34 protein-coding genes, 2 pseudogenes and 1 other annotated feature are annotated in these 44,033 nt (G+C 62.8%); of the genes and pseudogenes, 23 read left to right on the forward strand and 13 right to left on the reverse strand.

Translation table 11 applies throughout. From position 1 onward, the window contains the following. Positions 1-143 precede the first annotated feature (143 nt). From ACWCPQ_RS20755 to ACWCPQ_RS20770, 4 genes are read left to right on the forward strand one after another with little or no spacing between them, the layout of a single operon-like run. Entirely contained in the window at positions 144-476 is a 333-nt protein-coding gene (locus ACWCPQ_RS20755; RefSeq protein ID WP_449901181.1) for a WXG100 family type VII secretion target, read from the forward strand. Further along, positions 473-769: a WXG100 family type VII secretion target gene (locus ACWCPQ_RS20760; protein WP_030524959.1), complete on the forward strand. Its 297-nt coding sequence runs from the start codon at positions 473-475 to the stop codon at positions 767-769. The genes ACWCPQ_RS20755 and ACWCPQ_RS20760 overlap by 4 nt, the downstream gene beginning before the upstream one ends. A 3-nt stretch (positions 770-772) precedes the next feature. After that, complete coding sequence (locus ACWCPQ_RS20765; RefSeq protein WP_449901183.1) at positions 773-2,275, forward strand: hypothetical protein; 1,503 nt, start codon at positions 773-775, stop codon at positions 2,273-2,275. A 2-nt stretch (positions 2,276-2,277) separates the two neighbouring features. Continuing rightward, a complete protein-coding gene (locus tag ACWCPQ_RS20770) occupies positions 2,278-2,943 on the forward strand; it encodes a pentapeptide repeat-containing protein (protein ID WP_423697400.1) in 666 nt (221 codons plus the stop codon). A gap of 233 nt (positions 2,944-3,176) precedes the next feature. On the opposite strand, the gene ACWCPQ_RS20775 is transcribed toward ACWCPQ_RS20770, so the two are convergent. Beyond that, positions 3,177-3,341, reverse strand: coding sequence for a hypothetical protein (locus ACWCPQ_RS20775; protein ID WP_423697403.1), 165 nt, complete (start codon positions 3,339-3,341; stop codon positions 3,177-3,179). Between the two features lie 118 nt (positions 3,342-3,459). Between ACWCPQ_RS20775 and ACWCPQ_RS20780 the strand changes: the two genes are divergently transcribed. The 3 genes from ACWCPQ_RS20780 to ACWCPQ_RS20790 are packed head-to-tail and all read left to right on the forward strand — an operon-like array spanning position 3,460 to position 6,565. Continuing rightward, a complete protein-coding gene (locus ACWCPQ_RS20780; protein WP_449901186.1) occupies positions 3,460-4,848 on the forward strand; it encodes a DUF4041 domain-containing protein in 1,389 nt (462 codons plus the stop codon). Between the two features lie 53 nt (positions 4,849-4,901). Continuing rightward, entirely contained in the window at positions 4,902-5,270 is a 369-nt protein-coding gene (locus tag ACWCPQ_RS20785; RefSeq protein ID WP_449901188.1) for an effector-associated constant component EACC1, read from the forward strand. Beyond that, positions 5,270-6,565, forward strand: a complete 1,296-nt coding sequence (locus ACWCPQ_RS20790; RefSeq protein WP_449901190.1) for a caspase, EACC1-associated type — start codon at positions 5,270-5,272, stop codon at positions 6,563-6,565. The genes ACWCPQ_RS20785 and ACWCPQ_RS20790 overlap by 1 nt, the downstream gene beginning before the upstream one ends. 129 nt (positions 6,566-6,694) lie before the next feature. On the opposite strand, the gene ACWCPQ_RS20795 is transcribed toward ACWCPQ_RS20790, so the two are convergent. Together ACWCPQ_RS20795 and ACWCPQ_RS20800 are read right to left on the reverse strand one after the other, a co-directional pair. After that, a complete protein-coding gene (locus tag ACWCPQ_RS20795; RefSeq protein WP_449901192.1) occupies positions 6,695-7,153 on the reverse strand; it encodes a hypothetical protein in 459 nt (152 codons plus the stop codon). Positions 7,154-7,177: 24 nt separating this feature from the next. Continuing rightward, complete coding sequence (locus ACWCPQ_RS20800; protein WP_449901193.1) at positions 7,178-7,639, reverse strand: hypothetical protein; 462 nt, start codon at positions 7,637-7,639, stop codon at positions 7,178-7,180. Between the two features lie 358 nt (positions 7,640-7,997). On the opposite strand from ACWCPQ_RS20800, the gene ACWCPQ_RS20805 reads away from it, so the two are divergent. From ACWCPQ_RS20805 to ACWCPQ_RS20830, 6 genes and pseudogenes are all read left to right on the forward strand, one after another. Further along, a complete protein-coding gene (locus tag ACWCPQ_RS20805) occupies positions 7,998-8,315 on the forward strand; it encodes a hypothetical protein (protein ID WP_449901196.1) in 318 nt (105 codons plus the stop codon). Positions 8,316-8,611: 296 nt separating this feature from the next. Continuing rightward, the gene (locus ACWCPQ_RS20810; RefSeq protein ID WP_449901198.1) at positions 8,612-9,733 is read left to right on the forward strand and encodes a DUF4158 domain-containing protein; all 1,122 of its coding nucleotides are present in this window, start codon (positions 8,612-8,614) and stop codon (positions 9,731-9,733) included. Further along, complete coding sequence (locus ACWCPQ_RS20815) at positions 9,733-10,335, forward strand: hypothetical protein (protein WP_449901200.1); 603 nt, start codon at positions 9,733-9,735, stop codon at positions 10,333-10,335. The genes ACWCPQ_RS20810 and ACWCPQ_RS20815 overlap by 1 nt, the downstream gene beginning before the upstream one ends. After that, positions 10,317-10,925, forward strand: a pseudogene (locus tag ACWCPQ_RS20820) (Tn3 family transposase); the annotation flags it as partial. The gene ACWCPQ_RS20815 and the pseudogene ACWCPQ_RS20820, both read left to right, overlap by 19 nt. Before the next feature lie 43 nt (positions 10,926-10,968). After that, positions 10,969-12,099 (forward strand): IS630 family transposase, encoded by a 1,131-nt coding sequence (locus tag ACWCPQ_RS20825; RefSeq protein ID WP_449901202.1) that lies wholly within the window; start codon positions 10,969-10,971, stop codon positions 12,097-12,099. Positions 12,100-12,158: 59 nt separating this feature from the next. Continuing rightward, complete coding sequence (locus ACWCPQ_RS20830) at positions 12,159-12,491, forward strand: hypothetical protein (RefSeq protein WP_449901204.1); 333 nt, start codon at positions 12,159-12,161, stop codon at positions 12,489-12,491. Between the two features lie 16 nt (positions 12,492-12,507). Here ACWCPQ_RS20830 and ACWCPQ_RS20835 read toward each other — a convergent pair. Then, a protein-coding gene (locus ACWCPQ_RS20835; RefSeq protein ID WP_449901205.1) for an IS3 family transposase occupies positions 12,508-13,751 on the reverse strand; the annotation gives its coding sequence in 2 pieces (ribosomal slippage) (positions 12,508-13,457 and positions 13,457-13,751; 1,245 coding nt in all). Further along, positions 13,336-13,464 (reverse strand) — a sequence feature (AL1L pseudoknot). It overlaps the preceding gene by 129 nt. A gap of 433 nt (positions 13,752-14,184) precedes the next feature. Between ACWCPQ_RS20835 and ACWCPQ_RS20840 the strand changes: the two genes are divergently transcribed. Continuing rightward, on the forward strand, positions 14,185-14,310 hold the full coding sequence (locus ACWCPQ_RS20840) for a hypothetical protein (RefSeq protein ID WP_449901207.1): 126 nt from the start codon (positions 14,185-14,187) through the stop codon (positions 14,308-14,310). Positions 14,311-14,416: 106 nt separating this feature from the next. Here ACWCPQ_RS20840 and ACWCPQ_RS20845 read toward each other — a convergent pair whose 3' ends face one another. Beyond that, positions 14,417-14,902 carry a hypothetical protein gene (locus ACWCPQ_RS20845; RefSeq protein ID WP_449901210.1) on the reverse strand — a complete coding sequence of 162 codons (486 nt, stop codon included), beginning with the start codon at positions 14,900-14,902 and terminating at the stop codon, positions 14,417-14,419. Positions 14,903-15,148: 246 nt separating this feature from the next. On the opposite strand from ACWCPQ_RS20845, the gene ACWCPQ_RS20850 reads away from it, so the two are divergent. Next, positions 15,149-15,322: a hypothetical protein gene (locus tag ACWCPQ_RS20850; protein ID WP_157120552.1), complete on the forward strand. Its 174-nt coding sequence runs from the start codon at positions 15,149-15,151 to the stop codon at positions 15,320-15,322. A 568-nt stretch (positions 15,323-15,890) separates the two neighbouring features. On the opposite strand, the gene ACWCPQ_RS20855 is transcribed toward ACWCPQ_RS20850, so the two are convergent. From ACWCPQ_RS20855 to ACWCPQ_RS20875, 5 genes are all read right to left on the reverse strand, one after another. Beyond that, complete coding sequence (locus ACWCPQ_RS20855; RefSeq protein WP_449901212.1) at positions 15,891-16,733, reverse strand: ATP-grasp domain-containing protein; 843 nt, start codon at positions 16,731-16,733, stop codon at positions 15,891-15,893. A 320-nt stretch (positions 16,734-17,053) separates the two neighbouring features. Beyond that, positions 17,054-18,514 carry a hypothetical protein gene (locus tag ACWCPQ_RS20860; protein WP_449901214.1) on the reverse strand — a complete coding sequence of 487 codons (1,461 nt, stop codon included), beginning with the start codon at positions 18,512-18,514 and terminating at the stop codon, positions 17,054-17,056. Beyond that, on the reverse strand, positions 18,507-19,499 hold the full coding sequence (locus tag ACWCPQ_RS20865; protein ID WP_449901216.1) for a hypothetical protein: 993 nt from the start codon (positions 19,497-19,499) through the stop codon (positions 18,507-18,509). The genes ACWCPQ_RS20860 and ACWCPQ_RS20865 overlap by 8 nt, the downstream gene beginning before the upstream one ends. A gap of 195 nt (positions 19,500-19,694) precedes the next feature. Continuing rightward, positions 19,695-21,485: a TerD family protein gene (locus ACWCPQ_RS20870; RefSeq protein WP_449901218.1), complete on the reverse strand. Its 1,791-nt coding sequence runs from the start codon at positions 21,483-21,485 to the stop codon at positions 19,695-19,697. 1,163 nt (positions 21,486-22,648) lie between these two features. After that, positions 22,649-23,011: a nucleotide pyrophosphohydrolase gene (locus ACWCPQ_RS20875; protein ID WP_449901220.1), complete on the reverse strand. Its 363-nt coding sequence runs from the start codon at positions 23,009-23,011 to the stop codon at positions 22,649-22,651. 174 nt (positions 23,012-23,185) lie between these two features. On the opposite strand from ACWCPQ_RS20875, the gene ACWCPQ_RS20880 reads away from it, so the two are divergent. The 5 genes from ACWCPQ_RS20880 (at position 23,186) to ACWCPQ_RS20900 (ending at position 31,805) form a co-directional block, all read left to right on the forward strand. Then, on the forward strand, positions 23,186-25,099 hold the full coding sequence (locus ACWCPQ_RS20880; protein ID WP_449901223.1) for a DNA/RNA helicase domain-containing protein: 1,914 nt from the start codon (positions 23,186-23,188) through the stop codon (positions 25,097-25,099). Between the two features lie 721 nt (positions 25,100-25,820). Further along, positions 25,821-27,437, forward strand: coding sequence for a restriction endonuclease (locus tag ACWCPQ_RS20885; protein ID WP_449901226.1), 1,617 nt, complete (start codon positions 25,821-25,823; stop codon positions 27,435-27,437). Between the two features lie 933 nt (positions 27,438-28,370). Next, a complete protein-coding gene (locus ACWCPQ_RS20890; RefSeq protein ID WP_449901228.1) occupies positions 28,371-29,858 on the forward strand; it encodes a hypothetical protein in 1,488 nt (495 codons plus the stop codon). 392 nt (positions 29,859-30,250) lie between these two features. Further along, positions 30,251-30,706 carry a hypothetical protein gene (locus ACWCPQ_RS20895; RefSeq protein ID WP_449901231.1) on the forward strand — a complete coding sequence of 152 codons (456 nt, stop codon included), beginning with the start codon at positions 30,251-30,253 and terminating at the stop codon, positions 30,704-30,706. A 133-nt stretch (positions 30,707-30,839) separates the two neighbouring features. Continuing rightward, positions 30,840-31,805, forward strand: coding sequence for a DUF6602 domain-containing protein (locus ACWCPQ_RS20900; RefSeq protein WP_449901235.1), 966 nt, complete (start codon positions 30,840-30,842; stop codon positions 31,803-31,805). A gap of 201 nt (positions 31,806-32,006) precedes the next feature. Here the strand turns inward: ACWCPQ_RS20900 and ACWCPQ_RS20905 are convergent, their stop codons facing one another. The 3 genes from ACWCPQ_RS20905 to ACWCPQ_RS20915 all read right to left on the reverse strand — a co-directional run bounded on the left by ACWCPQ_RS20905 (position 32,007) and on the right by ACWCPQ_RS20915 (position 36,975). Then, positions 32,007-32,576: a hypothetical protein gene (locus tag ACWCPQ_RS20905; RefSeq protein ID WP_449901238.1), complete on the reverse strand. Its 570-nt coding sequence runs from the start codon at positions 32,574-32,576 to the stop codon at positions 32,007-32,009. Positions 32,577-33,049: 473 nt separating this feature from the next. Continuing rightward, positions 33,050-33,346, reverse strand: a complete 297-nt coding sequence (locus ACWCPQ_RS20910; protein ID WP_449901240.1) for a hypothetical protein — start codon at positions 33,344-33,346, stop codon at positions 33,050-33,052. Positions 33,347-33,531: 185 nt separating this feature from the next. Then, positions 33,532-36,975, reverse strand: a complete 3,444-nt coding sequence (locus ACWCPQ_RS20915) for a hypothetical protein (RefSeq protein ID WP_449901242.1) — start codon at positions 36,973-36,975, stop codon at positions 33,532-33,534. 388 nt (positions 36,976-37,363) lie between these two features. Here ACWCPQ_RS20915 and ACWCPQ_RS20920 point away from each other — a divergent pair. The 3 genes and pseudogenes from ACWCPQ_RS20920 to ACWCPQ_RS20930 all read left to right on the forward strand — a co-directional run. Next, positions 37,364-38,063 (forward strand): annotated as a pseudogene (locus ACWCPQ_RS20920) (IS5 family transposase); the annotation flags it as partial. Between the two features lie 263 nt (positions 38,064-38,326). Continuing rightward, the gene (locus ACWCPQ_RS20925; RefSeq protein ID WP_449901244.1) at positions 38,327-40,591 is read left to right on the forward strand and encodes a hypothetical protein; all 2,265 of its coding nucleotides are present in this window, start codon (positions 38,327-38,329) and stop codon (positions 40,589-40,591) included. 225 nt (positions 40,592-40,816) lie between these two features. Further along, entirely contained in the window at positions 40,817-42,124 is a 1,308-nt protein-coding gene (locus ACWCPQ_RS20930) for a DEAD/DEAH box helicase (RefSeq protein WP_449901247.1), read from the forward strand. Positions 42,125-44,033 lie beyond the last annotated feature (1,909 nt).

The following is a 44,033-nucleotide window of genomic DNA, read 5'->3' on the forward strand; positions in this document are numbered from 1 at the left end:
TTATCCGTTTCCTCCACCACCAGTGCCGGTTTGCGACTCCGCTCGGTCGCAGGAACACGCCACCACCCCGGTCTCCAACGTGCCCGATCCGACGGGGCGTGAGCGGTAGCCGGGCCGGATTTGCCCCTGATAGCCTCGCAACCATGGTCGATTCAGGGGGGAATCCCAACCCTACTGACAGCATTACTGTTGTGCCGGAGGAGGTTCGGGCCGTTGGACAGTTTGTCGCGGATATCGCCCGGAACCTACGCTCCGGTCTCGATTCGGCGAGCACGGATGTCGACGCCCTCCTCACCGACGGTTGGCGCGGCGACGCCGCCGGCGAATTCGCCGGCGGCTGGACCGAACTGCGTGATGGCGGCATCAAGATTCTGCAGGCACTCGACGGCATGGCCGCCGAGCTCGGTGTCCAGGCCGGCAGCTACCAGGCCACCGACGAAGCCAACTCCCAGCAGTTCCCGAGCCTGAATCTATGAGCACCGAATTCACCGTCGATGTCGAACGACTCGACAACCTCGTCGCCCGCCTGGCCGGCCTGGCCGGTTACCTCACCGAACAGCTCGACCTCATCGACGACAAAGTCGCCACCCTCGATGGCGCCTGGGAGACCGTCGCCGCCAACGCCTACCGCGACGCCCACCGGCTGTGGTCCACCGGCGCCCGCGAATTCGCCACCGGCCTGGCCGATATCAGCGATGCCGCCCGCACCGCGCACACCCGATACACCACCGCAGCCGAGGTCAACAGGAAGATGCTGGACGGTGCATAACCCATGACCTGGGTCATCGACTCCGGCATGTACTACGCCGCCGCGAACAAATGCCGACTACTGGCCGGAGACATCTGTCTGGCATTGGGCCCCTTGCACAGCACACTGCTGCACGAATGCGAAGGGATGGCCGGCGACCACAAGGACTCCGAAGCCTGGAGCACCGCCTACAACAAACACGCCACCGATATCGTCACCCTCGCCGCGACCCTGGCCAACGCCCTGCAACGCTTCGGTGATGTCCTGGCCGCCAACGGCTACAACTGGTGGCACGCCAACCGCGCCACAGCCAGCGGCCCCGAACCCGAACGCCCCACCGCCTCCGAGCCCCTTTACGACTCCGGCATGGAACTACCGGCCAATGCCAAAGGCGACAATGGCCCCGGCCTGGACGAAGGCGCGGTCGCCGGACTCCTGAAAGAGGTCGGCCGAATTCCCAACGGCGATGTCACCAGACTCGGCAAAGCCGCAGATGCCTGGAAAACATTCGCCGAACACACCACCATCACTGGAGCCGCCGACCGGATCAAAGGTATCAACGCCACGTTCACCGGCAGCACCGACCCCAACATCGCCGAGATCGAAGCCAAACTCACCACCCTGACCCAGGCCGCCGAAATGCTGGCCCAGGCTTCCAGAGCACTGGTCACCCCCGTCGGCGACCATCGTGACGCACTCCAGGAGATGCGCGATGACATCGAGGCCGCAGTCGCCACTGCCACCAAAGAGCTCGCCGCCGCGGTAGTCATCACCGTCGGCATCGTCGCGGTCGCGGCCGCCCTCAGCGCCGGACTCGCCGCCCCCGCCGCAGCCGGCGGTGGTGCCGCGGTCACCGTCGAAATCGTCACCACCACCGCCGGCATCATCAAGAATGCCGTGTCGATCAGCCGCCTACTCGCCATCTTCGGTACCGTCCTCGCCGTCGGCACCGCCTCCGGCGCTTTCACCGCCATCCCTGATCTCACCACCAACGGCATCAACAATGCCCTCGCCGCCATCGCCGCCATGGCTGTTCACATAGCCACCGATGATGATGCGACCGATCCCTCGAATCCGGGCAACACCCCCGGTACACCCGAATACGCGAAGCGTGTAGAGGAACTTGCGCAGGATCCAGCCAAGAACGGGAAGGTCAGCCCACAGTCGAGGCGGGAGGCAGAGGTCGGCTTGACCAATGAGAACGCGGGTAGAGTCGGGCCGCTCGAGCGAGCACAACCAGGTCCCAACGGCGAGGATACCGGCGAATTCGTCGATACAGAGTCGGGCATTCACTGGGATGTCAAGAGCTCGCCGGATGTGATCCCGGATTATCGGCCGGCCGATGTCGCGGGTAAGCCCATACCCAATCCACAAACCGACGATCAGTTCGTGGAAATGATCGAGGACTCGCTTGCCGACGGAGAGGGTGTGATGATCGACCAAAGCGGCATGACAGAGGCTCGGATAGCTCATCTGAGACAACTTGTGGAGAGCCATCCCGAATGGCAAGGAAAGGTGCTCTGGTAGAAATGGCGACCACCCACGGCCGCACTGTTGCAGAGGTTCGTAACTGGCCGGTGAACCCAAGGGCTCACCAAGCCCTGGCCGACTATCTTGCAGCCCTGCCTGCCGACCCCACGACCGAAAGCAGCCCATCGATGCTGCTCAGCGGGCATGGTCTCGATTTCACCGGAGCGGATCTTTCCGGCCTGGATCTGCTCGGTGCGGAATTGAGCGAAGCGATCCTGACCGATGTGAGGCTGGTCGGCACCGACCTGTACACGGCATGGCTGACAGCCGCCGACATCAGCCGGGCGGATCTGACCGGCGCAGACTTCCGCAAAGTGCAGGGACGCGGTTGCCACGCCCAACATGCAGTTTTCCGAGGTGCGGACCTGCAGCGCGCCGACCTTTCGGTAGCCGAATTGACGGGGGCGGATTTCCACGGAGCCCGGCTGCAGCGGGTCACCTTTTCGGGGGCAGATCTCCGCAGAGTGAATTTCAGTGGTTGCACCTTCGAGCGCACAAGGCTCTCCCGCGCACGGATCCAGGGCGCTCACGTCGAGGAAGCCGAAGGTCTGGTCATAGGCCCCGTCGATATAGGCGAGAGCTCGCCGATAGTGCTGGACGGGCCCGAACTGCAGGAATGGTTCCACTCCAACGGAGCCACCAACGTCCAGGTCCATCGAACTTAGCCCGAAAGGGTGCGGATCTGTCCGGACTGCAACTCCGAGCAGCAGCGCTGAACGAGTGCGAACTTCGAGGTGTACGGGCTGTGGATTCCGACCTCTATCAGGCCTGGATGTGGTCGGCGAACATCAGTCGAGCAGACTTCTCCAGGTCCAGCTCGGCCAAAGCATCCCACGAAGCCGACACCGGACCACCTCGTTTTTCGCCAAGTGTCAAGTGCTCGACAGCTTGTGTCGAATCAGTTCTTCCCGGCGGCGCCGATGCCCGGCATCGCTCGATGGGGATGGGTTCGGTCGGTGTAAAGCATGCCGTGCAGGTGGTCGACTTCATAGGCGACCAGGCGGGCGATGCCGCGTTCGAACACGATGATCGTGCGGCTGCCGTCGATGGAGGTGCGTTCCACGGTGATGACCTCACGACAGACAGACCAATCGCTTGTTCCGGGCGCAGCACGGCGGTCGCGGCTGCCGAGTCGAGTTCGATATAGCATGCTCGAAAGATCAACTGCGATAGGGGGAATCATGCGCACGGTGCCACCGGATTGGTATCCGGATCCGGAGAACGAGGGATTCCTGCGGTACTGGAACGGCCGATCCTGGACCCCGGACCGGCGGGTCGGACCGGTTTCGGCAGATCGGCCCGGGGAGGCATCGAAGGTCCCATTGTTCGGCGCCAGGGGTTACGCCGAGCGTCAAACCGAGGAGCTGGCCGCCGCGCTCGCCGAGAACAGGCGACTCCGCGCGCAAGTGGAGCAATTCGGCGGGGGCGGGATCGACGATCTGCAGCAGCTCCGCGCTCGCCTCGAGGCGGAGGTCGCCGAGCAGCAAGCGGTGCGCGACGAGCTGCTGGCGCAGGTGGTGGATCTTCGCGAAGAGCACATCCTGCAAGAGATCGGCATATACGAGTTCCGGCATCCACTGTCGGATTCGGTGGCCTACCGCGACGCACTGAAACGCTTACAGGGCGAGATCAAGGCGCAGGCGCGGCGTGACGCCGGTGCGATAGAGGCGTTGAAGGCGTGGGTGGTGGAGGGGTCGGTCGCCGATGGCCGCAAGATGGTCAGGGAGTACTCGAAGCTGATGTTGCGTGCCTACAACGCCGAAACCGAGAACATCGTCCGAGGTCTCAAGCCGTACAAACTGCCGAAGGAGCTCGACCGGCTCGATCGGCTCGCCGAGACCCTCAACAGGTTCGGCGCGACCATGCAGTTGCGCGTATCTCCCGAATATCACGCACTCCGGCGCCGCGAGCTGGAGCTGACCGCCGACCATCTCGAGATGCTGGCGCGGCAGAAGGACTATGAACGTGATGAGCGTGAACGTCGCCGCGAAGCGGAGCGCGCCCGACAGGAATATGCGCGGGAGCAGGCGAGACTCGAACGGCAACAGGAGAAGGAACATGCCACGCTGACCGGGCTCGAAGCCGACGGCAAGGGCGACACCGAATCTGCGGATCAACTGCGGGCCAGTCTGGCAGAGCGGGAACAGGCCCTCAGCATCATCCGGAACCGGGCGAACGATACCCGTGGCGGCTATCTCTATGTCCTCTCCAATGTCGGCGCGTTCGGGGACGGCGTGGTCCAGATCGGCGTAACCCGCCGGTTCGATCCGGAGTCACGGATCCAGGATCTCAGCAACTCATCGGTTCCGTTCCGATACGACCGTCATGTGATGTTCTTCGACCCGGATGCGGCCGGAATCGAAGCCGAGCTGCATCGCCGGTTCGAGCACAGACGGGTGAACAAGGTCAACCGCCGCCGCGAATTTTTTCGCGCCACAGCCGCCGAGGTCAACGAACAGCTCAGGGAACTCACCGACACCTACTACGAGTTCACCGAACACCCCGAAGCGGTCCAATACCACCAGAGCCGCAATACCGACAGCGCGGCGGAACCGCGAACAACCGCGTAGCCGGGGCCTTTCTCAGCTATCCGACCGAACCCACCAGACCCGAGGAGACGACCATGCCGGAACACCAGGGCCAGTTGACCATCAGCACCGAGGGCAGCGCCGACGATCTGTTCGAACTGCTCGAATGGCTCAACGACCACGATGAGCTGCGAGGCCTGGTGAAGTTGCCAAGGCAGCAGATCCGCCCGGGCGAAATGGGTGGGCTGTCCGAGGTGCTCGTGGTCGCACTCGGTGGCGGTGGCGTCGCGACCGCATTGATCAGCTCATTGACCTCGTGGTTCACCGTCCGGCGATCCGAGATCTCGGTCACCGTGAAGAGCGGTGCGGGATCCGAGATAACCCTGGATGCAAAGCGGGTCACGCTGCCCGAGGTCACCGCATCGTTGCAGACCCTGATGGAACAGGTCGACAAGGAACAGTGATGGCAGAGCAGGACCGGGCCGGCTGGCAGGCCGTGCTCATCGGGGTGAGCCGTTACACCGATTCCCGTCTGCATGATATTCCGGCCGCCCGCACCAACGTCGAAGACATGGCGCGAGCCCTGACCGCGCCGGGCAGTGCTTTTGCCGAGGAATACTGCCAGGTTCTGACCGACCCCGGACAGCCCACCCAGATCGGCAGAACCCTTACCACCGCCGCCCGGGATGCCCGTGATGTGCTGCTGGTCTACTACACCGGCCACGGCGTGGTCGCCCAAGGCGGACGCCTGTATCTGGCGCTTCCGGATACCGATGACAACCACCCCGAATGGAGTTCCGTTCCGTTCGCGACGCTGCGGGATACTTTGGCGCACAGCCGCGCTCGCACACGAGTTCTCATTCTGGACTGCTGCTATTCGGGTCGCGCGTTCGAAGCCATGAGCAGCTCCGCAGCCGTGATCGACGGTCAGATCGATATCCAGGGCACATATACCATCACCTCGTCCTCCAGAAACGAAACTTCCGAGGCACCCGAAGGCCACCGGCACACGGCCTTTACCGGCGCGCTGCTCAGGGCCGCCGCCGATACCGGACTCACCCTGGACGAGCTCTTCTGGCGCGCCGACGACATCCTGCACCGGAGCGGCCGGCCCCGCCCGCAGCGACGAAGCGTCAACATTGCCGGCGAATTGCGGCTGTTCAGCGCACCCGTCCGCCGACCGGCACCCGAGACCATCGCGTCCGAACCCGGCACTGCAGCCGACAGCCGGGCGCTGTTCGAACACGGTCTGCACTGCAGCGATCAGGGCGATGCCGCGCAGGCGGAGAGCGCGTGGCGGCGGGCTGCCGCCCAGGGCCATCCCGGCGCCATGAACAACCTCGCCAATCTGCTGGTCACTCGCAAACAGCTGCGTGACGCACAGGACTGGTACCGCAAGGCGGCTGAGCTGGGCAACGCCGAGGCCACAGGCAACCTGGCGAACCTTCTCAACGAGACGCAATTCGTCGAAGAGGCCGAACACTACTATCGGCGCGCCGCCGAGGCCGGGAATACCGACGCCATGTACAACCTGGCCGTCATGCTCGACCGAGCATTCCATTTCGATGACGCCATCACCTGGTACCGGCACGCCGCCGAAGCCGACCACCGCGACGCCATGCACAATCTCGCGATCCGGCTCCGCTACCGCGGACAGGCTACCGAGGCCGATACCTGGTGGCGCCGTGCCGGGCATACCCGCGCACAACGCACCGGTGACAAACCCCGCGGACATATCCCCCACACCTGGTGCCGGTGAGGACCGGGGGAACATCAGTTCCTCCAACAAGGCGGGGGAACCTCAGCCACCGTGCCCGGCTGACTCCACGGCGGGGCAGGCTGTACCGACGGCAGCTGGATGGGCTTGGTCGAGCTCCTGGCCTCACGGTCACGCCGACCGCCACGGCAGGAGCCGACGAACCGCCTTTCGTCCCGAGGTGATGTGCGGGGGTTGCGACATCAGCGAATCCTCGCCCCGAATACACCACCCGAACGCCACCCACCGGTCGTCGTCATCGGTGATCACATACTCTTCGGCGCCCCCGAGGATGATCGCTTCGACCGCCGCGGCCGCCTGGGACGGCTTGTCCTCGAATTGGATTTCGTAGTCGGCGATGGCGCGGACGCACCAGCCCGTCTCGATGCGCACCGAGGCGTCGCCCATATCCACTAGTGTGATGTGTGGATTGACCCCGCGCACTTCGGCTTCCGTTGACGAGGATCCGCCGGAGAGCAGCAGGGTGCCGGGATTCGAAAACGTCTGGATGGCGTAACGCTCGGCAATGGCAAACACCTCCGAGCAGAACATCTCCCATTCCGTCCCACTCACCCCGGCCTCCCAGCCCACTCGCAATCCTGCCCCGACTCGGCACTATTTACCGCACGGATTCACCACCGTGTCCGAGTACTTCCACGCCGAGGATTGCGAGGGTACTCCCCCGTACACGCCGCCCCCGCGAGCAGCCGTCCGGTACTCCCCGTCCGCGCAGGTGGTAGCGCCTTGGGCAACGAGTTTGGTCCCCGCGGCGGGTTTGGTGACCTCGTTGTGGCCGCCGGCGACCCGCTTCCAGCTCCCACCCTCCTTGCGCTGGAGTTCGACATCGATGTACAGCGAGTCGATGGCCGCCGTGCACTTGATACTGCCCTTTCCGACGATGTCGGTCGGTGTGCCCTTGGAATTGTGCGGATTCATGGCCTTCACGGCCTCCACCTGGCAGGCCGCGTTGCCCGGCCCAGGCGCCGCGTCAGCGGCGGGCAATGCCACACACGTGGTCAGCAAGAACGCCAGCACGCCACCCGCGACCGCCCCGATATTCCTCGCGTATCTCGTCATTCGCTTACCCCCAGTTGATGGAATCTTCGGTTCGTCATCTGGTTGGACGTCGAAGCATCCCGATCGGTTCCATCGTTCAGCGATGCCTTCATCCGTCCTCCGCCATCGCCCGAACCCGCCCCAGCACATCGGGATACCGCCGCAGATACCTACCCCCGTTGAGGTCAATTGCGGCCCTGGCCATCCAGGCCTCCTTTGTGACCTGTTGACGGCTCTGCTGCGTTGTCACTCACGGGCAGCCGCGGATTCGCGTCCGGCGTCGATGCCGGTCTGTCGATGCACCACCCGGTCGACTTGCTGCGGTCCGATCGCTGATGCCGGATTCGGCCCCGCCGATCGTATGGCAGGATCTCGGCACATGGCTCGCTCGACCACGACGATCACGATGAACGGCAATCCGGTTCAGATCAGTGATGAACAGATCTTCCTCGCCACCCGTAACCAGACCCCAGGAACGCCGCAGACCTACGCCGTGTTCGTCAACAACGCTCTCTGGCCGCCGACCCAACTCATCGGACTGGCCACGGGGGTGCCGGCAAGGTCCGGCGAGACCACCAATTACAACTCGCACGCCGCGCTGAAAGCACTGAACGAGCTGGGCTTCGCCACCTTCGAGCGCGTGGAGTACGACACGCTGGGGACCGTAGTCGTGCGCGAAAGCCGTAAGCGCACCTAGGATTCCGGCCGACACCGAGGACCACGCAGGTTGCCGTTCCGCACTGCATCCCAGCCTTCCCTGAACTGAGCAATGATGTCCACTGATCTACCGCCGTGGCACGGATTTCTGAGCCCCGTCCTCGAGGTGCTGAGCGACGGCAACCCATGGAGGCCCCAGAATCCTGAAGCTGGCCTGAGCCGCAAAGTAGCCTCGCGTGCAGGGGGATTCGTCTACTGTTGCCGGGCGTGCGTCAGGAGTGGTCGACCGAGGATTTGATCAGGTCGTGAACGCTGGTCGGGGATGACTGGCGCCGGGTGGGGAACAAGACCGGTGCGACGCGTCTCGGGTTTGGTCTGTTGCTGAAGTTTTTCGAGATCGAGGCCCGGTTTCCGAACGGGCGGGAGGAGTTGCCCGCTGTCGCGGTGGCGTATATGGCGGAGCAGGTGAAAGTCGATCCCGGGCTGCTGAGTGATTACCGCTGGTCTGGGCGCACGATCGAGTACCACCGGGCGCAGGTACGCGATGTGTTCGGGTTCCGGGAGTTCTCCCGCAGCGACGAGGACAAGCTGGCGGCGTGGCTGGCCGCCGAGATGTGCCCGGTCGAGCTGCGCGACGAGCAGCTGCGCCAGGCGCTGCTGGTGCGGTGCCGCGGTGAGCGGATCGAACCCCCGGGTCGCATTGAGCGGATCATCGGGTCGGCGCGGGCGAGCTTCGAGAAGCAGTTCTGCGAGCGGACCGTCTCACGGCTGAGTGAGCTGTCGGTCGACCGGTTGAACAGCTTGGTGGCGGTCGGTGCTGCGCCGTTGGCCGGTGGCCGGAATCTGTTGGCGGAGTTGAAGTCCGACCCGGGGAAGGTCGGTCTCGAGACGCTGTTGCGGGAGGTGGACAAGCTGGCCGCGGTGCGGGCGCTGGAACTGCCCGCGGACTTATTTGCCGATGCCAGTGACAAGCTGGTCGATGCCTGGAGGGCGCGGGCGGCACGGATGTTCGGCTCGGATCTGCGGGATATGCCGGCCCCGACCATGCTGACGCTGCTGGCGGCGTTGTGCTGGGTGCGGTCGGGAGAGATCACCGACGCGCTGGTGGATCTGCTGATCGAGCTCGTTCATAAGATCGGCACGCGGGCGGATCGGCGGGTGGAGAAGGAGCTGACCGAGGACCTGCGCCGGGTGCGTGGCAAGGAGAACATCTTGTTCCGCCTCGCCGAAGCGGCTGTGGACCATCCCGACGACATCGTGCGCGAGGCCCTGTACCCGGTGGTGGGTGAGAAGACGCTGCGGGAGCTGGTGAAGGAGGCGAAGGCCAACGATCAGGTGTTTCAGGCGCGGGTGCGCACGGTGCTGCGTAGCTCGTACTCCAACCACTATCGGCGGATGCTGCCAGCGCTGTTGGCGGAGCTGGATTTCCGGTGCAACAACACCGCTACCGGCCGGTGATGGTGGCGATGGAGTTGTTGCAGCGGTACGCGAGCATCGACGGCAAGGTCCGCTTCTACGATAAACACGCCCTGGCCCCGCTCGATGGTGTGGTGCCCAAGGCGTGGCGTGAGGCGGTGGTCGATGAGAAGGGCTGCGTCGAGCGTATCCCGTACGAGCTGTGTGTGCTGGTCGCGCTGCGAGATTCGATCCGCCGTCGCGAGGTCTACGTCGACGGCGGCCACCGGTGGCGTAACCCCGAAGACAATCTGCCCGGCGATTTCGACACCGCCCGCGAGGTGCACTACGCCGCGATCCGCCAGCCGCTGGATCCGACCGAATTCATCGCCGGGCTCCGCCAGCGCATGAGCGAGGCCCTGATTCGCCTCGATGTCGGTCTCGCCGAGGACACTACGGGCGGTGTCCGGTTGACGCGGCGGCGTGGTGAGCAGTGGATCAGTGTGCCGAAGCTGGAGAAGCAGCCGGAGCCGGGGAATCTGGAGAAGATCAAGGCCGAGGTCGCACGCCGCTGGGCACCCTGGACCTGCTGGACGTGCTCAAGGACGCCGACTTCCTCACCGACTTCACCGCCGAGTTTACCTCTGTGGCGTCCCGGGAGGTGATCGACCACGACACGCTGCGAAGACGACTCCTGCTGGATCTGTTCGCCTTGGGAACGAACATGGGAATACGGGCGATCGTCAATACCGGCGAGCATGAGGAGTCCGGGGCCGCGTTGCGGCATGTGCGCCGGCACTTCATCACCCGCGACAACCTTCGCCGCGCGGCAAGGAAGCTGGTGAATGCCACCTTCGCCGCCCGGGATCCGAACTGGTGGGGTGCGGGCACCGCCTGTGCCAGCGATTCGAAGAAGTTCGGCTCCTGGGAGTCGAACCTGATGACCCAATACCACCAGCGCTACGGCGGCCCGGGGGTGATGATCTACTGGCACGTGGAGCGCAGCCGCGTCTGCATCTACTCCCAGCTCAAATCGTGTTCGAGCTCGGAGGTGGCGGCGATGATCGAGGGCTTGCTGCGGCACTGCACCGACACCGATATCGAAGCCAACTACGTCGACACACACGGCGCGTCGGTCGTGGGGTTCGCGTTCACCGAGCTGCTGGGGTTCAAGCTGTTGCCCCGGTTGAAGAACATCGGTTCGATCCGGTTGTACCGGCCCGACGACACCACGGTGTACGGGGAGCTAGTGCCTCGTCCAGATAGGTTGTGCTGGTAATCCGGGTGTCGGGTTGATCGTGCACTCGCTGACAGCGATGCTGCGGGTGGAGGTGGTGTCGATGGCCCGGAAACCGGGAGTATTCGTGCGGGAGGTGACCCCGGACGAGGGGCGCCGGTTACAGAAGATCACCAAAACGAGCAGGCAGCCGATCAGGACCCGCCGCGCAATCGTGGTGATGGCCTCAGCACAACATCAACCGGTCCCGGCGATAGCGCGGTTGATGCAGGTCTCGGAAGCCTATGTGCGGCAAGTGATCCACGAATTCAACGAACGGGGTTTCGACGCACTGGACCCAAAATGGAGCGGGGGCAGGCCGCCGAGGGTGGATCGGGCGACGCGTGAACGCATCGCCTGCATCGCCCGGTGCTGCCCCCGCGACTTCGGCCATCCGTTCTCGACATGGAGCCTGTCGAAACTCCGAGACATGCTGGCCACCAGCAAGATCGCCGACATCAGCCGCGAAACACTACGCACGATCCTGCGGACCCAGGGCGTGTCGTGGCAGGCCACCAAGACCTGGAAAGGCGGTACCGATCCCGACTTCACTACCAAGATGAACCGCATTCTCGATCTCTACGATCACCCGCCCGCCGACGGACGGGTGATCTGTGTCGACGAGTTCGGACCGTTGAACCTGCAACCCCGGCGGGGACGCGGATGTTTCCCGGCTCGCAAGCCGAGGCGACTGCGGGCGACCTACCATCGCGACTATGGGGTGCGGCATCTGCTCGGTGCGTTGGACCTGGCCACCGGTCGTATTCACTACCGGATCCGGGACCGGAAGCGGTGGATCGAGTTCCTGGCTTTCCTGAAAACTTTGCGGGCCCGCTGGCCCGGCGAGAAGCTCTACGTCATCGCCGACAACTTCTCCCCGCACAAGCGGGCCGAGGTTCGGGACTGGGCCCGAGCCAACAATGTGGAGCTGGTGTTCTTGCCGACCTATTCGTCCTGGTTGAACTGGATCGAATCGGAGTTCGCCGCGTTGCGCTACTTCGCGTTGAACGGCACCGATCACCGCAGTCACAACGAGCAAGACGCTGCGATCGGTGCCTATATCCGCTGGCGCAACCAGCACGCTCGACCCAAACGAGAGTTCGCCGTCAACTCCACAATCCGGCATCCGGATTACCTACCCAACGTTGCTTGACGAGGCACTAGCACTGTTAATCGACCATGCCCGCAACCATCCTGACGAGAGGTAAGACGATGCCGGCCGAGCCCGACGAATGGGCCGTCCTCGACGAGCTACTCGGGCTCGAACCCGAGACCACCGATAACCACACCGACCAACGCTTCGCCTTCTACGGCCGCTGCTCCACCGAAGACCACCAAGACCCCGAAACCTCCTATCGCTGGCAGCGCGGCAATGCCGAGAAGTTCGTCGCCGAAGGCGCCATCGTGACCAGCTACTTCGACATCGGCCAGTCACGCTCCGTTCCTTGGCATCGCCGCCACGAAGCCGCCCAACTGCTCAAAGAATTGAAAAACCCGAATCGCGGCTGGTCGGCGATCGTGGTCGGTGTGAACCGTCACGGGTAAGGGACCGGCTTTGGTTTCAGACCAGCGCCGGTCGGCGTGGCAGGTTTTGAGCGTAGTACGCGGACTCGTACTCGGCCGGGGTCAGGTAGTCCAGCCGGGAATGCAGGCGTGCGTTGTTGTACCAGTCGCACCATTCCATGAGCGCGAACTCGACCTCGGTCACGGTCTTGAACGGGCCGTGCCGGTTGACGACCTCGGTTTTGAACAGGCCGATGATCGACTCGGCCAGGGCATTGTCGTAGGCATCGCCAACTGAACCAACGGAAGCCGAAAGACCCTGGATGGCAAGCGATTCAGTGAACTTCGCCGACGTGTATTGCGACCCGGCGTCCGTGTGGAATATGAGGCCGGGCTCGATCGGATGACCGTAGTGGTCGCGCCGCCAGACAGCCATATTGAGTGCCTTGGTGACCAGCGCAGTCGTCTTCGAACTCGCCGCGGTCCAGCCGACGATCGCGCGGGAGTAGGCGTCGAACACGAACGCCACATACGCCCATCCGGTCCAGGTCGAGACATAGGTGAAATCGGCGACCCACACCTGGTTCGGCGCGGCGGCGGTGAAGTCCCGGTTGAGTCTGTCACCAGCGCGTATCCCGTCTTTGCCGCGAATCGTGGTCCGATGCCTGCGGCCTCTGGCCACCCCGTTCAGACTCAGCTCCCTCATCAACCGGTCGGCCGTGCAGAATGCCACCTCATAGCCCTGGCGTCGCAGGTAGCGGGTCATTTTGCGGCGGCCGTACATCGCTTCGGGTGTGTTCTGCAGATCCCGCAGGGTGTTCTCGACCTGCGCGTCGGTGATGTCACGGTCCGAGGCCGGCCGATGGCGGGCCTTGCGGTAGGTCCTGGGCGCGATCTGCACGCCGTGCGCCGATAGTGCGCGGCAGATCGACTCGACGCCATAGACCTGGCGGTATTCGTCGATGAACCCGACGATCAGCGGTGTCGCGGGTCGAGTTCCCGCGCGAAATAACTCGAAGCCAGCTTCAGGATCTCGTTGGTTTGCTTGAGTTCCCGATTCTCTTTCCGCAGCCGCGCCAACTCGTCGCGCTCAGCCGAGGACAGACCCGGCGCTACCGAATCACCTGGCCGTGAACCTGCGGCAAGAGCTTTCTTGATCCACAACCGCAACGTCTCGTGATGAACATCGACCAGCGGCCCGATCACACGGGCAGCGGCATAGGCGGATCCGTACTCATCGAGCCGTTCCAGAGCCAGGCGAACGGCTTTCTCACGAACCTCGGGCGGGTAACGCTTCGACATGATGGTGACCATCTTCCTCTACGACGGAAGCGGCCCCCAACCCGTGACGGTTCATAGAGCTCTCGAAGTTTGAGGGCACGGTACGACCATTCAGAGTCATACTCGTCGTCATATTCGTCTTCGGTCACAGGTTTCATTCTCGACCCGCGCCTCCGCCTCCGCCGCGCTCGACGGCACGCCACCGTTCTGCCAGTTCTAGGGGGTTGAGGCTCATCCGGGAAGTCACGCTAAGCAGACAGGCTGAATCCTGCTGTTGAGCTGGTGATTTCATGCTGGCGTGATTGATACGGGTGTGCCCGGTTACGGGCGTTTCGGTGTGTTGCCCCGGTGTCGCGGCCGCGTACCGGCTCTTGGACGAACGAGGCCTGCACCCGTACATGAATGTGTCCTGCGGTACGCACTCGATGACCGGTCCACGGTCGACCCCCTCGCCATGTGGTCCGAACCGGGCGACCTCAACGTGAGCCGCCGGGTCGACGACATCCTGGTGGACAGCGGGCGACCGCTCGACGCATTCTGGCACGAAGACACACCCTGGTTCTGGGAGCTCAACGCCTGAGGCTCCCGAACACAACGAGAACCGGCCAGCGGATAGCTGGCCGGTTCTCACGTTCCAGGATCGCACGCTGCGCAGCGGTCTGGTGCGGACCGCTGCGGGCCGAGGACTATTCCTGAGTCAGAGTCAGGGTCCGGTTCTCGGTGGTGTCCTCGTGGATCTCGACCTGGCTCATGTCCTCGGCGTCAGGCGGCAGGTAGGCGAACGCTGCGGTGATCTCGACCGCACGGTCATCGTAGTAATACGTCATGAGTTCAGCGCCGTCGCCGTCGTGAGCATCTGCGAGATTCGGGCCCTCGCCGTAGTCGAAGCCCAATGGCACCCTGACCTTCGTCTGCCGAGATTCGCCGTCACAGATCACCCGATCCAGCCCCTCGTCTTTCATACGGACGGGTTGGCCTTCCGGGCTTTTTAACCGTTCGGACTCGACCTTGACCCACAGGGCGTTGGCCTGGCCGGGTTCGCAGACGTAGGTGATCTCGGCGACGACCCACCAGCTGTAGTCGCCGTGTGCGTCTGGGAACGCTCTCCCGATCCATATGCTGGTCGTTGCGCTGGCCGGTCCGGCCACATTGACCAGTACAGCGGCGGTCAACGCGAGTATCGAAGCGAAAAGTCTTCCACGAACCACTATGTGTGCCTTTCGGTGTCGGCAGGCGGGGGGACAGATCCGTCGAGCAGACCGCAGCCTAGACCACGCCACACAGCAGTTATGCGTAAACCCTATGAATAGTCCTGTAGGGATGCTGGACACCTGAAACCCAGGCAGAACGAGAAACCGGTCTGCGGTAACTGCTCGCGTGACTTTTCTCGCGGATGTTCCCGGACCCCCTTCAAGGGCGTGAGCAACGTCGAGATGCAGATCATTCCCAAAACAGGCAAGGACGTCTCCGGCTTGTCCAAGAGCCCGGAGGAACTGGAAGTACTGTTCCAGTCCGGCACCCCGTTCGAGGTGGTGCAGCGCTTCACCGATCCAGTGACCGGACGGACCGTGATCCGTATGGTCGAGCAATAGGAGGTATCGCAAATGGCCGAACCGCATCGCCGGAAAGATATTCCGGAGCAGGGAAGAAGTGATCGCGTCCGGCGGGCGACCGCTGAGCGAGGAGGAACGAGACGCCGCCATAGCTCAGTTCGAGGACTGGGACAAAAACGTTCGCTCCAAAGCCTGCCCCGGCCCCGCCGCGGTCGGGGGGAAGTTTTCCGATGACCTTGCCGGAACCGAGTACGACCCCGACGCCCCGGCATTCCCGACCACATGCGCAAAGACCCCGGCCAGTAAGGGCCGCCTCCCTCATACCCAGCTCAGACACTCCCGGCCGAAGAAGCAGCCGGGAGTCCGTCTATCTGGGGTGTACCCCAGATAGACAAGGTTGGCGACTGCCGGCGACCGAGCGTCGCCACAAGTCATGTGCGGCCGCCTAGCGCATGCCCGCAGGTCTGAATCATCGGTGTTATGGGTCACTGCGCGCCGGGGCTACCGACCGAGCGCATCACCAGGTCGAATCGGCGGATGTCGTCGTTGTCGTACCAGCCATCCGGTCGGCGGGTAGACGATGTTTCCAGCTCCGTCGTACAGGTGATCAACCACGGAAGCCGTTGTGAAAGACAGTGATCAACGCCTCTGGTCGTATCGACTTCGGTCGGTCGCTGACCTGCCCATCGCCGAGTTCTACCAACCGCCATACTCCATCAGCACGTAGAGCGAAGTCAGCTGTTACGAACGGGAGACCAAGACCAGCGATGGCATGCCCGACCACGATCGGATCGAGTTCAGTAGCGGGCATGTCCTCCGGGGTGTCGGGGTGCGGTCCGATCAACTGACACCTGCCATCGACCCACCAGGTACGAACCTCGGCCGAGAGGAAGTTCTCGAATCGGCGGACAACGAATCCGCCGGTCATGTCTTCTCCGCGGAGCTCTTGGAATCTGTTCGCCACACGCCAAGCACCGTCTGCGTCGTCCACCTCGGGAATGAACGCCGCCTCGTGCCAGTAATGCTTCATCGACTTGGTGTAGTCACGGAGCACGGCAGGACCGGATCTCAGTTCTCCCAGCGCACGGTCGAATGCGGTGCGATCGTTCCCGGTGGTCCATGCCGACCGAGGTGTCAGGTCGGAGAGCTCGCGGTACCAGCGAGGGAGCTCATGGGCGTGCCGGTACTGCTCGGCGCTGGTTCGCAGCGTGACGTTTCGACGTCGCAATGCTTGATCGAATGCCGCGTAATGGTCGCTGCGCAACATCCAGCCGCGGTAAACCGCCTCACCTCGTGCTCGAACGCGGCGAACAGCTTCGTCCGCATCGTCCGGACAGGCCAGCGCATCATGGTCGACCAAAGCCACATCCATACCCGCAGCGCGGGCGGCATCCGCCTCAGCGGCGAAATGCTCATCGACACGGGACGCGTGTATCACGTCGGCTGGCACGAGGAGTATCACAGAACGTAGCCTCCCACCCGCCCAGCCCACCGCCAACCGGTTTCCGCATTCGGCGTACCCCGCGAAAATATCTGGAGCTTCGACAGCCTCCCGCGGTGGCATTCCGACGCTTTCGGCTCCTTCACGCTGCACAAACGCCTACTGTCCTACCTCCGGTGAGGGTCACTGAGACCTTGGCACGCCTACGACCAATAAGCTCGGTGAGTGTTTTGGGGAGGATCCAGAAGGGGTGGCGAGCTTGTCGTAACTGGCTGATCGACCAAGATCCAACTGAATAGGTTGCCGCGTCGGCTGTGGCCTTCCTCTCGCTAATCGAGGAAGTAGGCGTCGACTTTCTCGTCGGAATCCAGGATTTCGTCCGAAGCCACGCCGAGTTCCACCGCTAGCTCTACCGATCCGACGAGTGCGACCTGCACGTCAGGTGAGAAGGCTCGTTCGAGCAGCCCGAGATAGTCCGACATGCTCTGGTCCAGCTTTTCCAGTGTGGCCTGGTACTCCGCGGCGAGTTGCTCGTCGAGCGTGCGCTGCTCGTCGAGATAACGCTCGATCAGCGCCGCTTCTCGCTTCGTCAACGACGATGCGACGGCCTTGTACATCACAGTGCCGACCGTGGTGCCGATGACAGCGCCGAGGATCGGGATGGGGATGGTCGCCTGGCCGACGAAAGAGGACAGCGCGCGTACTGCGGCCTCCAAGGCGATGATCTCGGAGTTCTCGATGAACTCGAGTTCGTCGATCTCACCCCGGCGCAGCTTGTTCGCTTGTTCTGCGATGCTGAAGGATGTGGTGACGATCGAGCTGGCGACGGCTGCGGAGGTCGCGGTGAAATTCGTGAGCGCGTAGATGCTCAGTCCTCGGACGCCGCCCTTGCCGAAACCTGAGCCGGTCTCGCCTGCGAGGTCGATCCATTCGTGCCTGCTGAACTCATTGAGCCGCTTTCCTTCTCGACGTTTGGCGACCACGGCCAGTACGAACGCTGTCCCGCCCGCGGTCGCGGCGGCGGTGAGTGCGGCCGTGCCTCCTCCTCGCAGCGTCGGCCGGCTGCGCTGGTAGGCATCGTCGCGCAGAGACCGGTCCGTGGCGCGAAGCAGGTCCTTTTCGGCCGCCATGGTCGAGGTGTAGGCGTCGCGCTGCACTTCGTTGTATTCGAGCGTCGAGGGTTCGAGCGATTCGAAGCCGACCGATCTGTCTTGGAAGAACGCCTGGACCCGCTGCCATTCTCTGAGGGAAGGTCCGTCGTCGCTGCGTGACAGTAGCTTGCTCGCTTCCTCGGGCGACAGGGCATGTAGCCGTTGGATCATCTCGAAGTGGTCACGGGGGATCTGGTATTTACCGCCGTTGCGCACGTATTCGGGATACTTCTGGAGGTGCCCGGTGATCGCGCCCAGTGAGAAGCGGCCACCCGCTGCGACGAACTTCTGCTGGATCTCGACACTTCCGCGCATCAGGTCGACGGGTCCGTTGTCGTTGACCCACTGGTAGTCGGCCTCGTGGCCGAGGATCTGCTTTCGGGCGTTGCCGATCCCGACCTCGGCGATCTCGGCGATGAAGCCGTGCATGCCATGCTGTCCGCCGCGGTTGGCGGCGACCACCTCGAGGTCGATCTTCCTGACGGCTTCATCGACACTGGTGAGCGCGTCCCGAAGGTGTTCGTCCTGCTGGCTGAGCGCGCTCAAAAGGTTGTCTATGCGGAGCTGGTTGAGATAGCTCACCCAGGAAGCAACTGCCTGCTCATGGGTGCTCGTGACGAGCTCGGCAGCGTCACTCACCAGCGGCATCCTGTTCGACGCGCATGCCCAGCATGGTCGCGCACGACTTCGTGTTGTTCACCAACGTAGCGAGCGCCGACCGCTCGGCAGGGGCGAGCGCGTGGAAATCGGCGCGGAAGTACACCAAGGCTTCGCCGTAACTCTTCACCAGCCCTTCGCGGAGCAAGGTCGTCCGCTGGAGAAGGTCGTCGATCTGAGCATTCATGCCTTCGACGAGGGCGGTGTTGTGCCTTATCGCAGTCAGCGCTTCGTGCTTCGCCTCTCGATTCTCGAACTTCTTCTTCGCGAACAGGGCGATCGACGCGAGTAGGGTTGCGCCCGCGATTGTCCAGCCGATCGGGCCGGCAAGCGCGAGCAGTGTGGTGCCTGCCGCAGTGCCGCCGCCGCCGACAGCCAGCGCGCCGCCACCGAGCCACGCCAGTGCTGCCTGGCTGGCTGCCGCCCCGGAAAGAGTCGAGATCGCGCTGCCGGTCGACGCTGTCCCGAAGGTGGTGGCGACCCACATCGCCGCCGACGGTGCCAGGCCCGCTACCGCGGTACCCGCCGCGAACCCGGCGCCGGCGCCGGCAGCCGACAACCGTGCTGCTTCCAGCTCTTTCCGAGCGAAATCCTCCGCATTCAAAAACCGTTTCCGATGTGCCTCGATCTCGTCGAAGTCGGTATCGAATGATTTCGGGGTGTTCGCGATGCTGTTCACCAACTGCTCGACCAGCTCGATCAGGTCCGTCGAACGTTCGCGCTGACGCAACAGAGACTGGCCCCTGTCGGCCATCGCCGTGAAGACGCTGTTGTATTCCGCTACGGCCACTTCGTAGGGGTCCGGCCCTTTCACAGTCAGCTTCTCGACCCTGCCTCTCGCAGCGTCCTTGACGTTGCTGACCCGCCCGGCGAACTGCGATGAAGCGGCTCGCGCCGCCTTGCCGATACCGTCGACGGTCCTGCCGATGCCCTCCTCGGCATTGTCTACGTCGAGCTGTTCTACCATCCCACCCTCCAACACCATTGCGCCTCAACTACATAACGGAGGACATCGACGACATGTATGGCGCCGCGGTGTCCAAACAGACGATTTTCACTATCAACAACAAGATGATCGACGAAATGGCCGAGTGGCAGAACGACCGCTGGACTCGGTGTATCCGGTGATCTCCTGGATGCCATCCACGCGGGCCGTCGACGATTACTCCCCACACACATCGACTCCATACGACCGGGCGAGCTCGGCGAGTCCGGACGGGTAGCCTTGGCCGACCACCCGCAGTCGCCAGGCTTCGCCGCGCCGATACACCTCCACGAGTATCAGAGCGCGTTCCTCAGTCGCGGCGTCCAGCGTGGCACGTGCGAAAACGCCTGATTCGCTGCCCGCGGTGACCTCGATCTCGATCGCACCCACCGTCCCGAAAGTGATACTGTCGCCGTCGATCGCTGCAGCGACTACGACCCGTGCGCACTGTTGCGGAAGCTGTTCGACGGAGAGTTCGACGGTTTGTTCGCTGGGTCCGTCGGCGGTCAGCCAGGCGCCGTCACCTGTCGGCTGGTTGTAGAAGACAAAATCGGGGTCGTGGCGTACTTTTTCGCCGCTGTCGAGAAGAAACCCCACGACGTCGACTTCATACGATTCATCCTGCGTCCACGACACACGCACAGACCACTCCGTGCCTATTGCCTCGATGGGCAGATCCATCACCTGACCACGACACATGATGTGTGGTTCCACGATCTCCCGGGCATCCGCTCCACGCGGGGAGGCTGGGCTGGCACTGTCCAACAGTTCGGTTCCGTGGACCGGAAGGCCCCGGGCTACCGCTCGGCCCAGTCGCGGGTCGTTCTGCGCACCCTCCAGCGCGAGAACGTCGGAGACACTCGCCGACATATTGACCGCCACGGAGCCGCCGAGATCGGTGATCCTGTTCCGTGCGCCGACAGCAGCATCGTGCGGACCGCCGAGTACCAGAACTCGTCGCCCGGCCAACAGCCCGGCAGTCTCCGTTCGTGCACGCGGACCGCTTCCTATCTCTCCGGGCTGCGAGGACATATTCTTGGGAGTTCCCGGCTGGATTCGTTCGAGAAGCATCAGAAATGTTTGTTCGGTCATGATGGGTGTCTCGTGAGCACGCGCGGCGCGCGCTTTGCCGGTGAGCGATTCCTGCGTGTTGGTCACCAGGGCGCTCGTGCGTCCGCTGACGGCCCGGGTCACATCCAGCCCCGCCGCTACGGCTCGGGATATCAGCTGCGCACGATCGACGCGCGTGTCGCCGGTGAAGGCGACCTTCATACCCTGAACCAGCACACCACCGTCGGTGAAGCGACCGGGATACTCGAACTCGCAGATGGTCTTCGGCGGGGTGCTCGGCCACGCCGAGCGCCTCCTTGCACCAGGACGGTCGGGCGGGCAGGTCAGCATCGGTAGCGCGATACCGAGATGAGCGGCATCCGTGACCAAGGACCGTAGTACCGCCGCGAGAACCCGCGCGTCGTCGAGTGCGTCATGCGCGCGCTGCTGCCGGATGCCGTAGTAGGTCGCGAGCGTGGCCAATCGACAATCCGGCACCGGAGGCGCGACGCGACGAGCGAGCGCCAGGGTGCACAACCGGTTACCGACAGGCAGGCTCGCTCCGATCCTGCCGAACTCGCCCGCGAGGAAGCCATAGTCGAAACCCGCATTGTGCGCGACCATGACCCGGCCAGCCAACAACTGAGTCAGCTCGGCCTCGATGTTCTCGAACCGTGGGGCCCCACTCAAGAGTTCACGCGTCAGACCGTGGATGTGGACCGGACCGGGATCACACCCCGGATCGACAAGCGTATGAAACTCCCTGACAACGACGCCGTCACCGTCCAAGGCAAGCGCAGCGACCGACAACACCCGGTGATCGGCGGCGCTCAGCCCCGAGGTCTCGACATCGACAACAGTGAACGAGCCGAGCCCGGGACCCGAAGACGCTGCCGACACTACCGAATCTGGTTGCATGCCAATCCAATCGTCAGTGAGCCACCGAACGTTGCGGATCAATGTGACTGATTTCGGGCACCGATTCGGGTCCACAGGCCGACGGAAGGATGCAGCGTGACCTCAGATAGGTAGGGGCCCTCCTCCCCCAGGCGAACTCGCAGTCCCTGGTGCCCGAGGATCGCGATGCCGGCCAATCGGACCAGCCGCTCCGGGCCGAGGAGTCTCATTCCTGGGAATCGAGTGAACAACACGGTCAGCGCATTGGAAGCTTCAGCTCGAACAGTCGCGAATCGCGGCGTCCGTAATCCGCACCCGTTGGGCCGCTCACGACATGCGCATCACCGCAACGGCATCAAAACCGAGAAGATGTCCGGTGCGTAGTAGGGGCTTGGCGGGATATCTTGCCCGTCGCGTGAGACCGAGTACGCCTTTGTGCCCGTTCTTCTCTCAGGAGCCGATGAGGTGGGGATGGGGCCCGCTGCGATAGCCTGCGCGGTCATCAAGGACACAACACACAGCGGCGACGGTATCCCGACGGAGAACACAGGGCGTCTCCTCTGGTCTGGCATGAGGGACATTTCGCGATCCAGCAACTGACGTCTTGATGTCGAAACTCATCGCGACTCACGCGGGAAACAACCCAGCCCAAATTTCCTGCTCTCGCCGGGCCGGGCCCGGCCAGACTCCGGTGATCGGGGAGCTTGGCGGCCACTGGGCGGGCTCGCCCGTGAAGTGCGCGACAGCGAAGACCACTTCGGTGATGGTGGCAAGTGGTGTAGATACCAGTGCAACGACACGGTTCCAGGGCAGAAATGCCACGGAAAAGTGTCCGGAGAGGACATGAACCCTCGCCCACCAACCGGACCTGCAGATATGCCATGAAGGTAGTTATGGAGCCTGAACATAATCGCAGGTCAGGGGACCGAAAAGGTGTCCGGAGGGGGATACAGCGGCTATCCACAGCGATCGACCTGCGGAAACACTGACAACCCGCTGGAAACCTTGCACTGGATCGAACCGCGACCATCTGAGCAAGGCCCAGTGGAGGAACTCGACATGGGGCGCGGCTCCGTCAGGCATCCCACCGTCCAGTCCCACACTAAATACCTGGATACCGCTGGCCTGAATTCAATTTGATGACCGTTCGCAACGGAGCACTTTCGCATACCGGCGCGGAACGACTAGTCCTCGTTGCCGAGTTCCGAGTACTTGACCGCACGGCCGTAGACTTGCTGGATCGGGTAGCGCTCGGCATTCGTCAACAGCTTCGCCTCGACCGCGGCAGCGAGGTCGATTTGTAGCACATCAGCGAGTCGTAGCAGGTAGATGAGGACGTCGGCGACCTCCTCCTCGACTCGAAGGCGTCGAGACGCGTCGCCCATGAGCGCTCGGCTCTGGTCGTCGGTCAACCACTGGAAGAGTTCGGCCAGCTCTCCGACCTCACCGGTCAGGGCCATGATGAGGTTCTTGGGGGTATGGAAAACACCCCATCCTCTTTCCGACACGAAGTCGGCAACCATCCGCTGCAGTCTCTCGATCGCCATTCGCTGGTTGTAGCAGGTGGCACTCGATACCCACCGCGGAGACCACATACCGACGAATTCCGCGAAGACCGACATCGGGCCCCGATCTGGACAGAGCGCACTGCTTGGCCCTTGCCGAGCCCCAATTGCAGCGCGCTAGCATCTTGATTATCTCAGACCAGCGGAGCTCGGATCATGGGTGTCGCTGGCATGCAGAAGGTTTGGGAGAGTGGGGGCAAGGTGAAGCTCAGATCGTTCCGGTCGACCGCGCGCGAAGTGTTGGCTCTGTCTCGGAAGGGAGAGCTCGCCGCAACAATCACCGAGAAAGCAGGGAAGAAGGGCAGCCCGCCGGAACGCCGGTCCTGGGAGAACAGCCTTCCGGCCCTCGCCAAACTCCTCGTCCGAGCGGGACTGAACGAGATCGACATGCTCATCGAGTGCTCACTCCCCGGCTCGAGCCAGCGTATCGATGTACTGCTCGCCGGCGTTCATCCCACGACCGGAGCCGACAGCTATGTCGTGGTGGAGCTGAAACAGTGGACCCACGCCGAACTGGGGTGGAGCAGTGACCGGATCGTATGGACGCTACACACACGCGGGGACCAGCTCCATCCCATCGAGCAAGTACGCGGCTACTGCAAATACCTTCGCCGTGACGTCGCTGTCCTGCACGATCGCCCTGCAGCCCTGCACGGGGTCGCGTATCTACACAACGCCGAAAAGCGATTCGTCGAACCGCTATTCCAGCTCGATCCCGATCAGCTCGGCAGCCTGTACACAGGCGACCAACACGACGAGTTTGTGGACTACCTCCGTGCACGGCTCGCGACAACCCCGGACAGCTCTCCCGGCGACCGGTTACTCGACAGCGAAATCCGCACCAGAACAACACTCCTCAACTCGAAGACCGCAGACCTGCGCATTGCCGATGAGCAGCTGGTCAACAACCAGCGCCTGGCCTTCGAGGCCGTAATGAACCGGATAGCGCACTCACGCAAGGGAAAGCAGAAAAGCATCGTGCTCGTCACCGGCGGGCCCGGCAGCGGCAAGACCCTGATAGCCATGGCGCTGTTGCAGCGACTCCGGGCAGACGGCCGGCAGGTTCGGTATGCCACAGGATCCGAAGCCATCACGAAGACGATGCGACGAATCTACGGCAAACAAGAGCCTGAACTAAAGAAACTGATCACCTACTATAAGAACCTGACAACAGAGCAGGATGAATGGTTGGACGTAGTCATCTGCGATGAAGCGCACCGGATCCGGCGAGTATCCACCGACCGCTACACCCGCAGTGCACTCAGAACCAAGCGGCCCCAGGTCGACGAACTCATTGAAGCCGCACAGGTGCCGGTCTTCCTCCTGGACGAGAACCAAGTTGTCCGCCCGGACGAGGTCGGGACTATCGACCACATCCGAGATCACGCTGCCCGAGCTGGACTGCCAGTCTTTCAAATCAATCTCGACGGTCAATTCCGCTGCGGCGGTAGTGCGGCATACGACGAGTGGGTGCTGAACCTGCTGGGTCTGCGGGCATTCGGCCCGATGCCGTGGAAGGATGAAGAGGACTTTACAGTCCGCGTGGCAGATTCGCCGCAGCATATGGAGGACTTCCTACGTTCGAAGATCACCTCGTCGGTCACGGCGAGGATCACCGCCGGCTACTGCTGGGATTGGACCCCCGAGCCGGAGAGCGACGGATCGCTCGCACATGACATCCAGATCGACGGATGGTCCAAGCCATGGAACTACGCAAGCAAGAATGTCGGTGGGCCGAACGATCCGCCTCCGAGTTGGTTATGGGCCCATGACCCCCGCGGATTCGATCAGGTCGGGTGCATCTACACGGCTCAGGGCTTCGAGTTCGATTGGGCAGGTGTAATACTCGGGCCCGAAATCGGAGTAGAAGACCGAAACCTCGTAGTCCGGCGAGGCGCCAACAAGGACAAGAAGCTCCGGAGCAAACAGCTCTTCGACGAGGACTTCGACATCCTCATCCGCAATACGTACAAGGTGCTCCTGACCCGCGGCATGAGGGGGGTCGTTCTCTACGCCGTCGACCCTGCCACCCAACAGTTCATCTCAGGCCTGGCTGAGTCACTCCCATGAGGCAAGTACTACGCGTTCTTCTCATCGTCGCTACGTCCAACGCAAGCCCCTGGGCGAGCCCAGCAAAGACCAATCCGCGCTGAGGTTGAACCGTGGCGCCGCCAACGAGAGATTCACGATTGCAATCGACTCATGATATGGACGGATGAGCGGGCTAGTATCACCGACCGGTTGAGCCGCGGAGAGCACGTCAAGCGTTCATAATCATCTGATGGATAGTGCTCCAAGCGAGCTGGACAGCGGGGAGAAGGGCATTGACGAGACGATGGCGCGCGTCAGGCCATTGCCATGGAGATCACGGCTCTCGGCTATGCCGTACTTACCGGGCGGCGGTGCAAGGCAGATCGTTATTCTGCGTGAGCTCCTGCAGATTGTCCTCACAAACGATGGGCTGTTGACAACCACGATCAGCGACGCAAGCGGCCAGGAGCGCTCTCTTCGTGACGCGTTGAAGCCGCTATCGTCGGCTGGGTTCGTACAACCAGTCGACCGTGCGCACGTTACGGTGACTGACGAAGCACTGAGGTGGTTGGAGTCAAGCGATGACGCAGCGCTTTTGGCGATATTCCACCGCCACGTCAGATATGTAGGCGAGTTACTGGACACCCTTAGAACAGGGCCACTCTCGGTACGCGACCTCATGGAGACAGCGTCCACCCGGTATGATCTCAGTTGGACCACACTTGACCAGACACGCCGACGTGTGACCTGGCTGTCGTGTATGGAAGCAGTCGAGTATCGGACTGCAACGCTCGTGACACTCACCGACCGCGGTGAGGCATTACTATCAAGTCTCGCGCTCGACGGACCAACAAAGATCGATCATTTCGATTCGCAACCAGTAGAGATCAAAGACCCACCCTCCGAAATTTCTGGCCTACTCGCCGAGCTCACACCGTCCGCGCTCGAATCTCGGAACCAGATTCTGGGGTATGTGCCGCGCGGTAACGGCGAGACCGACGTCGTGCAGGCTCTGCAGGCGTTGGTCAATGCATCCTCTCCCTCCATCAGTAAAGCTCAACTCCTTGTTTTTGCCGAGAAGCACTTTGGGGTCAGCGAGTCTTCCTTCAGCGCAGCGCTTACAACGCTCACAAAGTCTGGCCTAATCGAGCAGACATCATTGAACGTCTATGAGCCAACGCCGGCTGCCCGTGCTTGGCTCGAAACAGGAGAGCCACTCGACCTCGCGCTCGTGATTCACGCCCGATACCTATTCGTCCTTGAAATTATTCCCATGCTGCGGGAGCACGACCGTGCACCGGACCTCGCGCGCGCGGCCGTGGATTACTACGGCCTGAGCCGTGCGGATGTAGGCGGTGTCCGAACACGCCTCCAGGTCTTACTGGCAGCTGGGCTGATAATGGAGCGGGCGAACTGGCGTTACCAGGCGACCCCGCTCGGTGAAGAAGTTGCAGCCCGGTTCCCCCTACAAGCACCACGCGATGTTGTAGAGGCCAGCGGATCCCGTGAGACGGGAGCGGACGAGAGACTCGAACGGCCCGGCGAGACCCAGATACAAATAGCCTTGGAAATCAGCCGCGATATCGTGGACGCGGGCAGAGATTCTGATAGTCCTATCCGGCTCGAGCAGGCCACAGCGCGCGCGTTCCAATTTCTCGGTTTCGAGGCCCGCCATATCGGCGGTGGCGGAAAGACAGACGTTCTGGCGACGGTAGACAACAAAGACCTTAAGCCGGTCCGGATCATCGTGGACGCTAAGTCTGCACGATCAGGATCCGTTAGCGAGGGGTCGGTGTCGTTTGACACGCTGCGCGATCACCAGGCGCAGCACCGAGCCGACTATGTGGTCTTGGTGGGGCCGGGGTTCGATGCCGGGCGCGTGCGAGCACGCGCAGAACAGAACGGTGTCACTTTGATCACGACAGCGGAGTTCGCGGAGGTGCTTGTACGCCATGCCAATCTGCCCCTGTCGCCGTATCACTACCTTGGCCTGATCACCGGAGCAGAGGAAGACCGGCGTCAACTTGAGCTGCGCTGGTCCGGTGCCGAACGCCGGATAGACCTTCTGGCGCAGGTTGTCACCGTACTCGCAGAGGAAGCACGCGACACCGACGAGATCACCGGTGGGGCGCTGACCGGCGATCAGATTTACTCGATCGCACGTGAAGGCAGCACGGGGCAGCGCCCACACCCCACAGATATCGAGGCGACGCTCAACTTGCTGCAACATCCGCTCGTCGACTCCGTCCGGACAGTACGAGCCGATCGCGGACGGCCGGTCGCCTATCACCTGGTCGACACGCCTGCCCTTGTTCAGGCAAAGCTCGCCACTCTCGCCCGGGCCCTTGACCTCCTTAACGAGGAAGCACCGAGCTAGGCACTGGAACGAGGACAATCGAACCGAGAGCAGGGTACGCATACCGAGATGGAAGGCGGCAGGGGCCGGAAACTGCGTTGAGGGGAACATGGGGGCGGCGCCCGGGCCTTGCCGACGCAGGCCGGGTCGGTGCCGCGAGGGGTTCATAAGTGGTTGTTCGTGGGTCGACTGTGATGCAGGATTCAAGATCGACGGGAGGCAGGAGGAATCTTTATGGCCGAGCAACTCGTAGTTGCCGATACTCCGTTCGGGGAGCTTCTGCGGCTGCTGGTACTTGCTCTGCAATGCCCAGTTGGTGATGGGCCTGCTGTGCTCGTTGAGGAAAGCGCAGAGACAGACGGCCGCTCGCTGGACTGGGGACCTGGCACAATCTTCGCCGCTAGTGAGAATCTCCCAAAGATGCTGTCGCCACTCCTGGAAACACATTCCGGCGTCGTATGGATTCCTCTATGGGAGCGCGCCGCTAATTCGCGTCGGCCACGTTACGACCAGCACCTCCAGGAGCTTCGGTCACACTCCCGTGATTCGGGTCTGGCAGTCCTCTTGCCTCCGGGAGAACTCAGCTGCCGGTCGGGAGCGCCGATGCGGCAGCACATACATACACACTGGGACGTAGCTGCGGTAATCGAGGCCAGAGGCGGGTACCCCGTTGCGGAGAACCGCTTTGGAGTTGAAGCGATCGTGCTCCGGGCCAAAGCTGCCCCCTCGCGTCCGGTCAGAATGTTCCGTGTTCCGGCGGATGCCGACCCGGCGAATGTCAGATCCGACTTAGCGCGCCTGTTTACACAGGGGGGAGGCCGCAGCGAATTCGGATATGTCTTGTGTGAGATACCAGGCGCAGATGTCGGACTCAACTTCGATGCGCACGACCCCGCTATCGAACAGCAGCGTGCAAGCCTGTCGGGGTTCGGTGGTGTGGTTCGCCTAGGTGATTTGTACGAGTTCATCCCCACAATCCACCTGCCGCAGCAGAGGAAGCTGGAATGCACGTCTGATGCTGTGGGCGCGGTGCGGATGCTGCAGGGCCGGGACGTCGGTCGTGATGGGTTTCTGGCTAGTCCGAGCGAGGACACCAGGTGGGCCGCCGTACCCGAGCAGTTCCACCTCAAGGTGGGTGACGTGCTGGTGCGGCGTCTCTACCATCGCAACGATTCAGGCCTGGTGCTAGCCACCGTTCGCTTCGAGGACCTTCCGGTCGCGGCGGCAGACCACATGCAAGTGATGAGACCGCGTGACCAGCGGGCGGCGCGAGACAGAGATTTTGCCCTGAGGTTCCTCCGAACTCCTGTTGCTCTGACGCTGCTCAACGCGGCGTTGGCCAGCATCAACGGGACGATGCATGTTCGGTCGGCACCTTTGGCGGAATTGGTTGTTCCTCAGCCGGATCAAGATCTGGCCGACGCGTTGGATGGTCTCGATTCAGCAAAGGAGCGCCTTAAACAATGGCAGGCGCAAGCCGACGACATCCTCACTTCAGTGTTCCGCAGCGACACCCCATCGGAGGCGCGGCGAAGCCTTATAGAGTCCGGCCGTACCCTGCGGTTGCGCGTCGAGGCTGCTTCGTTGTTGGACGACCTCGGCCACACTGTGCGGACGCGTTTCCCGTACCCGGTCGCCGCACGCTGGCGCATCGCAGAGGTACTGCAGAGTGCGGCACCCACTAAGGACACCTACGCAGCAATTCTGGACGCGACCGAGATCTTGCTGTGCTACGCCGCGCTGCTGACCTTGGCATTGACCCGCCACGAGGGAATTGAGCTCGGCTCTGCCGGCGAGCTTCGGGCGAAGCTTCGCACCGGCCGCACGGGGCCAGGTCTCGGTGAATGGACCGCAGTCCTGACCGAGGCAGCCACGAGTAAACGGCTTCGATCCATGATGCCGTCGCATCCGCTCGGTGATCTGCGCGGATTGCTCTCCAACACCGCAGCCAACGGTGCACGGAAACGGCTCGCCGACCGACGCAACGACCAAGCGCACCTGCGTCACATCGACGCATCTGATCTGCCGGACGCGGTACGAGATGCCGCCAAAGATCTGAGAATCCTTCTCGACGCCGCCCGATTCCTGACCGACTGGCCCCTTGTGCAAATAACAGAGGTGCGGCGCGATTCGCTGACTCGCCGTTCTCATATCAACTACCGCGAGCTGATGGGTGACCACCCAGTGGTGCCGGTCAGCTCGTCCGAACACACGGACAACGAACTGGAAGTCGGCAGCCTCTACCTACGCGGCCCCGAACAGCGGTTATATCTTCTCCGGCCCTACCTGATAGGCAGGGATTGCCCGGTGTGTCGGACCTGGTCAACATTTCATGTCGACAGGGCGCCTCAGGGTACGGTGATTCTGAAGAGTCTCGAACATGGCCATACGATGTCAGATCCAACGCTCAGCGACGTTCTTCAGATCGTCGGGCTGCTTTAGTTGTCGCTGTGCTGGCACAAGGTCGCCGCTCCAGGGCGATGGGATCACCATACGCCGGCGGTGATGGCTTGCCCTGCAATGCGCCAACCGCGCTCACCGAAGCGGCTAGCGTGCTGCCCCGCCGGAACGGCGAGTCTTCACCCTGATCTTTGATGTAGGCTCAGTAGACTTTCTGTCAGCAGCGCTGGGTGCACCGCGCTACTTTTTCGCAGACGCTAGTCCCCTAAGAAACTCGACATAGCCATCGTAGTAGGGCCATGCGACCGGAGATGGGCCCGTAGCGCGCTGAGCGCGGCGTTCGACAGCAGGAGTGGTGCGGTCCCGCCTACCTCTCACGCGAGCCGCGGTTCGGGTCGTCTCTGGGGAGATCATGCGCAGCGCAAGGTTCGCTGATGCCCTCTGACGTGAACCGCCCACCTGAAACCATCTCGCACCGGGGAAATGGTGCCGTACGCTCGAAGGATAGCGCCGGTCATGATTCGGGGAGGGCTGCAGGCGTGGAGGATTTCGAGCACCGCTACCAAAGGTATCTGGACATGTTCCGGGATGAACGCACGCTCAGTTTTTACGAGCTCCAGACCGTCGAGCAGCAGCTTCGCCGGCTCAATCACGACCTCGAATGCGCTGACCTCCCTGCTGACCGCCGGGTGGGGCTGCTCAAACTCCGCAACGAGACGATGACCGAGCACACTGCAGCGGTGCACCGCGCCCGAATCGACGATGCCCGTGCGGTTCAGCGCGCGGTAGCTTCCCAGCGGGCCACCTCCGAGGAACGGAGCCGCGCAGCTGCCCGCCGGGGACAGACCGGTATGCCGGCGCTCAAGACCTACTCGCGGCCGACATGCTAGAACCAGAGACGAGACTGGAGGACCTCCCGCTGACCCCGGCGCAGGTTCGCCGATGGCCAGCCGAGGCGATATCGGCGCGGACTTCCTTTGCGGTGCGCCGCGACCACACACTCCGACGGCCAACAGGACGGGAATGACCACACATCGTCACCACAAGTGGCTGGCAGATGTCGCCAGCCAGATGCAGTGTGATTTCGAAGATGCTCACGCAACCGCTGCCGAAGCCAGTGGAGTGCAACGGGCAGGACATCATGGTGAGGAGACCTGGTGCCGGTTCCTGGACGCCTGGCTTCCCCCGCAATTCGAGATCGGTTGTCGCAAATACATTATTCTGGAAAATGAGACCGAGGACGGCTCCAGCGTTTCCGGCGAAACGGACATTGTCGTCTTCCACCCCGCATATCCGGCCGCGCTGCGAAAGAAGTCCGAAGTGTTGCTGTCCGGTGTCGTTGCTGCGTTCAGCGCCAAATTGACTCTCGACCGAAGCGGGCTGGCTCAAGCGGTCACGGAAGCGGCGAAGGTGCGTCGCGCCGCGACGCTGCGGGCGCGGAACATCCACAGCAAACTTCTGACACCGTTCCTGTACGGCATGCTTGCCCACACTCACTCGTGGAAATCGGCCGCCTCGAAGCCGATTGCGACTATCACGTCGGCATTGGCAGAACTCGACATCGAGCACAGCAGGGAGCCGCGGGAGGCGCTGGACCTGCTGTGCGTGGCCGATCTCAACTGCTGGTCGAAGATGGTGAAAATCGTGTCACCGCAAGAAGCCGCCGTACTGCCGCCGAGCGTTTCGCCACCCGGCGGCCTCATTCAGTACTCATTCTTGAACGTAGGCCCTGACGAATCGCTCAAGGACGCCAGTGGCCTGCCGCTGGCGCCGGTGGCAGTGCTTATCGGGCTGCTGTATCAAAAGCTGAGCTACTACGACGATTCCCTGTCTGCCCTCGCCGACGGGTTCCGGGTCAACGACACATCCATCTACAGCCTGTCGTCGACCTCGGCACGAAATCGTGTATTCCCACCTGATCTGTTCTTCGGACCGGATGATCGCGCGGCATTCGACCGGGGATTTGTGCCATACAAAATGTACTGGTGAACCCCGCGCCTCCTCCGGCTCGAGGTCACGGTCGATGCCCCTTACGTTCGTGCGGTACGCCGAAATCTCCGCGCAACATTTTCGACAATAGATTGTATACCAACGCTTTCTGAGACTTTCGGCTCTCGGGGCGTCGACCGGATTGGCGGGATATCCCGTCCCGCGCGGGCCGGCGGCCAGCAGCCGGAGCTGACCGCGTGCTCACGAACCCTCCGCTGACGCGCTGCCAGTGATCATGCGCGGAGGCTCGCGGGTGAAGGCCGATGAAGGCAGCACACCGCTTGTCACGCCCAGATCGTCGCGGGCGCTTGCGTAGAACGCATCGCGATGGGTGCCTATCGACACCACCAGGTCGGCGAATTCGGCATGGCTGACTTCCGCGCCCTGCGCAATGTGCCCGAGCTGGACCAGGTCCTCGAACCACGCTCGCCCGGCCTTGACTGCAGCAGGTGATCCGAGCAGCATGACGGCCTCCCAGTGCGCAGCCCGTTCGGCATGAGTGTCGGCGAGGCGTGGAGCCCCGGTGTCGGAATCGAGTGGCTGAGCAATCGTCGGGTAGCCCTGCCCGGCCGAGAGCCGGAAGGCGACATCGGAGTATCGCCTCAGAACTTGGGCGTAGTCGTTGTACGCGGCCAGCCGTTTGTCATCCCATCTCGCTGCCTGGGATCGCCTCCACTTCGTGCGCTCGGTGATCATCGTCGCGGCGTAGGTGGCGCCAGCCCCCATAACGACGCCGAGGATGGCGACCATCTGCTGTGCAACTGCAGTCATTCTCACCCGTCTCGTCGAGCACACCGAACGCAGCCGCTACGCTACGCTCCGATTGCCGTATCGAAACATTCCGCCTCTCAGATTGTCCGAGTCCGGGCGAGCTGGCGCGACAGGATTGTCCAGCGCCATCTCACGTGGGTAATGTCGCGAGTTCTCGGCGGACACGTTCAGCGTCGGGCAATACCAGGCGGTGGTGGATGTCTATGGCCTACTGCGTGGAGTTTCGCTGATGCGGTGGTGCTACCGAGTCGCGCATGGGATCGGGCGGCTCCTTCCAGTGCGCGGGCGTGTTCGAGTCGGCTGTTGATGGAGCGGGCTGAGGTTTTGGCGTCGGTGAACATTTGCAGGGGGTTGCGTGGGTCGCCGGTGTCGAGGAGCAGGTTTCCGAGGTCGCAGAGAGCTTCGGTTTCGCCGGTTCGGTGTCCGAGGTCGCGGTACAGGGCGAGGACTTGGATGGACAGGCTTGCCGTTTCCTATGTCTTTCCAGCTTCTTTTCGTGCTTTGGCGAGGTTGGCGAGTGCGTTGGCTTCGCTGAGCCGGTGTCCGAGTTCCCGAGAATATTGCAGGGCTATTTCGTGGAAGATATCCATTGCCTCGCGGTACAGGTGCATCGCCGCCACGACTCGGCAGTCCGGCAGATCCCCGCACGAGCGCGTGCCTTCGTCGTCGCGGATCTGGCCCGCTTCCAACCGGTTTGGGGCGAATCCGAATTGGTAGAGCTGCGCGGGCACTACGCAGGCAGGCCCGGGCAGCGGGTTCCAGAACCACATCTGCCGACGCTGGATCCCATCTCCAGTTTGCCGACCTAAGTCATTAGAATCGAATGCTGACCTGCGCTTACACGTACGGTTAAATTTATTGATGTCGACATAACCAAAGTGCTGTCTGCATGTCTGCCTGGTCGCCGTCCAACACGGAGCGGGCAGCAACAAGCATATTCCGTTATAAGTGGCTTTCAGTTCCCGAACCAATTATCGGCCTCCGCAACCTGGGCAATCGGAGCTAGACCCTTAAGTACCCGATCTTCGATGTTCTCCACGGCACGCTGAACAAGATCGCTTGGCCATTCATATGGTCGACGTAGAGCTTCGTCAGCGACGTTGCTGCGTAAAGCCCCGATCTTCACGTTGCTTGCCCAACCGCCGATGGGAAGTGACGAGCGGTGCCCGCGGAATTCCTCAAACCTGATCATTTTTCTGTTACCCACCACCGATGTCAGCTCTCGCAGGTCGCCTATATCAGCACTCAGTAGCTCTTCGAACGAGCCGATCAGGCGCTTGCTGATCTGCTCGACACTCGCCTCAGTTGATCCGTGAAACAACAACCAGAGCGTCTTCGCAGAGAACACAACCTGATTCATTCGCAGTGCTTCGTGGAGCACCAGCTTGCGGCCCCCTGAGAGCTGACAGGATGCGTGGATTGCCTTCCGGATAGCCACGTAGTGTTTCGGCGCGACCCGGTCGACGGCGCCGCTGAGCTCGGTTGCTAGCGCGATGACAACAGAAGAGTTGGCACACGTCGATAGCGAGAGGATCCAGTGGCGCAGCGCAAAGTCGTCGACAGCGGCAATGAGTTGTTGTTTCCACCACTCACTGTCGCCCCGGTGGTCGCGGGCCTCAGCCTCAATGTTGAGCGCCGCCTGCAGTACAGGCTGACTGGACTTTAGCGAAAGCGCCATCGTGCTGAGGGAGATTCCAACTGGCGTCGCCGCGATTGCCTGCCGCAAGACCCAACCATCGCCCCACACCTCGGCGATGCGAATCAGTTGCTGACGCCAGTCGTCATCCGTCGCCGCAGCAGGAGACCAATTACTTAGCGCCGCAGTAGCGTCGGATACAGAGGACAGCACAGATGCCTCGCCTTTGCCTCGAAGCCTCGTCCGGGTCGCCGTCGCGCCGCTCCCCGATCGGCGAAGCATCGCCATCGTCGCGCCGGTCAGTATGCGCCCGGTAGCGGTGGTTCGGGCGACGTATCCGAGCACCTCAACCGCGCCGTCGTTGACGTCTCGCATGACGACACGGAGCACCTCATCGGAGGAGCCGTCGAAGCCGCCTGTGGCCAGAAGCTGCACCGCCCATACTTCGCCAGAATCGCTCGTCTCGAGCAGCCGCGCCAGCTTGGCCTCGGCATCCGGATTGAGCCCACCGAGGACGCCAAGGTGGCTCGCCGTCCGGAGCCAGCCCCAGGTCGACTCGAATCGTTCCCACCACCAGCTCGCGAGGTGGTCAGCATCGGCGTGGCGGCGCAGGCTGGCCGCCACCGCTGCCCGAGTCTCGGGCTCCGCGTCGGCCTCCAATCGCGCCTTGAGGTGACGCACGGCCTGAATGCGACCAGCGCGCTCCGATAGATGAAGCCCCGATCCTGCGACATCGAGCAGTCCATCCTCGGCCAGGATGACGCCTGATCCACCGAGGATGAAATCCACGACTTCCTGGATGGGATCGTCTTTCTGCCCCTCGTAGCTGCGGTCGTTCAGGAACAGGGCAGCGGTAGAGCGCAGCAAAGGGTGCAGCCCCAGGTTCTTGTCCTTCGACAGCTCCTGGAGCACGGAGCGCATACCGCGCATTTCACCCTTGGAGTACTTGCCGACCAGGAAACGGCAGACGTTCGACCAATACGGGCGTCTCAGCAAGGCGACAAGGCAGTCGTCTCGTGAGTTGCGGTCGACCTCGTCGAAGATGTAGACGGCGGCGAAGTACTCCCGAAGCGATTGCACTTCGAACTGAAATGAACCGGGGTCCCGCTCCACGAGGCAGAGCACTCGCGTGGTGAACGCCGAGAATAAGTCTTCCGCGAGCTTCTGTCCGTCGTCACGACCGTCCAAGTGCTTACGCAGGAGCGCCTTGAGGTCCTCGCGTTTGATTGAGCCGGCACTCCTACCTTCCTCGGCCTGCGTCTGGATGTACCACCCGATGTAACCGTGGATGTCTTCGATGACCTGGCGTTCCTCGGCGAGCAGCGGCTCCTTCTCCTCGCTTTGCTCACGATCAAGGAACGTCTTCAAGTACTCGCCGTATAGCTCAGTGCGCCGTTGTGGAAGCAGCTGCCGACGGTGCAGGAGGTGGAGCAAGATGGCGAGCTGCATCGGGTATGACGCCAGCTCCCGAATATGCGGCACGTTTTGGTTTTCCATGAACGTCCGTTGCAGTTTGTCCGCCGCCCCCAGGGACAGCTTTGCGACCTTCGCCCATCGCTGGAGGTACTGCACGCGCAGCCCGTGCGTCAGCCGCTGCAAGTTGAGGCGCGGGAACTCAGAGGATGACCACAGCGCCGAGGTGGTGCCACCAGGGCGTGTCGCAACGAGGGCGACAAGGTCAACTGCGTCGACAGCGAGTCGAAGCTGCGTGTCGACGATCTGGGAGCTGACTTCTTCGCGATACACGAGGTTGGCCACCTCATCGAGGCCATCGAAGGCGACGAGCGCCGGTCGAGTGGAGATCAACAGACCCAAGTCCTCAACCGAAAACGCGCGACCGCCGCTGTTACGGGCAATCTCAAGGGCGACGTACTCCTCGATCGTCGGCCACCTCAGTGCCTCAGTCCTGCCTCTCTTCCCCTTACGCTTGCTGCTTTTCGTCGAAGCGTTGCGCTGGTGGCGGCTCGCCCAGAGCGCATACTTTCGCAGGTCGAGGCGAATCGGGACCCGGTGCACCTTCGTGAGCTGGCCAAGTTTTTGATCCTCACCCGTGTATTCCTGCCTTGCTAGCAGACGAGCCCGGTGGAACTGGCAGACGTACTGAAGCAACGTTGACTTACCCTGCCCCGGGCCGCCAACTAGCAGCGCATTGCCGCGCCAGTCCGGGTGTAGCAGCGCTTGGGCTGCACCGGTCACAATGTGCCCGTCCGCGTCGTCGGCCGCCTCGACATCGCCGGGAAACGCCTCGGCAATGCGCTGCATGAGGTCCGCAACACTGGCATCCGGGCGGCAGGCGAACGGTACGTCAACAAACATAGAATCGACCCTTGGCCCATTGAGATCGACCTGCTCGAACAACACCTTGTCGTCTGCACCGTACTGCTGCGCCATGTACTTCTGGATGGTCTTGTCGATCTCGTCGCAGCGCTTCGCCTGGGCTTCGTGTGTCTTGCGCATCTCGATGAGGTCAGAGACGGTGAATTCCGCGCCGCCGTTGGCATCGACCCTCTGGTGGTGGGTTGGGCACAGCAGAATTAGGTTCTCGTAGCTGTGGAGCTTGTCGGCTGGGTAGCTGGCATCATACCGAGGCCCATCCGGTTTGTAAGAGCGTATGTGTGCTTGCTCGCCGACTGGTGTTGTCCGCACCTCGCCCGTTGTTGCGTCCACAGACTCCTGCGTCAACGCCTGCTGACAGCCCGGAAAGGCACATTGGTTGTAGGCGTTTGCCCACAACACCTTAACGTTCTGAAGGGTGATGCTCACTTGGTACCAGCCTCGATCAGTGTGCGGGCGGGAAACTCACGCTCAATATTCTCAGACAACACCGGCCTTAGCTGCAAACACCACGACTTGTCGGCATCCCGCCCCTGCCCCCGACTGGACTTGTGCGGTGATCCAGGTTTCGAGATCGGCAGTGCGGCGCCATGTAGTCGCGATCTCGACCTCGCCGTGTAGCTCTACTCTATTGTGGTTTGGCCTGAGCCCAACCCGCCATCCATTCCGCCGGAGTCCTTCTCCCGAACATCAAGCGAACAAGCCACACGACGGGTTGCAGCAGCCCCGAGCACCTGGCGCGTCAGCGTCTGACGCGTTCTGCCACCGTCGGTACTTCCTGGGTGTCTTACGTGGGTGTTATTCGTTGTCCGGCATGATGTGTCCGGTGGTCGACAGACTTGCTCAGCGACTTGTCCCGGGTACGTTGTGGGACAACGCAAAACCGTTGCTACCCGCGTTCAGTCCCAGACCCGCAAGCCGGCGGGACCTCACCGGTGGACGAAATCGCTGTGTTCACCGCGGTCGTGTTCGTATTGACCAGCGGGTGCGCGTGGCGGCGTCTGCCGCCGTCGTTCGGGGTGAACGTCCCGACCGCGCATCGACGGTTCATGGTGTGGGCCGACACCGGAGTATTCGACGCGCTGCACCGAGGGATACTCGACCGACTCGGAACGGCCGGCGAGCTCGACTGGAGTGCGGCGATCCTGGACGCAGCGTCCATAAGGGCAAAAAAGGGGATCTCTGACCGGCCGCAGTCCTGTCGACCGCGGAAAAAAGGGGTCGAAGATCCACGTCGTCTCCGACGCGTACGGAATCCCGCTGATCACCGGCGTTTCCGCCGCCAACACCCACGACTCGGTGATGCTGCAATCGATGGTCGAACGGACCCCGCGGGTGCGGTCGCGGCGCGGCCCGTGCCGCGGGAAGCTTGCCAAGTTGCGTGCCGACAAGGGCTACGACTTCGATGTCCACCGCCACTGGCTACGCAGCCGTGGGATCGTGCCCCGTATCGCCGTCGCGGGATCGAGGATCCCTCGCGGTTGGGTCGGCACCAGGGGAAGATCGAGCGCACCATTGCGTGGTTGACCGGCTATCGGCGATTGACGATCCGCCACGGTCGCCTCTTCGCAGCATTTCTCCCACTCGCTGCCGCCTCACCTGCTACAAGAAACTCCCCACGCAAGACACCTATTAGTCGTCGGTCCCGGCTCGCTCAGGGTGGCGTCCATCGGAAAGCGCCGGACAGGGAGCGCCGTAGGTGGATTCTATAAAAGCTACTCCCCCAATGCTTCTCGCCCAATAGGCTGGAGTGGGTTTCGTCGACGACAGGGTGGGTGTCATGGTTCGCGGCAACGAGGAAGCTTGTAGGCAAGCTCAGATCCTCCAGTACTGGCGGTCCGTGGAGTACTTCAGCCCACCGTCCGGGATCGAACGTCCCGGATATGGCAACGAGACAGTGAAAGCCTCCCGGGGGCAGCAACTACCGTGGGCCGGGCAGCAGCGGTCCCCGAGGAGTAACAAGGTCTGGCGTTACACCGTCTACGCCGGGATATTCGAGGTGGAGCGGGTCCGTACGGCGCTCGGAGCGATCCTCGCTCCAGAGGAGCGGGAGCACGATCTGGGTGGGCGCGTCCGGGGCGATGGAGCATTGTTGAGTCTGACCCTCGACGAGAACGGCAAGCTGTTCAAGGACAGCGTGACCTTGTCGTCGTGTGCCTGGGCTGTAGGCCGGACCGTCGGTACACCGGGACCGGATGCTGATGACTGGCTCGATGGCTTCGAGGAGGAGGAAAAGCGAATCCTGCATGTCCTGTTCGACATCGGTGACGGGCGGGTACGTATCGACTCGTCCGGTTCCGTCGAATCACGGGGTAGCCGAGCCGCTCGCTTGATCGCCGGCCTTGGCGCCCGTGTGGCGATCGATGCCGCAACCGGCGGTATCACCGCGCTACCCGGCCTGATCGGGTCTGCTGTGGAATCACATCTCGGTAAAAACGCTGCCACGATCGCGGAATCGATGGCGGGTTCGGTGTCCGCTGATGCTGTCAGCTCCCTGGAGGCCCGGCGGGACCGCATCGGTCAGAACCCCGACGAGAGCGAAGAAGCCTCGACCTCAGAAAATACCGGTGCATCGCCCCAGGGAGCGCTGGGCAGAAAGTCTCTCGAACTCGTCGACCTGGTCGCCCTCACCCGGTGGGTATCCGAACAGCTCGGTGTGGACGAGACATTGGAACCGGACGATATCTGGATCAAGCCGTATCAAGTGTCCCTGCGTCACGCGGACGAGGTGTCCAGCGACGAACTGATCAACAGCTTCTACGCCGAAGACTTGAATCGGGTGGCCGACGAATTGCTGTCCGGCAACGCAGGGCAGGCCGTACTGGACTACTTGGCTTCCGACGTAACCGCAGAATCCTCTCAACGGCTGGATGTACGAGAAGATCCAGCCCGGGTGCTACGAGACCTGCACCCGGCCGTCACACCGGACGGGCGTTGGCCGGGTCGACCCGATCGGCCGCTGGTATCGAGCCAGCAGTTCGCCATCAACAACATCATGCGCAAGCTCTCCGCTCCGGATGCCCGCGGCCTATACGCGGTCAACGGTCCCCCGGGAACCGGTAAGACGACCCTGCTCAGGGACCTGATCGCGGCGATCGTCGTCCAGCGTGCAGAAGTACTCGCCGGGCTCCCGGCCCCCCGATCAGCCTTCCGGCCCGACTCGGAAGCGGTGAAATGGCAAGACCCTGAGAAGCCTCAGTATCACCGCAGGATCGTTCCGCTCATCGAGGAACTGACCGGTTTCGAGATCGTGATCGCCTCCTCGAACAACGGTGCTGTCGAGAACATCACGCTGGAAGTGCCCACCGAGGCGTCGATCGACACCGAAACGTTCCCGGACGCCGATTACCTCTCCGGTGCAGCCACCCTGCTCGCCGGCGAACCGTGCTGGGGTGCGGTAGCCGCACGTCTGGGCAAGCGACCCAACCGCGTGGATTTCGTCGAACGTTTCTGGTGGGGCAAGGAACAGGGACTTCACCCCACCCTGCGGGAGTCCATCGACGGATCCGACCCGGCCGCCGAACGAACACGCTCCTGGCGCGAAGCCAAGCAGCGATACCGGGATGCGGTGGCCGAAGTAGAGCGACTGAGAACCGAACGCGAAGCCGTCGCCGACCTCTACCAGATGTGCACTGGTGAAGACGAGATTCTTACCGACCTCCGTGCGGGAGCGACCGCGTGGCGGAGCGAATGCGGGCAACTCGAAACCCGACGAGACGAACTGCTGGGCTCGCTGGCGGCGCACAATGATGCTCATTCTCGAAACCTGGCAGCAGTTGCCGACAGGCGTGGTGCGCTGGCCTCCGTGGAGGTGACAGTCCGCAGGGCCGAGGGACAGCTCACACTGGCAGAAGAGCGCTGCCGCCACCATGCCGGAGAAAGGCCCGTCTGGTGGAAGCGGCTCTTCGTACGAGCCGCCGACCAGCAGTGGCAACGCGAACACACGGCGTATCAGGAAGCAGTGCGGCAATCGCGGGAAGGCGCGCAGGCCACCTGGTCGGAGCAGGAAGAACGCGAGATCGCGCTGAGCACTGCCGTTGAATAGGCGACACTGTCGGAGGAGCGGACAGCCATTGCTCGGCAGCGGGTGCAGGACTGCGAGCGACAGCTGCAGCGAGGCGAAGCGAAAACCGCTGAAGCAGAGAACATGGTGCAAACCCGCGTCATGGAGCTGCAGCACGCGGCAGCCGAGCTGGAACAGGAGCGCCTTCGCCGTCCGAACCACGTCCCCGGACCGGAGTGGACAGCCGCACCGGAAGACCGTTCCGCAATGGAGACACGCGAACAGACGTCACCGTGGATGGACCCGGAGTTCGCTCGAGCCCGTTCGGAAGTTCTACTTTCCGCGCTCGACCTACACCAGGCAACCCTGTTCGCCGAACCCGCTCTGGTTTGGCGGAACATGCGCGCCGTCACCGACATCATCCGCGGAGACGCCGCGAACAACCTTCCAGAAGACACACTCCTCGCCGGCTGGCAGATGCTGTTCTTCGTCGTCCCGGCCGTATCGACAACCTTCGCCTCCCTACCGACCATGTTCGCCGGACTAGGCCGGGAGAGTATCGGCTGGCTGGTTATCGACGAAGCAGGCCAGGCCACACCACAAGCCGCGGTCGGTGGCCTGTGGCGTAGCCGCCGGGCCGTGATCGTCGGAGATCCACGACAGCTGGAACCAGTGGTGACACTCCCAATGCCCGGCCAGAAACTCCTGGCAAACCACTTCGACGTCGATATCCGCTGGGCACCGCAATCGACTTCGGTGCAGTCCCTGGCCGACCGGGTCACACCACTGGGCACCTGGCTACCCGGCCTCAACGAACTCGAAAACATCTGGATCGGTTCACCTCTGCGGGTGCATCGCCGCTGCGATTCACTGATGTTCGAAGTCAGCAACGCCATCGCCTACGACGGAATGATGGTCAACGGCGTCCACGGCCGCCACACATTCCCACTCGCCCGCAACAACCTCTGGATCGACATCCCTGCCCCCGCAGACGGTCGAAAATGGCACCCAGAGGAGGGCAAACAGCTGGTATCAGTGTTGGAAAAGCTCCATGCCCGGATATCGGAATCGATGATCGAAGAACTGGCCCGCATCCGAGAAGAATCGACCGACCCCGATCGGCTACCCGCCTGGGCGCAGGACCCGCAGCAACAGCAAGCCGAAGCCCGGCGCCGTCTAGCCGACTCGATATTCATAGTCAGCCCCTTCCGCGAAGTTGTCACCGAAACCTCCCGCTACCTCCGGAAAAACAACTTCACCATCCCACCCTCCCGCTGCGGCACCATCCACACCACCCAGGGCAAAGAAGCCGACATCGTCATCATGATCCTGGGCACCGCCACCGACCAGCGCCGCGCCCGCTCCTGGGCCGCCGCCACCCCGAACCTCCTCAACGTCGCCATCACCCGCGCCCGCCGCTGCCTGATAGTGATCGGCGACTACGAGAACTGGTCCAAACTCCGAAACTTCGCCGAACTGACCGGACACAACGGCGGACTACTACAGAGGTGGAGCCCCTCAGCAGAACTGGAAGTAGAGGGTGCCGAGAGAATCGACCAGCAAGAGGATGCCTGACCTACTGCAGGATCCGAGTGGAGCCGAACCGATCAGACGGTCCATGACCGCGAGTGGAGCCGCCGATCGACCCCAGGCGGTACCGGCCAGCGCGAAGAACGCCGCGCGGGCCGCCCAGCACAGCGGCACCAGGGCCACGGCCCTGTCAACCGGTTCAGTAGCCCTCAGTAACCTTCAGCGCGCATTCGTACAACACGACAAAGGGGCCTGACGCAGCATTGGCGAGGCCCAGGCCTTTCTGAGCTTCCGTCCCTTCACTGTGCGCCCGTCCTCCGGTAAGGGCCGCCTTCGGGATGCAGATGCCCTGGTAAGTCGGGCCGAACCACCGCACCGCAGCCACCCTCAACACACCGAAGTGAAGCTCCCGAAGCAGTCACCCGGAGCGCGACTACCGCACTCCCAGGACCATAACTCCAGTCAAAACTAGCAACTTGACCTGGTCGACGCGCGAGCTCAGGCAAACTTGCTGACAGCTACAGGGATCCGTGCTCGGGCATGCGCCCGGACACTCCGAGGCAGCTGAACTACTGAAGCCCCGGCACGAGTCGAATATTTGCCACACATTAACCAATCGCTTGCATGGGCCGCGCTTTGACAGCCACACGCCACCCTGCAAAAACTACGGCAGCCGCCCCGGACATGCACTGCCACAGCGCCGATGAAACCATCATGCCGAGTTACCCGTCACTGCAGAGCACGCTCCAGCCATCGCCATTGCGTCTCACCAAATCTCACACTTTGACGGGAAAAGGCGGGAAATGATGGGATGCGTCCGGCAACCGATCAGGCCGTGAACAGCGGCTTTTCCAGCGCTTTTGAGGTGGTTCGGGAAGCGTTCGGAGAATTTGAACCTGTGTCAAGTGGTCGCAGGTTCGAATCCTGTCAGCGCGACAGATAGATGCACGTCAGGGCCTTACGGAAATCATAGCCGTAGGGCCCTCAACCACGTTTCCCAGGCTTTCCCCAAGAATTGCCCGTTGGATTGGCGCGAAGGCCGGGCAGAAGGCCACCCCGGAGCCTGAGCGCCCGGACCCGACCGCATGGCGGCGCCGGCACGCACATCGCAAACCATCCGCCCCGCGCAGTCGGTGGACCGCAGCGACCCGCATGCCGACGTCTACTTGGAGAGCCGGGAGGCGACCGTCGACCGTCTGTCTGAGCGCGTCGACTACTTGTTTGATCAGCCCGGATGAGTGGTGGCCTCATGGTCCAGCAACGGGCTTCAAGTCGGTGGCTAAGCGGCCGGTACTGGCCGGGGCGGGTTGGAAGCCAGGGCGCCTCTCCTTACCCGATTACCGAGCCACGCAAACATAGCGTGAAACACACTCTCCGCCCACGCCGATCCTTCAATGAAACAGCGGGGGCGCAGCTTTCGCAAAAAACCAAGTCAGGGGAAAGCACTCGTGGCATACCAGGATCAGCAGGCATTGAACGTCGCCCGGCGAAGACGAACCAACCGCAACGTCCTCATCGTCGTTGGCGTCCTACTCGGATCGTTCCTGCTGTGTGGGCTCATAGGCTCCATATTCGGGGACGACGCGGAAAGCGAAAGCCCAGCACCGACCACTACACGAACCACAGCAACAACCACCCCGAAACCGACGACCTCAACATCGATGACCACGGCTCCCCCGAGCAGCCCAGGAGGGGTCGCTCCGCCCCCTCCCGCACCGCCAGCGACGACCACCGCCCCGCAACAGCCGATGCCAACCACCTCGGTGGCACCCGCCCCTGCGCCCGTGCCGCCGCCCGTTGCTGTGCCCGAGTGGACACCCGAGCCGACGACCACGGTTCCGCCTGCACCTGCCCCGGCGCGGGACTATCTCGGTAACGGTGTTTCCGGCGGTTTCTCTCAGTAGGTTCGGGCGTCGGGCCAGCGGTCGGCGAAGGTGATCGCGAACGCGTTGAC

The organism is Nocardia sp. NPDC001965 (assembly GCF_053594175.1).

What these genes read in the sequence shown, in the direction of transcription:
- ACWCPQ_RS20830 (WP_449901204.1), top strand. Translation starts at nt 12,159, where the DNA reads ATGCCGGCCGAGCCCGACGAATGGGCCGTCCTCGACGAGCTACTCGGG.
- ACWCPQ_RS20770 (WP_423697400.1), top strand. Translation starts at nt 2,278, where the DNA reads ATGGCGACCACCCACGGCCGCACTGTTGCAGAGGTTCGTAACTGGCCG.
- ACWCPQ_RS20885 (WP_449901226.1), top strand. Translation starts at nt 25,821, where the DNA reads ATGGAAGCAGTCGAGTATCGGACTGCAACGCTCGTGACACTCACCGAC.
- ACWCPQ_RS20900 (WP_449901235.1), top strand. Translation starts at nt 30,840, where the DNA reads ATGACCACACATCGTCACCACAAGTGGCTGGCAGATGTCGCCAGCCAG.
- ACWCPQ_RS20760 (WP_030524959.1), top strand. Translation starts at nt 473, where the DNA reads ATGAGCACCGAATTCACCGTCGATGTCGAACGACTCGACAACCTCGTC.
- ACWCPQ_RS20800 (WP_449901193.1), bottom strand. Translation starts at nt 7,639, where the DNA reads ATGACGAGATACGCGAGGAATATCGGGGCGGTCGCGGGTGGCGTGCTG.
- ACWCPQ_RS20785 (WP_449901188.1), top strand. Translation starts at nt 4,902, where the DNA reads ATGCCGGAACACCAGGGCCAGTTGACCATCAGCACCGAGGGCAGCGCC.
- ACWCPQ_RS20925 (WP_449901244.1), top strand. Translation starts at nt 38,327, where the DNA reads ATGGTTCGCGGCAACGAGGAAGCTTGTAGGCAAGCTCAGATCCTCCAG.
- ACWCPQ_RS20790 (WP_449901190.1), top strand. Translation starts at nt 5,270, where the DNA reads ATGGCAGAGCAGGACCGGGCCGGCTGGCAGGCCGTGCTCATCGGGGTG.
- ACWCPQ_RS20780 (WP_449901186.1), top strand. Translation starts at nt 3,460, where the DNA reads ATGCGCACGGTGCCACCGGATTGGTATCCGGATCCGGAGAACGAGGGA.
- ACWCPQ_RS20805 (WP_449901196.1), top strand. Translation starts at nt 7,998, where the DNA reads ATGGCTCGCTCGACCACGACGATCACGATGAACGGCAATCCGGTTCAG.
- ACWCPQ_RS20765 (WP_449901183.1), top strand. Translation starts at nt 773, where the DNA reads ATGACCTGGGTCATCGACTCCGGCATGTACTACGCCGCCGCGAACAAA.
- ACWCPQ_RS20880 (WP_449901223.1), top strand. Translation starts at nt 23,186, where the DNA reads ATGGGTGTCGCTGGCATGCAGAAGGTTTGGGAGAGTGGGGGCAAGGTG.
- ACWCPQ_RS20870 (WP_449901218.1), bottom strand. Translation starts at nt 21,485, where the DNA reads ATGCAACCAGATTCGGTAGTGTCGGCAGCGTCTTCGGGTCCCGGGCTC.
- ACWCPQ_RS20815 (WP_449901200.1), top strand. Translation starts at nt 9,733, where the DNA reads ATGGTGGCGATGGAGTTGTTGCAGCGGTACGCGAGCATCGACGGCAAG.
- ACWCPQ_RS20910 (WP_449901240.1), bottom strand. Translation starts at nt 33,346, where the DNA reads ATGTGGTTCTGGAACCCGCTGCCCGGGCCTGCCTGCGTAGTGCCCGCG.
- ACWCPQ_RS20865 (WP_449901216.1), bottom strand. Translation starts at nt 19,499, where the DNA reads ATGGTAGAACAGCTCGACGTAGACAATGCCGAGGAGGGCATCGGCAGG.
- ACWCPQ_RS20895 (WP_449901231.1), top strand. Translation starts at nt 30,251, where the DNA reads ATGCCCTCTGACGTGAACCGCCCACCTGAAACCATCTCGCACCGGGGA.
- ACWCPQ_RS20930 (WP_449901247.1), top strand. Translation starts at nt 40,817, where the DNA reads ATGGAGACACGCGAACAGACGTCACCGTGGATGGACCCGGAGTTCGCT.
- ACWCPQ_RS20875 (WP_449901220.1), bottom strand. Translation starts at nt 23,011, where the DNA reads ATGGCGATCGAGAGACTGCAGCGGATGGTTGCCGACTTCGTGTCGGAA.
- ACWCPQ_RS20905 (WP_449901238.1), bottom strand. Translation starts at nt 32,576, where the DNA reads ATGACTGCAGTTGCACAGCAGATGGTCGCCATCCTCGGCGTCGTTATG.
- ACWCPQ_RS20840 (WP_449901207.1), top strand. Translation starts at nt 14,185, where the DNA reads ATGTGGTCCGAACCGGGCGACCTCAACGTGAGCCGCCGGGTCGACGAC.
- ACWCPQ_RS20755 (WP_449901181.1), top strand. Translation starts at nt 144, where the DNA reads ATGGTCGATTCAGGGGGGAATCCCAACCCTACTGACAGCATTACTGTT.